Below are 57671 nucleotides of genomic sequence, written 5' to 3' on the forward strand. Positions count from 1 at the left end.
ATCAGAAAAAGAAGCAATCATTTGGTTTACAGCTTGTTTCATCATTAAGCAAAAAGCTGAACGGAACAATTAACTTCATAAATAACAATGGAACAAAATCAATATTGTATTTTGTTTTACCATCATAATTTTAAAATCACCGTAAGAACCTAATGCTATGACAAAACCCAAAATTCTAATATCAGAAGACGAGGTCATCATTGCGGAAGATCTTGCGGCAAGCCTGGAGGAATTAGGCTATGTAACCTGTGCAATAGACTCCGGTGAAGATACCATCAGCAGGATCCGCGAGACCCAGCCGGATCTGGTGCTGCTAGACATTAACCTGGGTGGCAATACCGACGGTGTTGACATTGGGTCGCAGATACGGCAGGAGTTCGACATTCCGTTTATCTACCTGACGGCCTATGCTGATAAAGCTACCATTGACAGGGCGAAGAAAACAGAGCCCGATGGTTTTCTGGTAAAGCCATATGATGAGAAAAGCCTGCGCTCCGCCATAGAGATAGCGCTTTACAAGCACGATAACGGCACCCGGGATGACAAGGAGACAAATGGCGCCGTCGTAAACAAGAAGGAAGCCGATGTGGCCACCGAATATATCTTTGTAAAGGTAAAGCACCGCATAATTAAGGTGCATTACAGCGAGATAATCTGGGTGGAGGCCTATGACAATTATTCCTTTATCGTTACCGCCGATCAGAAATACCTGGTAAGTTCTACTTTAAAAGATATGGAGCAAAAATTGCCTTCCCAAAGTTTTGTGCGGGTGCACCGTTCCTACATCGCTAACCTCGATAAAATTGAAGCGCTGGAGGAGAACTCTGTCGTTTTTGCCAAAGGCGATATTCCTATTGGAAAATCCTATAAGAAAACCCTCATGTCCAGGTTCAATATTATCTAGGCAGCAGAAGCGTTCGTTCTAAACGAAAGAGAGCCGGGGCGTTGCTGCCCCGGCTCTCTTTCGTTTAGAACGGTATTGGATTAGTACCTGTAATACTCTGGTTTGTACGGGCCTTCTACCTCTACGCCAATGTAGCGGGCCTGGTCAGGCGAAAGCTCATCCAGCTCCACCCCGATCTTAGAAAGGTGCAGGCGGGCAACTTTCTCATCCAGGTGCTTCGGTAAAGTATAAACTTTATTTTCGTAAGCCTCCGTGTTAGTCCAAAGCTCCAACTGCGCCAGCGTCTGGTTCGAGAAAGAATTGGACATTACAAAAGAAGGGTGCCCCGTGGCGCAACCCAGGTTTACCAAACGGCCCTCAGCCAATACAATGATGTCTTTGCCTTCAATGTTGTACAGATCCACCTGCGGCTTGATCTCATCTTTGGTGTTGCCGTATGTTTTGTTCAGCCAGGCCATGTCGATCTCATTGTCGAAGTGGCCGATGTTACACACGATCGCTTTATCTTTCAGAGAGCGGAATTCATTCTCACTGATAATGTCTTTGTTGCCGGTAGCTGTAACCACGATATCTGCCTCTTTAATGGCATCCGCCATTCTCTTCACTGCGAAGCCGTCCATAGCAGCCTGAAGCGCACAGATCGGATCGATCTCGGTAACGATCACGCGGGCACCTGCTCCTCTAAGCGAGGCGGCAGAACCCTTGCCTACATCACCGTAACCAGCTACAACAGCCACCTTACCGGCCATCATCACATCAGTAGCACGGCGTATAGCATCCACCAACGATTCTTTACAGCCATACTTGTTATCGAACTTGGATTTAGTAACCGAGTCGTTTACGTTAATGGCGGGCATGGTAAGCGTGCCGTTCTTCATGCGCTCGTACAAGCGGTGAACACCTGTGGTGGTTTCTTCAGACAAGCCTTTGATACCAGCAGACAGTTCCGGGTAATTATCAAACACCATGTTGGTCAGGTCTCCGCCGTCGTCCAGGATCATGTTCAAGGGCTTGCGGTCTTCACCGAAAAACAGCGTTTGTTCGATACACCAGTCAAATTCTTCGGCAGTCATTCCTTTCCAGGCAAAAACCGAAATTCCTGCGGCGGCAATTGCTGCAGCGGCATGGTCCTGGGTAGAGAAGATGTTACACGAAGACCAGGTAACCTCAGCACCCAACGCAACCAGGGTCTCTATAAGCACAGCAGTCTGGATCGTCATGTGCAGGCAGCCTGCAATGCGCGCACCTGCCAAGGGCTGGCTTGGGCCATACTCCTCACGGATAGCCATTAAACCAGGCATCTCTGCCTCTGCCAGTCTGATTTCTTTACGGCCCCACGCTGCCAGCGAGATATCCCGTACTTTGTATTTAAGCTGTGTATCTATCATCATGTATGTATTTTCTGTTGAAAACACAAAATTACGAAAATTGTTGCGCAACATCAACAATTTTAAGGCATTCCGACTGCCTTGCGTTCTCAGCCACTGCACCGGTGTGCATACGTAACCTGTGCTTAATAGCCTGAAGCCTACTTTTACCCACCTTAAAGTATAAATAACTACCTTTGTCCTCACCTGCTACACCTGGCAGCTCAGAAGGCATGCGGAAATTCACAGCCACCGAAAACCAGTTTATTCAGGAGCACCTGCACCACAACCCGGCCGCCCTTATGCTGCAGGCCGCCCGCTACCCCGGCCTGCCCGTGTTGGAACTGGTGCAGCAGATTCAGGCCCGCCAGAAAGCGGCGCTCAAACTGCCCTCCTGGGCACAGCACCCTGAGGTTATTTTTCCGGCCACCCTATCTGTTGAGCAAAGTTCGTCGGAGGCAACCGCAGCCTATAAAGCCTCGCTGGTATCCGGAAACTTACTGATTGACCTGACTGGTGGTTTTGGGGTAGACAGCTTCTATTTCTCCCGCAGCTTTCAGAAGGTTTTACACCTCGAGCAAAATGAGGCGTTGCAGCAAACAGCAGCCTATAACTTCGGGCTTTTGGGGGCTAGCAACATCCAAAGCATCAACTCCACCGCAGAAGCCTTCCTGCAGCAGTTTCAGGGCATGTCGGATGTAATTTACCTGGACCCTGCCAGGCGGGGAGGCCGGAACGAGAAGCTGCACCTGCTCCAGGACTGTGAGCCCGACGTGCTGCACCTGCTCCCCCTTCTTTTTACCAAAGCCAAAGTAGTGTTGTTAAAATCCTCGCCCATGCTGGACATCGACCTGGCCTTGGAGCAACTGGGACTGGTACATGCATTATGGGTGATAGCCGTACAAAATGAGGTAAAGGAAGTGGTGTACTTCTTAAAGCCTGCTGCTATTCAGGTTACAGAGGTGTTGCGCACCGCCATAAACCTGGTGCCGCCCGCCGAGGCACAGCCGTTCACTTTCACGAAACATGACGAGGAACAAAGCAGGCCGGTTTATGCAGACCCGCAGCACTTTGTATATGAGCCGAATGCAGCCATCCTGAAGGCTGGCGCATTCCGGTTCCTGGGGCAAATGTATAGCCTGAGCAAGCTGCACCCCAACAGCCACCTGTATACGTCAGCTACGCTGGTGGCCCCCTTTCCGGGCCGTAGCTTTAGGTGTGTGCAGGTGCTAAGGTTTAATAAAAAAGAGCTGCTGCGCCACCTGCCCGGCAAAAAAGCGAACATTACTGTCCGTAATTTCCCTGATTCTGTGGCCGAGATCCGGAAGAAAACAGGTATCAAAGAAGGCGGTGCCACTTACTTGTTTTTCACCACCGACATGCACCAGAAACCCGTTGTGCTGATCTGTACGAAAGTATAAATTCTCAAATTTCCCGTCAACCAGCCCGAATCAGCCTCGTAAACTAACGTGTAGGCCTGCCTTAGCGCAGGCTTTGTCTTACTTAAGCCCAATCGCTATGAAAACTAACAAACCCACTGGCAGAATGTCCACGGACATCAGTGAATCCTCCCGCACCATGAAGCCTGATAGCGGAATGTCAGGAAACACAGCTTCCCAAACCAACCCTTCTTCGCAGGCAAGCACCAGTACCGGCAGCAAGGGTCGCGGCTGGCACGGCGATGCAAAAGGACATGCCAAAGCGGGTAGCCAAAGTCATAAAAATACAGATAAGAAAAAGTCCTGACCCATGTTTAGGGCCTGGTGGCTGCAGGGGCAGCCTGTATGTTTTAACTTAAACTTTAAGCACATGAAAGGAGAAAAAACGAACTGGGAATTCCATGGCTTTGCCAGTAATCCCCAAAAGTCCTATGAGGCCGGCAAGAAAGGCAGTGTTTTGGCCACCCAGGCATCTATCAAAGATGTGACTAATGCTGCTGCCAAAAGCAGCACCCAACCAAGCAACCAAAACAAACCTGCGAAAGGCCGGGGATGGCAAAACACATCTGCATCCGGCGCGAAGGAAGCAGGCAAGGAGAAAGATTCTTCTGAAGCATAACCCACAGTTAAACTATGAAAACAATGAAAAATCAAAATGAAAACAAGAAAACTGACCTGACGGACAAGAGCAAAAGCAATAAGAAGGATATTTCGAACAGCCTGGAACGCGATGCCACCAGCACGCCGCTGACTGGCAAGCAAACCCCTCAGGGACGCACAGATAATGAGCTGGATAGGGAAAGTAAGAAAGCCAAATCCTGAATTACGCACTAGCTAATAAAAGCCTGCACCGTATTATTTAACGGCGCAGGCTTTTTTAGTTTTTTGTGGCTTGCTGCTGTTAACCGGCTAAAAATTTTTATATTCGGCTATGGCAATTAAAAAGGCGATGATGTTAAAAGTTAAATGGTGTATGCTGATCTTGCTGTCCTGCATGCTTTGCAGCGCAGAAGGCTTCGCTCAACAAGGCAGTCAGGTACAGTTTAAGTTGCACTCCCCGTCTTTACCGGATACCGCATCGGTTTATATTACAGGCAATGTGGCCCAACTGGGCAACTGGGACCCGGGCAAGATAAAGATGGCTAACCGGGGCAACCACACCTGGGTAACCCAATTTGTGCTACAAACTCCCCAGGTTCTGGAGTATAAGTATACGCTAGGCTCTTGGGAGAGAGAAGGCACGGACGCCGAGGCGCAGGCGCTCCCGAACTTTAGCGTACGGGTAACCCGGGACACCCTGCTGGAAGACGAGGTGCTGTATTGGCTGGATAAGAAACCAAATGCTTTTAAGGGAGGTGTTACCGGAACAACCGAGATTCACCCGAACCTGCAGGGCCAGGGGCTTCAGGACCGCAGCCTGATCGTGTGGCTGCCGCCAGGCTATGCCACCAGCACCAAGAAATACCCCGTTTTGTACATGCACGACGGGCAGAATATTTTCGATCCGGCCACCAGTTCTTTCGGCGTAGACTGCCAGCTAGATGAAACAGCGGATAGCCTGATACAGGCTGGAGCCATGAAACCGGCCCTTATCGTGGGCATTTACAATACACCCGACAGAAGCGCGGAGTACACGCCCGGCGAGATGGGCACCGCTTACATGAATTTTGTGGTCAACACCGTAAAGCCCTATATCGACCAGGCTTACCGCACTAAAAAAGGCAGGAAGCACACGTTTACCGGCGGCTCCTCGGCAGGCGGCATCATGGCCTTTATGCTGGCCTGGGAGCATCCGGATGTATTCTCGAAAGCTATCTGCATGTCGCCTGCGTTTAAGATACAGCACATCGATTACGTGCAGCACGTGGCGGATTACCAGGGCAGAAAAAAGAACCTTTTCTTTTACATCGACAACGGGGGCATAGAGCTGGAGGAGCGCCTGCAGCCAGGCATCGACGACATGCTTGCCGCCCTCAGGGAGAAAGGCTACTGTGAAGGAAGGGACTTTATCTGGGTGAAGGCACCTGAAGCAAAGCATTCGGAAGCGGCTTGGGCAAAACGAATGCCCATAGCCCTTAAAGCCATTCTTCCGGCTAAATAAACCTTTTGGTTTACCTTCTCTTGCTGACCCATTTGTTACCCTTCACCCAAAAGCGCCAGGGCAACTGCGCATCTTCTCCGGCATAGTCAACGCCCACCCGTGGCCCACTCGCTATTTTATCTGGCTGAACCACCGTATTTTTATCTTCCAGCCAGATTGTTTCGCCTGTCAGGTCGGCTCCGTATAATTTTTTGTTGATCCCGAGGGCGATGCTCATGACACCGGGTCCGGCAGTCAGGTTTGGTTTTACGGCGGCAAAATTCCTGCGCAGCAGCATTTCCTCTATGCCGATCTCCGGCTCAATGGCCCTGATCAGCACGGCATCTGCCTTATCTTGCCGGTTTGTGATGATGTTGAAAAGGTGGTAGATGCCATACACCAGGTATACATAGGCTACGCCGCCTTCGTGGTACATGACCTCGGTACGCTGGGTGCGCCTTTGCAGGTGCGCATGGCAGGCGCGGTCATCCTCACCGGCATAGGCTTCTGTTTCCACAATCATCCCGCCGGTCAGCATACCATCAATTCGGGTGTACACATACTTGCCCAGCAACTCCTGCGCGATCTGCACCACATCGGGGCGGGTATAAAATGAATTCGGTAGTTTCAAGTTATTCGGTTTTGTTGTGCTTGGAGGTACGTTGACACCGGCAGCAGGTTAAGCCAGGCCCTGGTACGCATCGCTCATGTTAATAAATAATGCATCATTCATATTTCTTACCTACCTTTGCCATCAGATTGGTGGCTGTAAAACTACCGTTTTATTGCCTTAAAAGGGAAGCAGGTGTAAATCCTGCGCTGTTCCCGCAACTGTCATCTTCATTTTAAAGGTTAGCCCAACACCAACGGCCACTGTACTGCCTGCGCAGCATGGGAAGGCGGACTAACCGAAGAGAGCCAGGAGACCTGCCAGTCCGACACTGATTTGTCGTATGCTTTCGGGTAAAAAGCTGCGCGGCCACCGCTCAAACGCGTGTGCTGTTCCCTCTTTTTATACCTGCCGGCATGCTTCGGGATTTAAGCAAACGGACCATTGGCAACATTACCATTCTTAAAAACAGCGTTAGTAGCGTGCCTGCTGGCACCGGGCACGGTGCAGGCGCAAGCCACGGACACAGCCCGGCATGCGTTGCATACGGTGGAGGTTTTTGGCAAGCCTGCGGAGGTGTATGCCGCCGGCAGCCGCGTCAGTTCCCTCGACAGCACCTACCTTCGCCATTATGCAGCTGCCTCGCTGGCCGATGTGCTGCAGGCCCGCACCCCCGTTTACTTTAAAAGCTATGGCGCTGGCGGCATCTCCACTGTGGCTTTCCGGGGTACTAACGCCTCCCAGACAGCCGTACTCTGGAACGGACTCGCTATCTCCTCCCCTGCCTTAGGACTGACAGATTTTTCTACCTTGCCAATAAGCAGCTTTGGGAAAGTGGCACTGCAGTACGGATCCGCAGCGGCTACCTACGGAAGCGGTGCCATAGGCGGAGCTGTGTTGCTGAGCTCGCCAGAATACACAGGCAAAGGCCTCCACTCCGATCTGCAGCTAGGTGCAGGGAGCTTTGGAAACAAGTTTGGGCAAGCAAGCATTGGTTATAGCAAGAACAAGCTGCAAGTGGGTGCCAGCGCCTACGGACGCAGTACAGCGAACGATTTTCGGTATAAGGACGTGTCACGCTTTGGTTCGCCGGAGGTGCGGCAGCACAACGCAGCCTTTAAACAGCTTGGCTTTACGCAGGACATGAGCTGGCATTTTACCCCGCGCACCACCATAGCTCTGCACAGCTGGTATACTGCCGCCGACCGCGAAGTGCAACCAGCCATGGGCTCGGCTTATAACCAAGCCAGGCAACAGGACCGTAACTTACGCCTGCTTACCGAGTTTGGCCATGGCAGCCGCTGGGGCCAAACCAGCGTGAAAGCCGCTTACTTTAACGATTACCTGCACTACTCCGACTTGTCAAACGATTCGGAGGTAACGGTTGCTACCCATCAACTGCAGGCCGAGCATACTTACACTCAAGCCGCACGTTGGAGCCTGCGCGGTGGTGTGAACCTACAGCATTTTACTGCCAAAAATGATGGCTACGCAGGCCCGCAGGCAGAAAGCCGTGCCACTGCGTATGCCCTCTTCCGATTCGATCCGGTGCAGGCACTGAAGCTGAGCCTGAACATGCGGCAGGCATTTGCAGGGCATTATAACCCACGCTTTACCCCAGCCTTTGGCCTCGATTGGAAGTTTTACAACAGCAACGCACAACAGCTGTCGCTCAAGGGCAATGTGTCGGGCAGTTACCGGGTGGCTACCCTGAACGATCGGTTTTGGTTGGGTGCCGGCAATCCTAATCTGAAACCGGAACAGGGCTGGAGTTACGAGAGCGGCCTGCGCCATGTGTGGGTGCACAAAAATACCTGGCTACTGGAAACAGAGGCAACCGCATTTTACATGCTGATCGATGATTGGATACAATGGTCCCCTGACCACACGTCCCGGTGGCGGCCTGTCAACCTCCAAAAAGTAGTTTCCAGAGGTATTGAGTTCAGCACCAAAGCCTCCGCGCAGTTGGGGCAGGTAATGCTCAGCAGTGCAGCAGGCTATGATTATACCGCATCTGAGCAGGCACAGGTATACGAAGGCACCGGCGACAAAGGAAAACAGCTGATGTACGTACCCCGGCACAAAGCCATTCTGAGCTTTGATGCCGGGTATAAAGGCTGGTATTTGTTAAATAGCCTCAACTACACCGGCCTGCGCTACACTACTAACTCAGAAACCAGCCACCTGAGTGGTTTCCTGCTCCTGCACTTTGCGCTCAGCAAACAGCTCGCTGTGGGTAAAAATACCTGCGTGCTTAGCCTGCGGGCCGATAATGTAACCAACGCCGATTACCAAACCATGGCTTACCGGGCCATGCCGCCCAGAGGCTATACCCTCAGCTTACGATTCATCATTCCATAATTCAAATTTTACTTTCATGAAAAAAATCAGCTCTTTCCGCAGCCTTTTGATTGGCGCTGCCTTCTTGACCACCTCCCTGGCTTTTACCAGCTGCGACAAAACATCCGACGGGCCAGGTGGAGCCTACGCCGAGGAGGGTGTTTTTGTGGTGAACGAAGGGAATTTCGGGACTCCGAACGGCTCTGTTAGTTTTTATAATACCACCACAAAAGCGGTGCAGCAGGGCATCTTCAGCCAGGCAAATGAGTCACGACCCTTAGGCGATGTCGTTCAGAACCTGGCTATTTTGCAAGATCGCGCCTATATCGTGGCAAACAACAGCAATAAGATAGAGGTGGTGAATGCGTATACTTTCAAGTCGGAGGGTGTGATCGAAGGCCTGAAGCTACCCCGCTACTTTACTGCCCTCAATAATTCAAAAGGGTACGTAACTGAGTGGGTTGACTTTGGCACAGGGCGCGTATCGGTACTAAACCTGACCAGTAACACCGTAACCAAAACCATTGCTGTGGGCATGATGCCGGAGCAGCTCCTGCTGGTAAACGGAAAACTGTACGTGGCCAACAGCAGCGACAATACCGTTACGGTTATCAACACCGCCACCGACGCAGTAGAAAAAACCATTACAGTGCCCGATGGCCCCAACAGCCTAGCCCTTGACAAGAACAACAACATTTGGGTGTTGAGCGGCGGCAAGGTGGCTTACAACCCGGACTATTCAGTTGACTATACCAACACGACACCGGGAGCCCTGAGTGTGATCAACACCGGAACGCAGCTTGTGCAAAGCGCCTTAACGTTTGCCAGTAACCAAAGCCAACCGAGCCACCTTGTTATAAACGGAAGCAAGGACAGGCTATACTTTAATTACAATGGCAAAACGTTTGAGCAAAGTATAAACGCCACCAGCCTGCCGGCCACCCCGCTCATTAACCGCAGCTTTTACGGTTTGGGCATAGACCCGAGGACAGGCTACATTTATGGCGGCGACGCAAACGGCTTCACCGGCGACGGCACGGTGTACGTCTATAAACCAGATGGCACCCAGGCCTATACTTTCAAGGCCGGCATAGCACCCAATGGTTTTGTGTTTAACTAAGCTTTAAACTTTCTTGAAAAAAGCGAGGGCCTGCGGTACATACCACAGGCCCTCGCTTTTTATTCATTTCTATTGTACCTCGTCCCGCTGCACTCCGTTTCCTTTCCCATCATAAGCCCCACCGCCTATCGCCTTTCTATTGTTATCATCATGGTTCTCATGGTCGGCATGGTCGTAGTATTTCTCCAGGTTGGCGGTATCGTTGTAGCGGTTCATGGTGTCGTTGTCGTCTCCTACCAATTCCCCCTCATCTATAATCTCGCTACGCTCTACGTTGGTTTCGCCAGGCTCGGTGCCTTTGTTACAGGCTGACAGGCCAAAGGTGCCAAGGGCCGTGCAGGTTATAATTGCTAAAGCTGATTTTAATCTATGCATATATATCGTGTTTGCTGATTCCGGTTTAACATACAGCCCTATGCCCTATAAGGATAGAAGCCATCTAAATATACGTCTGTAGTTTGTTCAGAGTTAAATTCTGCCCGAGCCGGTCTCGCTAGCTCATCTTAAAACCAAGAGGAAAGCGAACGCAGAGCAAGCACAAAAACGCATGCAGGAGTAGGAGCCTGGGTAAAAACGCTAACTTTGCACCCTAAGCACTCGATTTTAGATGAGAAATTACTTGAACCCGCGCCTGAAACGCAAGCTGGTTTTGCTTGCTGTCATCAGTCTTTTGTTAGCCTCCGCGTTAGAAATTTATACTTTTGGTATAAAGGCTGATTTCTTTTTGCGCTGGATGCGCTCCTGCCTGGTGATCTTTACGCTACTGGCACTTACGGTACTGGTCATCGTGCCGGGAGTGGGTTATTTAGTTAACCGTATTTCCCGCATGAAGCTCTAAATACAGCTGATGGTCACGAAACAGGCTATATCTTTATAGTTATTTTTGACTTTAACCGGATAGAGACCAGGGCGTCCAACTCCCCTTGGTTTGCTTTCCCCCTCAGCACGAAGGTGATCTTGCTTCCCTTGCGAAGCAGGGTGCTTAATTTTTGAACAGCGCCGCTGTCTGGTGCCATAACGATGTTTATCCGCTTTTCGGCTAAAGTCAGGGTATTACAAAACTCGCTCAGGCATCCTAAAGCCGTAAAGTCTGTGCTCCCGGCTGGGGCAAACCCAACGACCCCATTCAGTTCAACGCCCCGCCGTTCCGACAGGTTTTCAACTGTCACGCCAACGTCCGTCAGTTCAAAACGCTGTATATCATTCTGGTACAGCAGCAGCATTTCATTTTGCGTCTCCACATCCTTCTGCACGCTAAAAGGTACCTGTGCGCCCGTTGAAAGGTTGACGTGTAACGATACGGCGTGCGTTTGGGAAACCTCTTTTTGCCAGACAGAGCCAAAGGCAGCCAGCGCCAGTAGTGTTACCGTGATCATCATCTGGAGGTTACGCCTGGTTTGCATGGTCGAAAGGGGTTAGTTTATGGGATGTTCTCATGTAAGAGGTGTTTTTAGGTTGATTTTAGTTACGGCGTAAAGGTTATAATATTATCATATTAAATATAACATGACAAATCTATACACAATCTACTTATATATTAAATATCTATTAAAAAATATTTATTAACCAATAAATTAACATTTACATATATAGTATCCATACAATTATTAACATTGAACCTCCCCCGTTGCCCGGCTGTTAGTAAAGCACAGAAAGAGATAGGCGGGGCAGTGAAGCTATTTTTTTTGCAAATTGCACCGTTAACCAGTTCATTTCATTAAACAGAATACCTTGTCGAAGCCGAAGATATTGTTGATAACCCCGCCGCTCACGCAGCTAAATACACCTTACCCTGCCACTGCCTACCTAAAGGGGTTCCTGACCGGGCAGGGGTATGCGGTTACGCAAGCCGACCTGGGCATTGAGCTGGTACTGAAGATGTTTTCGCGAAAAGGGCTGGCCAGTATTTTCAGCGCGATAGAAAGCGGCGGGTTTGAGCTCTCGGATAATAGCCTGCGCATGCTACGCCTGAAAAAAGAGTACCTGCATACCATTGAGCCTGTAATCCGCTTCCTGCAGAACAAAGACACGACCCTGGCACAACAGATCAGCTACAGCCGGTTTCTGCCGGAAGCGAGTCGGTTTGACCAGGTAGAGGATATTGACTGGGCGTTTGGCAGCATGGGCATCAGCGACAGGGCGCGTTACCTGGCCACTTTATACCTGGAAGACCTAGGCGACCTGATCAAGGAAACGATTAGCCCCTACTTTGCCTTCAGCCGCTACGCAGAGAGCCTGGCCATGTCTGCCACCACCTTCGATCCGCTGGAAGAAGCCCTGCAACAGGAGCCTTCGCTGATTGACACCCTGCTGCTGGAATTACTGGACCAGCACCTGCAAAAAGAGAACCCAGCGGTGGCAGGTTTTTCCATCCCTTTTCCTGGCAACCTGTTCGCGGGCCTGCGCATGGCCCAGTATATTAAAAGCAAGTACCCGCACATTAAAACAGCCATGGGAGGCGGCTACCCAAACACGGAGTTGCGCAGCCTCAACGAGCCGAAGCTGTTTAAATACATAGATTTCGTAACCCTGGATGATGGCGAAGGCCCGTGGCTGAAACTGCTGGAGCACCTGCAGGGAGACCGGAGCGAGGATCTGTTGCAGCGCACCTTCCTGTTAACGGACGGGAAAGTGAAGTATAGCAACGGCTGCACCGACCCGGATATTCCGCATAACCAGGTAGGCACCCCAGACTACAGCGACCTGCACCTGCAGGATTATCTCTCCGTGATTGATGTGATTAACCCCATGCACCGCTTATGGAGCGACGGCCGCTGGAACAAACTGACCATTGCGCACGGCTGTTACTGGAAGCGCTGCTCCTTCTGCGACATCACCCTCGATTACATTAACCGCTACGAGGTAGCACCCGCCACCCTGCTGGTAGACCGCATTGAGCAGATCATTGCCCAGACCGGGCAAACGGGTTTCCATTTTGTGGATGAGGCCGCCCCGCCCGCTCCCCTCCGCGACATGGCCATTGAGCTTATCCGCAGAGGGGTGAAGATCAGTTGGTGGGGCAATATCCGGTTCGAGAAGACCTTTTCGCCGGACCTGTGCCAGTTACTGGCCGCCTCTGGCTGTATCGCTGTGTCGGGTGGGCTGGAGGTTGCTTCTGACAGGTTGCTTGAGCTGATGGAAAAGGGCGTGAGCATTGCCCAGGTAGCGCGCGTAACCGATGCTTTTACCCAGGCGGGCATTATGGTGCATGCGTACCTGATGTATGGTTTCCCGACCCAAACCACCCAGGAAACCATAGACTCATTGGAGGTAGTGCGCCAGTTGTTTGTAAACAATGTGATACAGTCAGGGTACTGGCACCGCTTTAGCATGACGGCCCATAGCCCGGTAGGCAAGAACCCGGCAAAGTATGGCGTGGCAAAAGTTGGGCCCGAGGCAGGGCCGTTCGCTAACAACGACCTCTGGCACGACGACCCGAAGGGCACAGACCATGGCTTGTTTGGAGCAGGACTGGCCAAGGCGATTTACAACTACATGCACGGCGTGGCCCTGGAGCAGCCCCTGTCTTTCTGGTTCGACTTTAAAACACCGCGCCCCAAGATCTCCCCAGACCTGATCTACCAGGCTATACAGGAACCTGCCAAACCAGACGCGGCACGCAGGAATGCCCGGGTGCTATGGCTGGGCAACATTCCGGAAATCGATTTTACCATATTTGCCAAAAAAGGGGAAACCATAGAGCGCTGCGTGCTCACATTTTACGAGAAAGGGGAAGACTTTCAGGTAAAGACGACCGCTACCATCGGGCAGTGGCTTTTTGACACGCTACAGCAGCTCACAGCTGACAGTGCCTCTGCGTATACTTTGAAAGAACTGGAGACGGGTTACCCACAGGAGGCCCATCTTAGTTTTATCGAATTCCTGAGCTCGCCCACCTGGTTTGAGCTAAGGGAAAAAGGACTCTTACTGTTGTAAACGCAGATGTGGCCGGAACTGTAGTAGTAGTTCCGGCCACATCTGTTTTTATACTCCCGCATTATATTTTGCACTCCGTGCAACCATTCACACCTTTTTAGAATCTTACCCAAAGAAAGCAGGAAAGGCTTAGCAGCTTCTCTTCGCTACGTTTTCGCACAATTTAAAACTATGAAAATTAACTGGCCCTGCTCTTGCCTGTTTTAGGGGCGAGAGCAGGTAAACCAGCCGGTTAATTAGTTTGCCATGTATGCCTCCCGGGCTGCCTTAAACTCGGAACCTGTTTTCCATTTGGGCCATTCCCCTGAAAAAGCCAGGCGTTTGCCCACCTTAAACAGTAGCTCCAGGTCGGCAACGGCCCCATCCAGCATGAGCCCCGGGTGCATTTGGTCTGATGGCTTATGGTAGTAAGAGGCGTAGAACTCGTCCAGTTTCTGCTTCCCGTAGGCTTTCCCTTTCTCCGCGTGGTCTATGCCGGGGCCAATAAACAGGGCCGGGATACCGATCTTTGCAAAGTTAAAATGATCTGACCTGTAGTACAGTCCTGCCTCCGGGTTTGGCTCAGGCGCGATGTAGCGTCCTGCCGCTTTGGCTTCCTGGGCCAGGTAATCCTCTAAATCAGACTGCCCCGAACCAAACAGCACCACATCATTGGTTTTGCCATAGGAGTTTAACATATCCATGTTGATATCGGCCACTGTTTTTTCTTTTGCGATAATCGGGTTGGCTGCATAGTAAGCGGAGCCCCACAGGCCCTGCTCCTCTGCAGTAACTGCCATAAACACCACGCTCCTGTCTGGCGGTGAGGGCAGGCTCTTAAAGGCTCTTGCCAACTCCAGCAGCCCGGCCACGCCTGTCGCATCGTCTATGGCGCCGTTGTAAATGCTGTCTCCGGTGGCATCTGCTTTGCCATAGCCCAGGTGGTCCCAATGGGCTGTGTACAGCACCGCTTCCTCGGGGTGGGTACTACCGGGTATTTTAGCTACAAAGTTATAGCTCTTATCATAGGTTACGTCCGTTTTAAGCGTTGTGCTTACCTGCAGGCCCATGGGCAACGGTGCGTTACCGGGTTTGGAGGCCTTGGCAGTAACGGCAGCGTAATCCAGGCCGGCGGCTTCAAACAGCTTTTTAGCGGCAGGCTCTGTTACCCACCCCTCAAAAGCGCATTTATAAGACTCCTTCCCCCGTTCGTCCAGGTACAGTTTGGAGGTGTTCCAGTTGTTCTGCACCACTTCAAAGCCATAGCCGGCCGGGGCCGTCCGGTGAATGATCAGGCAACCTTTAGCGCCCTGCCGCGCGGCTTCCTCAAACTTGTAGGTCCAGCGGCCATAATAGGTCATTGCATTCCCCTTAAAAACAGCGGGCGCCTCTTCATAAAAGCCAGGGTCGTTTACCATGATCAGCACCACTTTATCTTTTACATCCAGTCCGGCATAATCATTCCAGTTATACTCCGGGGCCACTATGCCGAACCCTGCGAAAACCATTTCCTCTTTATTGATATCCAGCGCGGGCACTGTTCGGCGGGTCCAGAGCACATAGTCCTCACGGCCTTCTAATACTATCTGCTTTTTACCGCCTGTTACAGTCATGCGTGGACTGGGGGCAGTCCGGATGTCTACCATGGGCACTTCCTGCAAATAGCTGTTGCCATTGCCGGGCTCCAGGCCAAGTGCCTTAAACTCCTGCTCCAGGTACTGCAGTGTTTTCTGTTCGCCGCTGGTAAAGGGCTTGCGTCCTTCCAGCTCATCGGCGGCTAGGGCTGTCAGGTACTTGCCATAACTTTCCGTAGAAAGTGTGGCAACACCACTGGCCTCCTGCGCTGTGTCATCTGTTTTAGAGGAGCTACAGGCGGCAAAAAGCCCCACAAGGGCCGGGAAGAAAAAGGGGATTACTTTCTTTAACATACTATTTTGGTTAAGAAATAAGCGGATACAAACAGTTATACTTAGAATGAGAACCCGGCAGAAAACAAAAGATAGCCAGGGTCATCCATTCACAATGCACTTTAAAGTAAGGATCTAAACTCATTTAGACCAGGGCGAACACGTTTGGTTTAGAATGAACGTATCCAGTAAATTGAAAGAACAGCTCACTCAAAGCGGCTATTCTGTTAAGTTGTTTCAGTCGCGCTTGGTTTTCAGTAATTTCCGAAGCTCCGCCAGTTCATCGCGGTATTTAGCGGCCTGCAGAAAGTCCAGGTCTTTGGCAGCGCCTTCCATTGCTTTCTCCGTCTTTTTGATGAGCTTCTCCAGCTCGTCGCGCTTCATTGTCTGGATAATAGGCTCTGCTGCCAGCGAAACTTCCTCCGGACCCGCGTACATCTTCACTTCTTTCTTGCGGGCATCGGCCACGGAGGTTTGCTCGTAAATCTCTTCCTGCGACTTGAACACGGTGCGTGGCGTAATGCCGTGCTCTTCGTTGTAGGCCATTTGAGTGGCACGGCGGCGGTTGGTTTCGTCAATGGCGCGCTCCATAGAGCCTGTCATCCGGTCGGCATACATGATCACCTTGCCTTTTTCGTTACGGGCAGCCCGCCCCATGGTCTGTATCAACGAACGCTGGTCGCGCAGGAAGCCCTCCTTATCTGCATCCAAAATGGCCACTAAGCTCACCTCTGGCAAATCCAGTCCCTCGCGCAGCAGGTTAACGCCTATCAGCACATCTATCACCCCCAGGCGCAGTTCGCGCAGGATCTCCACCCGGTCCAGGGTCTTTACCTCGGAGTGCAGGTACTTAACTTTGATGTTGAGGCGCTCCAGGTATTTTGCCAGCTCTTCGGACATGCGTTTTGTAAGCGTGGTTACCAGCACACGGGCACCCTCCTTTACCCGCTCGTCAATTTCATCCAGCAGGTCATCTACCTGGTTTGTGCTTGGGCGCACTTCTATCACGGGGTCCAGCAGGCCGGTCGGGCGTATGATCTGCTCGATAATAACGCCTTCTGCTTTCTGCTTCTCATAGTCGCCGGGCGTGGCGCTCACGAAAACCACCTGGTGCATCATGCTCTCAAACTCATTGAAGGTAAGCGGACGGTTGTCCATGGCCGCCGGCAAACGGAAGCCATACTCTACCAGCGCCACTTTACGGGAGCGGTCACCGCCCCACATGGCCCTTACCTGTGGAACCGTTACGTGGCTCTCATCTATCACCATCAGAAAATCGTCCGGAAAGTAATCGAGCAGGCAGAACGGGCGGGCACCCGGAGCACGCCTGTCGAAGTAGCGGGAGTAGTTCTCGATGCCTGAGCAGTAGCCCAGCTCACGGATCATCTCCAGGTCAAACTCCGTGCGTTCCTTTATGCGCTTGGCCTCTGCCGGCCTGTCCTCTTTCAGGAAATAATCGTGCTGCGCCACCATGTCGAACTGTATCTCGTTGATGGCCTGGTGCAGGGTGTCTTTTCCGGTTACAAACAAGTTGGCCGGGTACAGGGTAATGGCCTGCTCATCCGACAGCTTTTTACCGGACGGCGGATCTATGCGGTGAATCTGCTCCAGCTCGTCGCCGAAGAAGTATAAACGGTACGCGAAGTCGGCATAGGCCGGGTATATATCCACCGTGTCGCCCTTCACCCGGAATGTTCCACGTGTGAACTCGGCCTCGGTGCGGCTGTACAGGATCTGCACAAACATATAGAGCAGGTTATTGCGACTGTAGCGCTGGCCCGGTGCCAGGTGCAATACGTTCTTGCCAAACTCCTCCGGGTTACCGATACCGTAGATGCAGGAAACCGATGCGATCACCACAATATCGCGCCTGCCGGAAAGCAGCGCCGAGGTGGTATGCAACCGGAGCTTCTCTATCTCCTCGTTTATGGCCAGGTCTTTCTCTATGAAAACATCCGAGGAGGCAATGTAGGCCTCCGGTTGGTAATAGTCGTAGTAAGAGATGAAATACTCCACAGCATTCTCCGGAAAGAACTGCTTAAACTCTCCGTAGAGCTGGGCGGCCAGGGTTTTGTTGTGGCACAGTACCAGGGTAGGCTTGCCCGTGTTCCTGATTACGTTGGCCATGGTAAAGGTTTTGCCCGTGCCTGTGGCGCCGAGCAGCACCTGCACGGGCTCTCCATTGTTTATTCCCTGCGTAAGTTGGGCGATGGCTTTCGGCTGGTCGCCGGTTGGCTGAAACTCTGAGGTTAACTTAAAATCCATGCTTGTTTTTAACGGATCGGTAAAGATAAACGATAACATTGAAAACGGGCAGTTAGTTTGCCTTTTGCTCGTTTATTGCTGATACGAGATTGTACCAAAGCAAGGCTGGAAACAAAAGAAGCCTGCTGTATGGGCAGCAGGCTTCGGGGCAGTGTTGGTACAGGAAGAATGTCTAACTTAATTCCTGGCTGCAACTACCGGTGCAGGTTCTGGTTGGCTACACACCTTCGTGACAGTGGCAGCCTTATAATATATGTAAATTGCGAGGCAAGGCATTTCAGCCTCCCTTTCTTCTAACTGGCAGGTAAATTCAGTACCCTCCTTTTTAAGCTTGTCCGGCAGGTTATCCACCGTTACGTAGTCATAAAAATTGCCGTTGCCGCACCTGGGTATATTCGCAGCGGCATCCGCATCTGTTGTAACTGCCAACACCACACCGTCGCCGCAGGGGTCAACATCCACCACGCGGGCAAACACGCAAGGACTTGCCTCATCCTGCTCATGGCAACCAGCCAGCCACACTACTGCAACGAAACAGGCAATAACTAAAATTGTTTGACGCATGGCTTTTGGGTTTGGCGGTGATTTTACCAGAAATGACCGGTATTCTGATAAAACGACCCTAAAAGGGGTGGAAGGGTTGCAAGGACTTGTGCTATTAAGTGGAAATATTTCAGCGCATAATTTTTCACTCTATTCCAATGGTTCAGGGTTGTGCCTTTGCTTTACCAAAGCACACATGCCTTACTTTTACGGCAGGATATACTACGGCTTCGGAGCTACACTTCGGGCCATACTTTCCGTTTATTTCCAAGGCTACTTCTATCAGGGTGCCGGGCTGGCAGAAATCTTCCGGCAGATTATCCGTCGTAACGTATCCTCCCTGCAGTTGGCCCGCATAGCCGTTTGGCAAGCGCCCCGGCTTATTTTCCTGGTCCGCCAATTTTAGCACATGCCAGCCTGTGGCACAGTCGGGGCCCACCACTTCTGCCTGAAGGCACTCCGGTACCGGCGCGTTTTCAGCACAGCTAACTAAATGTACAGCGAGCGGCAGGTATAGCATGGCGATACATTTAAAGCTGGATAAAAGGGTTTGTAGCAGGCGCGGCGCTTTGTTTGGTACTGATGCGCTCATGTTACCTCCGACCAAGGTCATAGTTCACAGACATGTTCATGCCTAGCGTATACGGCCTGCCCTGTGGCGCCAGCGCTTTGTCGGGCTCTGCCAGTAAAGAGTTCAGATAGCCCCGGAACTCCGGCCCGGCTGTAACCGATACCGCTCGTGCCACCCGCTTCCCCACCCCCAACGAAACGTTGCCTGAAAACTGCACTTTACGGAACGGTGAGGCATCGTTGTAGTCATAGTACACAGCCTTTACCTCGTTATCTGACGCCATCACGGTTGTTTCGACCAGTATATTCGCTGCTATGCCGCCAGCAGTATACCAAAACCAGTTGTTGTTTATCGCACGCTCGAATTGCAAGCCCACCGGAAGCGTTACATGCCGATACCGGTAGTTCACATAAAAATCATCTCCCTTTTCTACGCTCAGGGAATCGGAGGAGAAGCTGTTGCTGAGCGAGGGCAGGAACACCGTGGAGGGAGGCAAAGCCACGCGCTCGCTGGAATTCGGCTTAAACGAGAACTGCTTTAAGATATAGCTTGATTTTGTGCGGGCGGCGTTTTGGGTGAAGCCCAGGCCAGTGAGTAACTTTAGCTTTTTACCCAGTTTAAAACCCGCTTTGGCCTCCACGGCATACGAGAAGGCCGGATCGGTGTTTTGTTCAAATTCCTGGCTTGCCGCCGCTATGTTACTGGCAGCCTGGCTTGCTTTATCATTCCCGCCAGACGTAAAGCTAGTCCTGGACACGGGGTTGCTCATCTGGTTTGGCATGTCGATGTTCTGGTTAAAGTAAGATGGCGCGTATCCGATACCCAAGGTCCAGCGACTGTCGTGACTGCTGTTATTTTCCGCTTTTTCGTCCGTCCTGTTCAAGGCCAGCGCCAGCGCCATACTTCGCTGCTGCATGTCGGCTTCCTGCTGCGTGGCACGGCTCAGGGCAACCAACGAGCGGCCCCTTCCCGGGCTGTGCAATACCTCAGAAGCCATGCCCGGCCCGGTATTAAAAGAGGGTGGCAGGGCTGTAATGGCCTGCCGTGCCGTCTGGTAAAAGGGCTTTAGCGAATCAAACGCTGAATTTTTGTGCGAGCCCTCCCCGATCATGTCCGCTGGGTTGGTGATGCTATAACTGGTTTTAAAAGCGCCCTGCTCCTCAACTGAAGCAAGTGCAAGGGTAGCCCGCTGTGCTGCTCCAGGACTGGTTTCTTGTTGCATCATCGTTCCCGTCGCTTTCGTACCTGCTGGCTGCTCAACGGCCTTTCGCCTTGGGGTAGCGGCAGCCAGGGAGTTTTTGTTGATGCCTGGTGCCGCTGGTGGTGCAGGGGTGCTTGCTACTTCCGGCGCTGGGGCCTTTGTTATTTCTTGCTCAGGATCAACCGGCACGGGTGCAGGGTTTACCTGCAGCGAGGCAATGGCTGCCGAGGCGGCCTCATCCTTTTTAAAGTGGTAGGTTAACAAAGCGCCAGCCAGCACAAACAGCACGAAGCAGGCCGCCGCCAACTGGCGAAACAACACCATCCTGCCTTTGTAGTGTTTACTTTCCTGTAGCGTGAGGTCATGGTCTATGCGGGCCCACAGGTCAGCGGACGGGGTGGCCTCCGCGTCGTTCATGCGGCGCTGGAACTCATTCTCCAGTAAATCGCGCTTAGAATTAGCTGCTGATGACATGCTCATGATATATTTTTTCCTGGCGCGTAAGCATACCCTGAAGTATAACTCTTGCGCGTGAATACTGTGACTTTGATGTTCCCTCCGAAATGCCCAGCATCTCGCCTATCTCTTTGTGGTTGTATCCCTCTATCGCGTAAAGGTTAAAAACCATCCTGTAACGTGGAGCCAGCCCCTGGATCATGTGCAACAACTCATCCATGCTATAGTCCTGCAACCCATAGGAATCGGAAGAAATGCTGGCGACTTCCTCGGCCTCATGCGAAACTGTCAGGAGCTGCTTGCTTCGTAAATGTTTCAAGGCTGTGTTCACCATGATCTTGCGAATCCAAAATTCAAGGGGACAGTCTCTTTTAAAGCGCTCCAGATTTGAGAACACCTTTACAAAAGCCTCCTGCATGATGTCCTCTGCCTCGAAAGTGGTGGGCGCGTACCGCAGGCAAACGGCCATCATCTTTTTGGCATACAGGTCATAAAGGAGCCGCTGCATTTCCCGTTTACCGGCAATGCACCCCTCCAGGAGCTTTTCCTCTTCAGATTTAGGTGTTGTAAAAAACTTCAAACGCTACCAGCTTATGCCTTTCTCTCCCTTATGATTCCATCATGGCTAAAAGGGTTGCAAGGCATTAAAAATAATTCAGTTAGATGGGGGCAATCCTGCATAAAACCCCAAAAGGGGCTAAATCGAACTAAATATATGAAAATATCGGGGTTAAGTACACTTGCATGCCGCTTGCATTAAAAATTGAGACCGTGTGTAACTGAAGAGGGTAGTATGGCTCATAAATATTTTGAAGGAGGCGGGCCTGGCTAACTGCTGCCCTACAACAGAAAAGCCTCCGCTAATGGAGGCTTTTCTGTTGTAGGGCAAAGTATAATTTAGCTATTGGTACTCTTTGTCAGGTTGCTTTGTGCCTTATGCTGCTATGCTCAACAGTTTATAGCTCATCAGCGCAACCAGCGTAAAAGCCAGTAGCCAGGCATAATTCACTATTCTGTGGGCATTTGTTGCGCTTTCAGATGTGCTGTTCAACTCTTCAAATGCCTGGAGCTTTGCCTGCCCGATCACCTGCTTACCTGTCAGCTGGTAAGCAAAATGGAAACCAAGGGCCAACACCATCACATCGTCCAGGTACCCGAACACCGGCATCAGATCTGGCACCAGGTCAATCGGGCTTAAAGCATAGCCGATAGATAGCGCCACGAGCACACGTACATACCATTGCACGCGCGCATCGCGGTAGGCCAGGTAAAGGGCATAGATCTCGGTGTTAATCGTGTGTGTTTTCTGCTTTAAGGCGTGGAGCTGGGTCATGGCATTAGGGTGTCAGGCTTTGTCCCTTCTACGTGAACGCACAGCATAAATGTTGCAGCTATTGCCTTCTTTTATATTAAAATATCTAAATGTATATCCAATGTTAGGGATTCCATATCCGCCAGGATGCCTCGGCTTGTGCATGCAGCATTTTGATGCCGTTCAGGATGTGGGCTCCCGCCACCGCGCTTTTCTGTAGCAGCAGGGTTTGTTCGGGGTTATAAACCAGGTCATACACATAATACCTGCTTGATAATGCCTGGTAAGGTAATGCCGGCAAAGTATGCACATGGGGCGCCATGCCCAACGGCGTGGTGTTTATGATCAGGTTGTATTCCTGCAATAGTTGCGGCGTAATGGCCTCATAGGGCAGTTCGTCAGGGTTCGGTTTTCTGGAAACAAGCGCATAAGGAATGTGTAGGTCCGATAAGGCAGTGCACACGGCTTTTGCCGCGCCACCAGTGCCCAGTACCAGTGCTTTCTGACGTTCCGGCTCCGGGTAAAAGGCTGCGAGGGTTGATTTAAACCCGAGGTAATCGGTGTTATAGCCTTTTGCATGGCCCTTGGTAACCCTGATCGTGTTCACGGCCCCTATCCGGGCGGCGGCCTCGTCAAGCTCATCCAGCAACGGGATCACCTGCTCTTTGTAGGGGATGGTTACGTTCAGCCCCTCCAGGTCAGGCGCCCTTTCCAGCAGGGGCCGCAGGTCTGCCATGTTCTCTAATTCGTAGAGGTCGTACTGAGCACCGGCAATCCCTTCCCGCTCAAACTTTTCCGTAAAATATTTTTTAGAGAACGAGTGCCCCAGTTTTTCTCCGATCAAGCCGAATTTACGCATACCAGTACTGAAGTTTATACCTGGGCGGTATTCTCATCCGTGAATTTATCTACAAGGTATACCAGCAGGAAGCCAAAAACAGCCAGCACCACGCCATAGGCCAGGTAGGAGGCATGGCCGGTGAGGGTCTCGTAATTGCCGGGCAGCACATTGTCCTGCACCAGCGGCTTTACCACCCCATGCCGGTCGGTATAGGTTTCCAGGGTTACTTTCCAGGGCCATACTTTGTTCAGGGAGCCCACCATAAAGCCGGTTAGCAGTGCAACCGTTACGTTATGGTAGTGCTTCAGCATCCAGTTGATTACGTGCGAGAAGGTAAGGATACCGGTTATGCAGCCCAAACCAAACACCAGGATCACGCCTGCCTTCAGGTCTTTTACAGCCCCCAGGATATACTCATACTTCGAGAGCAGCACCAGCAGGAAGCTTCCGGAAATACCAGGAAGGATCATGGCGCAAATGGCAATCGCCCCGGACAGGAACACAAACCAGTATGCCTCCGGGGTTTGGGTAGGCGTGGCCACCGTTACGTAGTAAGCGATGGCGGCACCGGCTAAACCGGCCAGCACCACTCCCCAGGTCCAGTGGCTGATCTTTTTACTGACCACCACAGCCGAAGCCACGATCAGGCCAAAGAAAAAGGACCAGAGCATTTCCGGGTAATTCTCCAGCAGGTACAGTATAACCCTGGATAAAGAGGCAATGGAGAAGAGAATGCCGGAGATGAGCACAACCAGGAAGTTGCCGTTGATGTGCCGCCAGAAATCCGCCAGCTTAAAACGGGCCAGAAACTTGAGTGCCTGCCCATCCACGGAGCGAATGGATCCGAGCAGTTCTTCGTAAATACCGGTGATAAAGGCAATCGTGCCCCCAGACACACCCGGCACCACATCGGCAGCGCCCATGCCCACCCCTTTCGAAAAAAGTAGAATGTATTCCCGGAGTGTTCTTCTCTTTTTGGAATGTTTCACTGACTTTACCTGGCTCATGATGCTTAAAACTAAAATTGCCCGTTCGGGTGTATACCGACGGGCAATTTAAATACTTTTGATGGTATACTTTAACCTTCTAGCAAGGTTTTTCTAAATCAAGGAAATGGGTAAACGTGTCGCCGCGCAAGCCCAAGCGTATGGTTTCGAGCGGAATAACCTCGTTAGGCGCAATGTTGCCCAGGTTCACGTTGGCGCCCAGCAGTTTAATGAACCACACCTGCTGTGCCTTTTGGGGCGCTTCCCACAGGATCTTCTCAAACGGGATCTGGGTCAATATCTCTTCTACCAGGCCGCTGCGCACCTCACCGGTAGAGCGGAACAAGCCCACATTCCCACCTTCACGGGCCTCACCGATCACTTTCCAGGCACCGGCCTCCAGTTCAGCGTTCATCAGCTTGATCCACTTATAAGGCGGGATGATCTTCTCCGCATCCTTAGAGCCCACCTCCGACAACACCGTAACCTGCTCTTTCAGTTGCTTTATATAATTGCACTTCTCATCGTGGGGCAACTCAATGGAGCCATCGGACACCTCCGCAAAAGGCATGTTATACTTGTCCAGCAAGCGGCGGTAGTCATCAAACTGGTTCCTGATAACGAAAGCCTCGAAAAGGGTGCCGCCAAAATAGGTGGGAATGCCCGCTTCCTTATACACATCCAGCTTTTTCTGTAGGTTAGGCGACACATACGAGGTACCCCAGCCCAGCTTTACAATGTCTACATACTCTCCGGCAACCTCCAGAAAATCCTCTGCCTCCCGCACGCTCAGGCCTTTGTCCATTGCCATGGTAAAGCCGCGGTCGCGCGGCTTTTGCTCGCGTTCAGGTATACTTTTTAGCGAATAGTTCATTTAGTTTTATTTGCGATATTGATCAATCAACCTGGATAAGGCGCGCTGTGATTCCAGCTCAGGGAAGAACTCAAACAGCAGCTTGTGCTTATCGAAGTCCAAAATTAAAGCATTTTCCAGATAATTGTATGCCTCGCGGTATTTTCCTGCCGAAAGCATGTAGGCACAGGCCCTGTAATAAAGCTCTGCTTCGTCTGGCTGCAGTTCTATCGCATTTAAAATAATATCGATGGCTTCTTCAAAATTGCCCTGCTCGTACAGGATAATGGACCAGTTCAGGTAGATGTCCTTGTCGGCGGGCTGTACCTCGGCCGCGCGCGCATAGCTCTCGAGCGCCGATACCACGTGCCCCACGTTATACTCGGCCCCGGCGAGCGCCACCCAATAGTCTGCACTGTCATCGTACAGCTCCACGGCTTTTTTGAAAAAGTGCACTGCCTCGTACCACTTGCCCTGCGCATCCAGTATCACCCCAAGCCCAAACCAGGCCTCATCCATCTCCGGGTCCAGGTCTACGGATTTCTGGTAGTACCTGCGCGAGAGGTCCCACTGCAGCATTTTCTCGTAGCACTCCCCGATGTTACAGTACACTTCGGCGGAGGGGGAGCCGTGCTCCAGCATGGCATTGAAGCTCTCGATGGCTTTGATGTACTCGCCCTGGAACACATAGGCGTTGGCCATGTTGTTGTAGGCCGTTATAAAGTCTGGCTTGATGAGAGAAGCGTAGTCGTAGGCGGCGATGGCTTTATCGTAAAGCCCTTGCTTGTTGTACACGTTGCCCAGGTTAAACCAGGCCACGTACGAGTAAGGGTCTTTGTCGACAAACTCCTGGAAGAACGGGAGATGCTCCCGTATAGTGTTTGTCAGCTCCATGCAATAGATCACCTCCTGCATGGCCGCCTCGTTCTCCAGGTTAAGGGCCACACACTTTTTATAGTACTTGATGGCCGAGTTAAACTTGCCCCAGGTCTGGTAGGCCAGCCCGATATTGAAGTAAATGTCGTCGCGGTCCTCGGAATACGCCAGCGCTTTCTTAAAGTAGTCGATGGCATCCCTGAACTCGCCGCGCTGTGTGTAAATGATACCGCGCGTCAGCTGCACATCCGCGCTGTCGGGCTCTATCTCGGCCACCTGGTCAATTACCATCAGCGCATCCTCAAAGCTGCCCGACATGGCCAGCAGCTGTGCCTTGTCGATCATCATCTCTGACGAGAAGGGGTATTGCGCCAGGGCGGCGTCGCAGGCGATCAGGGCTTTTTTATAGTCGAAATTAGCAGTATAATGGTCTATAATCAGTTCAAAGTCATTGAGATCGAAGAAAACGGTCTCATTACTACCGAGCATCTGCTCGAAACGGTTTATCAGTTCCAGCTCTTCGCTGTGTTCTTCAAAATTGTCTTTCATCTCCAAAATCCAACAAGCTGCAAGGGAACAGCTTTTGTCCTATTACATTTTTACGCCACAAATAGTTTACCCGATTTCGGGTGCAGAGTCTTTTAGTTCTTTGCAAACCCAAGCGATGCTTTCACCCAGTGGCCTGAAGGTGATACCGGTTGCCTTTTTTACTTTCTCGTTGCTGAAAACGTGGTTTTTACCTGCTACCCGTGCGGTGTCTTTCGTGATGAGGGGGCGCCCTCCGGTAAACCAGGTGCGGATGCGCTCCAGGCGCCACACTACCTCGGCCAAGGCGGGCGGCACTTTTACAGAGGGCGCTTTTTTCCCGAAGCAGGCCGCCACGCCACGAAAGAAATCCTGGTAACTAGCCTGCACCGCGTTCAGGATATAGCGCTCCCCGGAGATATCGGAGAAGGTCAGTTTGATCATGGCCTCCACCACATCGCGCACATCCACAAAGTTAGCACTGCCCTGGGTATAGAAAGCGCGCTCGTTGTACACGTACTTAAACAGCTGCGTGCTGCTGCGGCTCCAGTCTGAGGGACCGAGGATAACAGAAGGGTTCACGATCACGGCCTCCAGTTTCTCTGAAATGCCGCGCCATACTTCCAGCTCGCCCAGGTATTTGGAACTGGCGTAGGCGGAGTGCCCGGCCGCAGGGTCCCATTTGTTGTGCTCGGTTAGTATGCTGACGCCCTTGGGCCTGCCCACTGCCGCAATGGAGCTCACGTGGCACAACTTAATGTGGCCGTGCTCCAGGCAGGCATCTACTACATTAGCAGTGCCTTCAATGTTTATTTTTTTGAGTAGTTCCTCGTCCTGGGGCGCATACGATACCAGGCCGGCGCAGTGGAACACGACCTCTACTCCCGTTAAGGCTTGTCTTAAAAACAGGGGGTCCAGCACATCGCCTTCCAGCCACGTAACTTGCTCGGCTCCTTTTACCGGCGGGACGCGCTCCCGATACAGGGCCTTTACGGCATGCCCCTGCTCCAGGAGTGCCGGAATCAGGAAACTGCCGACGAGGCCACTTCCGCCTGTAATGAAAATAGTCATGCGTTAATCTGGATGGGGATGGCTATAGATGAATGTTGCGCAAGGGCAGGGCCAGGGCTTTGGTCAGGTGTTTGGAAGCCAGCACCTTGTGCAGCGAATCAGTGTGTTTCAGCCCATGTGTATCAGAGCCCAGAAAATCCACCATGCCGCTGTCGATCAGTTTCTCGGCCACCGTTTTAGCGCCCGGAGAGTAATAACCGGTTAAGGAGTTCAGGTTAGGTTGAAAAAGCACGCCCAGTTCCCGCAGTTCGGCCAGTTGCTCGAACTTCCCATAAAAGTAGGTGTACCTTTCGGGATGTGCCAACACGGGCTTATACCCTTTGGATCGCATTTTGAAAATGGCCTCACGCAGGTTCAGGGGCTCATTCAGGAACGAAGTCTCGAAAAGCAGGTAGTTGTCGCCGAAGGTGAGCAGCTCTTGCCCCGTGTCCAGCTTTTCCAGGAAGCCTTCGTCCAGGTAGTACTCGGCGGCGCAGGCCAGCTCCATCGCAATCCCGGCTTCCTGCACAGCCTTCTGTAGCAGGCTGAGGCGCTCCCGGATGCCTTCGGGCGTGTTTTTGTAAAAGTCGCTCATGATGTGCGGGGTCATGATCAGCTTGTGGTAGCCCAGGGACTTCATAACCTGCACTAACTCCAGAGACCTTTCCAGGCTGTCTGAGCCATCGTCCAGGCCCGGCAGGATATGCGAGTGCATGTCTATGCCAATTGCGCTGAAGGACTCCTCAGGCACATGTTCATCTCCAAATAAGCTTTTTAAAAACTTTATCATCCGCTTTTTCCTGGCAATCCAAATGCCAACGCTAGCATCTTTTAGTAAAATACATTCAAAATAACGCAATTAAAATCCACCATCAAAAAATATACTGGCCCCGGCCCCGGTTTTATCCTGAATTCATAGCGCAGGATTGGTGCTTTACGCACAATTGTATAGCTTTGTAAACAACACCTTGTATGTAGCCGTTACCTAATAAACGTTTAACCTGCCACACAAAACTATAAATGGATTTAAAATTCACTGAAAATCAGCGAATGATCGCGGACATGGTGCGCGACTTCGGTGCCAAGCACATTAAACCCTACATGCGTGCGTGGGACGATAGCCAGGAATTCCCGGTAGAGGTATTTAAAAAACTCGGCGAACTGGGACTTATGGGCGTGCTTGTTCCTACTGAATACGGCGGTTCCGGATTCGGTTACCTGGAGTATGTTACGGCCATTGCAGAGCTTTCCAAGATCGATGGCTCTATTGGCCTTTCGATGGCGGCGCATAACTCTTTGTGTACCGGCCACATTCTGCAGTTCGGCAACGAGGAGCAGAAAAGGAAGTACCTTCCGAAGCTCGCCACAGCAGAATGGATCGGCGCCTGGGGCTTAACAGAGCCAAACACAGGCTCTGATGCAGGCAACATGCGCACCGTAGCCGTGCAGGATGGCGACCATTGGGTGATCAATGGTGCCAAGAACTTTATTACGCACGGTAAATCAGGTAATGTAGCCGTGGTGATCGTGCGCACCGGTGAGGTAGGCGACTCGCATGGCATGACGGCCTTTGTGATTGAGAAAGGCACCCCGGGCTTTAGCGCAGGGCGCAAAGAAGATAAGATGGGCATGCGTGCCTCCGAAACCACGGAGCTCATTTTCCAGGATTGCCGCGTACACCAAGACCAGATCCTGGGCAACGTGGGCGATGGCTTTATCCAGTCGATGAAAGTGCTGGACGGCGGACGTATTTCTATTGCGGCACTGTCTTTGGGCATCGCACAGGGAGCTTTTGAGGCCGCACTGGCCTACTCGCAGGAGCGCCAACAATTTAACAAACCCATCTCCAGCTTCCAGGGCATTGCCTTTAAGCTCGCCGACATGGCCACCGAGATAGAGGCAGCCTCTTTACTTACCTACCAGGCGGCAGACATGAAGAATCGTGGCCTGAACGTGAACAAAGAATCTGCTATGGCGAAGCTGTATGCTTCTGAAGTTTCGGTGCGAACAGCCAACGAAGCCGTGCAGATATTTGGCGGTTATGGCTTTACAAAAGACTACCCGGCAGAAAAGTATTACCGCGATGCGAAACTTTGCACCATAGGCGAAGGAACAAGCGAAATACAGAAACTTGTGATATCAAGAGCTATACTTAAATAAAACAGGCTGTAATTTTTCTGGCTTTAAGGGGCTTAAACGCCTTTTTTCAAAAAAACAGATAAATATTTAGTCAATCTGTTGATTTTTAAGTTAAAGCTTAGTTAAATTTGCATCCCTAATTCTAAGAGAAGAGAGAGAACATGATTATTGTAAACGTAAAAGATAACGAGTCTGTAGACCGTGCATTAAAAAGATTTAAGAAGAAATTTGAAAGAACTGGTGTGCTGAAAGAGCTGCGTTCAAGATCTTATTTCGAGAAGCCATCTGTATCAAAGAGAAAGCAGAAGGAAAGAGCCGCTTATAAGCAGCAGCTTTTTGCGGATCAAAACTACTAGTCTTTCTAACAACATATTTAATAATTCCATAAATTAGGGTATCTGGCGCACACGCCGGGTAAACTGGTTTATGGAATTATTTTTTAAGTACCTTCAGTACGAAAAGCGTTACAGTCCGCACACCCTTACCTCCTATCATACCGACCTGGGGCAATTCTCCCAGTACCTGCACGAGGTATACCAACTCTCCGACCCTGCCGAGGCTGGCCACACCATCATCCGCTCCTGGATTCTGACCCTGGTTCAGAACCACATCAAGCCTAGGTCCATCAACCGGAAAATTGCCTGCCTGCGTTCCTTTTACAGGTTCTTACTGGCCCAGGAACGCATCACCTCAAACCCCATGCTGCGCATCAAGGCCCCTAAGGTTTCTAAAAAACTTCCGGCCTTCGTGCCAGAAGCGCCTTTTAATGCACTACTGGATACCTTTACGTTTGAGGAGAGCTTCGAAGGCCAGCGCGACAGGCTTATCCTGGAGTTTCTGTACGGCACCGGCATTCGTCTGTCAGAGCTGATTGGCGTGGATGACGCTGACATCAACATGCACGCCAAGACCGTGCGCGTGCTGGGCAAAGGCAATAAAGAACGTATTGTTCCCCTCAACGACTCGTTGCTCGATAGCCTGGAGGCCTACCAAAAGTATAAGAAAAGCGAATTTGGCGATAACAATTCCGAAAAGCTGCTCGTTACTATTAAAGCCCGTCCCCTTTACCCAAAGTTTGTTTATCGTGTCGTAAAAAAGTATATTAGCTTGATCACAACCTCCGAGAGTAACAGTCCGCACGTGTTGCGCCATTCCTTTGCGACACACCTGCTTAACAAGGGGGCAGACCTGAACGCCATTAAGGATTTACTGGGCCATTCCAGCCTTGCAGCCACGCAGGTTTACACGCACAACTCCATTGAGAAGCTTAAATCGATATTCGAGAAAGCACATCCCAAAGCATAATTTTAACCATTAAATTTTACAACTATGAAGCTACAGATGCATTCTATCCACTTCGAGGCTGATAAGCAGCTTACCGATTTCATCCAGCAGAAAGTAGACAAGTTAGAAACGTTCTTCGACCGAATAGTAGAAGGCGAAGTATTTCTGAAACATAACAACAGCGACGGCATTGACACCAAAACCGTGGAGATGAAGATATTCGTACCCGGTTCCACGCTTTTCTCCAAAGAAGAGGCCCCCTCGTTCGAAGCCGCCGCTGATGCTGCCGTAGAGGCCATGCGTCGCCAGCTTAAAAAGTATAAGGAAAAACAGCTGACCCACTAATTACAAGCCGGCTCATTTAAGTTAAAGCCCCAAAAAGAAAGGCCTGCTTCTGGAAGCAGGCCTTTCTTTTTGGGGCTTTGGCTCAAGCCAATGTTTTGCGGCAGTGCCTACAGGCCAAACTCCGCTTTTATCTTGTCAACATAATCGAGTTTCTCCCAGGTAAAGGTTTCGAACGATTTTTTCTCTTTATGTCCGTTTACAGATACCTCCACCTCTTTTGTGCCGGGTGTTCTACCCATGTGGCCGTAAGCGGCTGTTTCAGCAAAAATAGGGTTCTGAAGCCCGAAGCGCTGAATGATGGCATAGGGGCGCATATCAAAAAGCTTGGCTACCTTTTCGGCAATCTCACCATCACTCATCACATCCCCGTTGGCGTCATTCACTTTGGTAGAACCGTATGTGGTAACATACAGGCCAACCGGTTTTGCAACGCCAATGGCATAGGCAACCTGCACTAGCACCTGGTCTGCCACACCGGCCGCTACCAGGTTCTTGGCAATGTGCCGTGCAGCATAGGCAGCCGAACGGTCCACTTTCGAGGAGTCCTTGCCTGAGAATGCGCCTCCTCCGTGCGCGCCTTTTCCGCCGTAGGTGTCCACAATGATCTTACGGCCTGTTAAACCGGTATCTCCGTGCGGGCCGCCTATCACAAACTTGCCTGTGGGGTTAATATGGTAAATAATATCGTCGTTAAACAGCTTCTGAGTGCGCTCCGGCAGCAGGTTCAATACGCGCGGGATTAGTATGTTGTCAACATCCTCCCTGATCTTGGCTACCATCCTCTGCTCAGCTGCATTTTTTGCCTCTGCGCTCTCGTCCGCCGACTTCTCAAACTCGTCGTGCTGCGTTGAGATCACAATGGTGTCGATTTTCTCAGGCACGTGGTTATCGTTGTACCGGATGGTTACCTGAGACTTAGCATCGGGGCGCAGATAGGTCATCTCTTTACCTTCCTTGCGAATAGCGGAAAGCTCCTGCAGTAACAGGTGCGATATGCTAAGCGCCAGGGGCATGTAGTTATCCGTTTCGTTGGTGGCGTAACCGAACATCATACCCTGGTCTCCTGCTCCCTGGTCTTCCGGGTTTGCCCTCTCCACACCCTGGTTGATATCAGCAGACTGCTCGTGAATGGCCGAGATCACCCCGCATGCGTCGGCATCGAACATGTATTCTGATTTGGTATAGCCAATGCGCTTGATCACATCGCGGGCCACCTTCTGCACGTCAACATAAGCTTCCGATTTCACCTCTCCACTCAACACCACCAATCCGGTGGTCACCAGGGTTTCGCAGGCTACTTTAGATTGAGGATCCTGCTTTAGAAACTCATCTAGCAGCGCATCCGAAATCTGGTCCGCCACTTTATCCGGGTGTCCTTCTGATACAGACTCAGAAGTAAATAAGTAAGCCATTTCTTCTATGGGTTTAGGTACAAAGTATAAACCTGCTGCCACACTTAGCAGCGGCTACAAAGCTAAAACAATTATGTCATAGTTAAAACACGTTCGATCAGGAGACCAAGCTGTGCATCGGCCTGTAGGAGATTTTCCCTGTGAAGTAATAAATGCAATCAAATACTAAAAAAAAGGCCCGGGTTGCCTAAAAAAGCAGATACCCTTATTTGGATTACAAAACCATTCCATAACTGCCCTCGTTTCACGTACAGTAAATTATACCATTTGGAAAAACAAAGATGAAACAACTCATAACCCTTATATTTCTGATCACTTTCTGCTCGGGGCAGGCACTCAGCCAGTCAGATTCTCCTTACAAAACTGATATAAAAGTTGATGGCCCTATTATAGTTGCCGGTATGGGCCTCAGTTATTATGGATTAACGCTCATGATGGACAAAGAAGGCCTAACAGAAGAGCAGGTCTCCAGACTCAGCAAAAACGATGTGAACGGTTTTGATAGATTTTCGGCAGGCTGGGACTCGAAATCTGCAAAAAAGACAAGTGACATCCCTTTTTATGGCTCATTTGTAGCACCTGTCGCCCTGCTTTTAAATGATAATGTGCGCGGCAAGGCGGGGCAGGTATTCGTGCTGTACGTCGAAACAATGGCTGTAACAGGTGCCCTTTTCACCATGACGAACGGCAATGTTCCCAGAACCCGCCCCCTGGTTTACAGCGACGATGTGGAGCTATCCGATAAAACGAACTCCAACGCACGAAATGCCTTCTATGCCGGGCATCCCGCCGCAGCCGCCAGTGCCACCTTTTTCGCCGCCAAAATATTCCACGATTTCAACCCGGACTCAAACGCCAGGCCTTATGTTTGGGCCGCCGCCGCCGCTGTACCCGCTACGGTAGCTTATCTGCGCCTCAGGGCAGGCAAACATTTCTTGAGCGACAACCTATTGGGTTATACTTTGGGCGCGGCAGCCGGCATTCTGGTGCCACAGCTGCATAAAAAGACAAACAAAACCAACATCAGCCTGGTACCGGTTTCTGGTCGGGATTACAGTGGGGCGTTGTTAACTTATAACTTTTAAATATATTCTATTTGTTTTTGGTATTTAGGCTATTAAATGGCCACATCAAGACACTACTACTTTACTTCACCTTGCCCATCGTGGCGCCAGAACATTTATCTGATTTAGCTCAAGATAAAAATTTACTAGCCTAATCCATTTATACATGTAATTGAAAAAGTTTGACACGCATGAATGTCTACTTCTAAGTATAACTTTTGAATATGCTACATTGGAAAAAATCATCCTTCACATAAAATACAAAAAGCCTCACATATGTGAGGCTTTTTGTATTTTATGTGAAATCAACTATGTCAATTTAAATAGACATAAATTTCAAAATTAGTAACCCGCGTTTTGTACGACAACATCTTTTGATGTTAGTACTTCTCTCTGCGGAATTGGCCACAAATTTTTGTTGGCATCAGCTAAGCCAGTAGTATTAGTTCTCCTAAGATCAAACCAGTAGTGTCCTTCATGTACAAGTTCAACCCTTCTTTCCTTTAAAATAGCATCGATAAGTGCCTGTCCAGATAAAGTCACACTTAGCGCAGGCAAACCTGCTCTGCTTCTAACCTGATTAACTAATGTTTTGGCATCAAGTTCGTTCTGCACTCCACCTAATCTGGCAAGAGATTCTGCTCTATTCAACAACACTTCCGCGTATCTGAATAATAATACATGATCATCGCCACCTGATATTCTTGTGTACTTAAGTGTGTAGCTGCCATTCACGTTAACCGGCAGACGCTTGTCTCCTGTTTCATGAATACCTGCCAGACCTGCTGCTGGAGACACTTCATTTCTACCTCCTAAGGAGGTTGGGAACCAGAAGAAAGCGATTGAGTTAGAGTTTACAGCATCGAATTGTAGCTCCCAAATTGCCTCAGAAGTATTTTTCAAAGCGTATATGTCTGCATAATTTGGTGCAAGCGTAAACTTGTTCAAGTCCATAACCTGCTTTGCAAAATCTGCAGATACCGCGTAGTTCTTCTGATACAAAGCAACCCGTGACTTAAGGGCTAAAGCCGCAGCTTTGGTAGCTCTTCCTTTTCCTCCGATTCCAGGGAAAGAAGCCGGCAAGTTGGCTATTGCAAACTCCAGGTCTTTATTTACTTGTGCGATTACTTCAGCTTCAGATGATCTTGGAACTGGAACAGCATCCTCCGGAGCTAGGGTTGGCGTCAGCTTTAAAGGCACTCCTACACCATTATTACCATATCCGGTTGGTGAACCACCGAAGTAGTTAATCAGGTTAAAGTAATGATAAGCGCGCAAAAAACTGGCTTCAGCTAATGCAGCGTTATTGTCAAACGCAGGATCGCTAATCTTAGGAATTGCCACGATAAGGGTATTTACTCTATTTATACCACTATAGATCGTGTTCCACATGTTATTCAATTCCGTATTATCTGCCAGAATACTATTCTGCTTGATCTGCGCAAAAGATGGGAATGTACCGGTATGTGATACGTTCGCGGTTGCCAGATCAGCAAATAACCAATAGCGTAATCCCTGATAGTTACCGCTCTGTAAAGAGCTATATGCTCCTAATAACCCTGCTTCAACTCCTATTCTAGAACTAAAAGCAGATTCAGCTGGTAAGGAAGCCTGTGGCTCCACATCTAACACTTCACAAGCAGATGTAGAGATTAGCAAACCTAAAGCTAAAACCTTAAAATATTTTTTATTTATCATTTTAATCGAATTAAAAAATTATAGACCAATGTTTACACCGAAGGTGATTGTTCTGGCTTGTGGATATACTAAAAAGTCAGTACCAAGGGAGGTATTGCTTCCGCTGAAAGTGTTAACTTCTGGATCCAGACCTGAATAGTCTGTGAAGGTTAACAAGTTCTGGGCCTGAGCATAAACACGCACTGTTCTCAAATTAGCTTTCTCAACTAAGCTTTGCGGCAGATTGTAGCCCAGTTGCATGTTCTTCAATCTGATATAAGAACCATCTTCAATCCATCTATCGGAATTTCTTCTGTTGTTATTAGGATCACCATATACAGCTCTAGGAACATCAGTATTCGGATTTTCAGGAGTCCATCTGTTCAACACTGCTGAGGTCTGCCCAAAAACACCGTTCATACCTTCAGAGAATGCTCTGGTGTGGTTCCATACTTCGTTGCCCTGAACAAACTGGAAGAAGAATGAAAGATCGAATCCTTTGTAAGACAAGTTGTTAGTGATACCACCTGTGAAATCAGGCTGAGCACTACCAAGAATCTCCTGGTCTTCACTGTTGATTATACCATCTCCGTTGATGTCTTTAAACATAATGTCACCAGGACGAGTGTTAGATGACTGGTAACGAGCACCGGTATTACCTGTTTTAGTTCTCGCTTCAGCATCTAAAGCATCGATCTCTGCCTGTGTCTGGAATATGCCAACAACTCTGTATCCTCTGAAAGCACCAAGTGGTTGTCCTTCTTCTACCCAGTTCGCAAAACCAGTTGCAAATGGAGTACCGTCGTTCAGTTTCGTTACTTTGTTTCTATTGAAAGCAATATTGAAGTTGGTGTTCCATGAGAAACCATTCGCAGCCTTTGCATCTATATTGTAAGATGTTAAAGAGAACTCAAGACCTTTGTTCTCTATAGAACCAATGTTTTCAGTTATGCTTGTAAAGCCTGAGCTACCTACTAAAGAACGCCCTAATAACAGGTCATTTGTTTCTTTCAGGTAAGCATCTACGTTTAACACTAATCTGTTGTTAAGTACTGACAGGTCTAAACCAACGTTTGACTGTGTCGTCTCTTCCCAAGTAAGATCAGGGTTACCTAATTGTGAAGGAGCTAAACCAGCACGCTGAATGTAGTTTGCACCTGGTGATACTAGCGCTCTTGAACCGAAGTTTGAGATCTCCGAGTTACCAGTTATACCATAGCTACCTCTAAGCTTCAATTCACTGATAAACTCTAAGCTCTTCATGAATGGCTCTTCTGAAATTCTCCATCCAACTGAACCAGCAGGAAATATACCATAACGGTTGTTTGCGCCAAATCGAGATGAACCATCAGCTCTGACACTTGCTGAGAACAAATACTTGTTCTTTAGTGAGTAATTGAATCTTGAGAAGTATGAAGCAAGTCCCCATCCTGTTTGAGAAGAAGACGCAGAAGTCTTAACTGAACCAGCAGAAAGTTGCTTGATATCATTTCCAGGGAAGCCTGTAGCACCTGCAAAAATAGAGTTCTGTGTAGACTGCTGATAAGCAATACCTAACAATGCAGAGAAATCATGTATTTGCGAGAATGTTTTTCTGAAATTTAATGTATGCTCCGTCAACCACGCTACGTCCTGCACATAAGATTGCTGGCCAGTACCATTTGTACCTGCACCTGTGTTAGTAGTAGTCGGCCTGAAATCTTCGTCGCGGAAAGTAAGGTAGTCAAGACCGAAAGTAGACTTCCACTTTAACGAAGGGAGAATGTCATACTCAGCGAATGTATTACCAATTACACGCGCGCTGATGGCAGACAAGGTGGGCTCAAGCGCCGCTGCTACCGGGTTTTCAGTAGATGCACCAGGATCTTTTGCATATGTTCCATTCGCTCTGTATACAGGGATGTCACTAGCTACCAATACTGCAGTACTTACTACACCATTAATGTTGTTGTCGTTCTGAATACGGCTGCTTTCAGAACGGCTTAAACCTACACTTGTTCCAATTCTGAATTTGTTGCTCAGGCTATGATCCAGGTTCAACCTACCGTTCATCCTTTCGAAACCTGAACCGATCACGATACCTGTCTGATCAAAATATGTACCTGAAACGTGAAATTTAGTTTTATCACTACCACCTGAAAGGGATAGGTCATAATTAGAAATTGGTGCAGTCCTGAAAATTTCGTCCATCCAGTTTGTAGTAATTGCTGTAGACGGGTCGTTAAATGTAGAGACATCACGAATTCCGTCTGCATCATCTATAGCCACATATTTACCACCTACAACCCCTAGTTTAGCGCCACCAAATACATAAGCAGCAAGGTCTGAATATGAATTCCAGTTAACACCAAAAGCACTTATATTGTTTGATGCATTTAATGGGTATCTGTTCTTAACCTGATCCAGATAAAGCTCAATTTGCTGAGGTCCAGTTAAGGGCTCCAGCTTATTCCAGGCGGTTTGAGTACCGGTGTAGTAACCAAAGTTAACTTTTGTCCTGCCTGATGATCCACGCTTTGTAGTGATCAACACAACACCATTAGAAGCTCTTGAACCATAGATTGCAGCAGAAGCAGCATCTTTCAGGATTTCCATTGACTGGATATCATTCGGGTTAAGGTCAGCCAGAGCGTTAGTCTGCTGGCCACCTGTACCAATACTAGTATAGCTACCAGTGTTAATTGGAACACCATCAACAACATACAATGGCTCGTTGCTAGCACCAATAGAAGCAGCACCACGTACACGTACAGCAATACCGGCACCAGGAGTACCAGAGTTTTGTGTTACCTGCACACCAGCAGCACGACCTTGTAGTGCCTGATCTACTGATACAATTGGAACGTTCTTCAGTTGTTCTGCACTTACTGATGTAATAGACCCAGTAAGCTCTTCGCGTGTCTGTGTACCATAACCAACAACCACAACTTCAGAAAGTGTTTTTGTGTCTTCTTTTAAGGAAACATTTATCACACTTTTGCCTACTGTACTTATTTCCTGTGGCATATAGCCCAGAAAAGAGTAAAGTATCGTTGCATTTTCTGACGGTACGTTAACTACGTAACTTCCATCCGCTGCAGTAAAAGTACCAGTCGTCGTTCCTTTTACAACAACGTTTACCCCTGGTAAGGGCTGACCATTCTCTGCGGCAATTACTTTACCGGAGATGGATCGACTCTGTGCTAATGCCACATTTGATAGCATCCATAACAGAGCAAAGCTCAACAATAGAACTTTTCTCATAAAGATTAAATGTAATAATTGGTTAGTTTGAAATAAATTAGTTGCCAAATATATCTCTTAATTTGATATACAAAAATATCTTCACAAAAATAATATGCGCTAAAAATGTTACTTTAAACCTCTATAACGGTAATTTACAAGAAACACATTTTACTATATAGGTTTACCACTACTTTTATCAACACATTGTTTCCTACCGCGCCACAATTAATGTTTACACATTGAATAATTGAAATTTTAGAAGATTTGACACCTCATAATAATTTTATTATATTTTCTACAGTTTTAGGTATATACTTCAGATATTACAATTTGCCTAGCTTAGGCCAATATAAAGTGCTTCAACCTACATTTTACACACCCTGTGTTATATAAAAAGTATAAAATAAAAAAAACGGTGCAGAAGCAACTTTTCTGCACCGTTGTAGTATAACACTAAGTTTAGCCTGTTATTTCTGCTGCTTCAGGTTCTCCTCAAAGAGTTTATAGATTCTTTTATATTCATCCGTCCAACTGCTGGGTTCTACAAACCCATGGTCCTCAACCGGGTAAACAGCCAGTTCCCAGTTATCTTTGCCTAATTCTATCAATCGCTGTGTTAGCCGCACCACATCCTGAAAATGCACGTTGGTGTCTACCATTCCGTGGGCAATCAGCAAGGCACCCTTTAATCCATCAGCATAGTATATGGGGGAGCTTTTGGCATAGGCCAGGCTATCTGTAGAAGGCGTGTTCAGGATATTGGAAGTATAGCCATGGTTGTAATGTGCCCAATCGGTAACTGATCGCAATGCGGCACCCGCTGCAAACACGTCGGGCTCCGTAAACATGGCCATCAGGGTGATAAAGCCGCCATACGAACCACCATAGATCCCGATCCGCTTCGGATCAACGTTATACTTATCCACCAGTAACTTTGCCCCATCCACATGGTCGCTCAAGTCTTTGCCGCCCATAAACTGGTAAATTCCGGTGCGTACGTCACGGCCATACCCGGCACTGCCCCTGTAATCAATATCCAGCACAGTGTATCCCTGATCGGCCAGGAAGTTATGAAACATATACTCTCTGAAATAACTGCTCCACCACTTATGGGCATTCTGAAGATAGCCGGCCCCGTGTACAAAGACCACAGCCGGACCACCCTTCTCCGGATTCTCAGGCTGGTATAACCGCGCGTACACGTCCTGCCCGTCTTTTGCCTTAAAGGTGATCACCTCCGGCTCACGCCAGTCATAAGACTTAAATTCATCGGTCAGCGAGTTGGTAACCTGTTTTGGTCGTGCGCCCTTTTTGTTGTCCATCACGAAGAGCTCCCAGGGCTTATTGCTGGAGGAATAGCGTATGGCCAGGTGTTTCTCATCCGGCGACACCTCTACTTCACTGGCGCCCGTCATGTTGGTAAGCTGCACCATTTCACCCCCTTGCGCGGGCATACGATAGAAATTCTTCACACCCGGATGCGCTTTGTTGGCTGTAAAATAAAAAGTCTTCTTATCATCCGAAAGCCGCACGTCCGACACCTCAAATTTCCCTTTGGTGAGGGCTTTCTTCATACCGCTGTTCATATCCAGGGTATAAAGGTGTGCAAAGCCGCTCTCTTCCGACTCGAACCAGATATGCGCATTGTCCGCCAGCCAGCCCAGGTCGCCAGGGCCGTACCCAATACCAGGACCATTCACCCAGGCGTCATCATGCTGCCTGTCCAGTACCGTTAGCTTTCCGGTGCCAGGCTCCAGGCGCATGATCCAGCGGTCTTTGTTATCCTCTGAGCGGGCTACCACCACGGCATGCTTCCCGTTTTCTGACCAATAAGGGCCATAAAGGGTAGTAGGCCGTATGTCTGCTTTCTTTGTCTTCCCCTCTGATGCTCCTTTCGCTATACTGGCTTCCGCAGCCTTATTATTCAGGTAGGCTGGCTGGTCATAAATTCCCGCTACATCGTTCATCTGCACGGCATAGGCAGAATCGCGCTTGATGTCATACACAAAGAATTCCGACGTGCTCTGCGCATCCCCTACTTTTGTGCGCGTGTTGATATCCTCGGTATAACCCGAAGCGGTTACATAATTGGGCACAACCGCTACTTTAGAGTTCTTGGGGCGTGCTATAAGCTGATAGGTAATGTACTGCTCATCCGGACTAAGCTGCAGGTTATTTACAAATTTATCCTCAATGTATATTTCCTTTGGCCTGGCGGGGGCATCGGCCAACCGCTGCTTCTTCTGTGCTGCTTTCTCCTCCTCACGCTCACGCACAATCTGCAGCAGGGATAACTGTTGCTCTTTCAACCAGTCGCGCTGCGCATTTTTACCATCCTCAGGTTGCTTCTTCCCTTTTTTAAAATCGGTGAGCTGCATGGTTTGTCCGTTGCTGAGCGACCATGCATACAGGTTACCATCTTTGGTGTAAGTTACTTTCTGCTCGTTAAAACTGAAGTCGGGGTTACTCTCGCGCTCCACGGTGTTGGTAACTTGCTGCGTCTTATTCTTCTTAATATTATACAGGAAGATATCGCCGTCCTTCTCATACACTTTCTGAGTATGGGCACGGTTGTAATCCCCGTTTTGGGCTGGCAGGCTTTTCCGCTCTTTTGCGCTTACTTTCCGGATATTTTTCCCGTCCGGGGTCGCACTGTATAGGGAGTCGCTTTTATTCCCATCAGGGTTCCAATAGAAATAGACCTTTTTGCCGTCCTCAGACCAAAACACGTTACTGGGCGCGGTGCCTATCCATTTGGGGTCGCGCATGATCTTTTCAACGCTGAGCGTAAGCTTCTCATGCTGTGCCTGCACACTACTGCCGCAGAGCATGAGCCAGGCCACCAGGGCAATGGCTTTAAGTTTATAGAGCATCTGTTGTTTCATTATAAAAAATGGAATTTATAGCCCTCAAATTAAGAGAATTATGTTTTTAAAGCAAAACCGCCGCCTGCATGGGCTCATGTGCAGGCGGCGGTTCCAACTATTTCTAGGATTTCTTTTTCTTACCGAAGTCCATACTTGGGTGCTGCTCTTCGTGGCTTGTCAGGTTTTGGTAGAACCTGGCGAACGTCAGCACTTCTGCCTCTCCGAAAAGTTTTCCCATAAAAGTAATGGTCGTCGGCATCCCATTCTTTTGGAAGCCGTTGGGGAGTACCACGCAAGGATGCCCTGTCAGGTTGGTTACCACCAGGTTGTTGCTGGCAAACGAAGGACTGAGATACACATCGATATCCTTTAGCTTTTCCTGCATTTGCTGCACCAGCAATGCACGCACACGCTGGGCCTGCAGGTATTCGACGGCGGGTATAAATCGGGCAGACCGAAAGGCATTGGGCCAGGCGTTCTTATGCTGTGCTACCAGCAGGCTATCGCGGCCACTTCTGGTTAACTCGTCGAAAGCGGCTGCGCCTTCTACTGAGATGGTGAAGGTAAGCGCACTGGCCGGCAGGTCGGGGAGCTCAATGGGCACCAGCTCTATGCCGGCATTGCGTAAAACGGCCAGGGTGGCGGCATCGTTTTCCTTAAAGCCATACTTGCGTTCAAAGTCTTTTTTAAGGTAGCCTACACGTAGCTTTTTTGGATCTATACTTTGGTTAAAGTTGAAAGGAGCATCATACACGGACTGATCCAGTCCATCGGGTCCGTAAATGGCGTTGAACACAAGGGCGCAGTCTTCAGCAGAGCGTGCAATTGGCCCGATCTTATCCATGGACCAGCTTAGCGCCATGGCCCCATGCCGGCTTACCCGACCAAAGGTAGGGCGCAAACCGGTTGTTCCGCAAGCCGTGGAAGGCGACACAATAGAACCCAGGGTTTCGGTACCGATAGCGTAGGGCAACAAGCCGCCCGCCACAGCTGCCGCCGAGCCTGCCGAGGAACCGCTCGAACCCTTGTTTATATCCCAGGGCGTTCGTGTTTTGCCTCCGTACCACACATCTCCCATGGCCAGGGCTCCCAGCGTCATTTTGGCTACCAGCACGCCTCCGGCATCCTGCAGCCGCTGCACCACCGTGGCATCCTCATCTATCACCTGGTCTTTATATGGCATTGCCCCCCAGGTGGTTTTATACTTCTTGGTAGAAAGCAGGTCTTTTACACCGAACGGAATTCCGTGCAGCATCCCTTTGTACTTTCCTGCCTTTATTTCCTGGTCTGCTTTGCGGGCTTGCTGCAAGGCCAGCTCCTCGGTGAGCGTTGTGACGCACTCCAGCACCGGTCCATACTTTTTAAGCCGGGCCAGGTAAAACTTTGTAAGATCCTCTGAGCTTATCTGCTGGGTACGCACCAGCTCGGCCAGTTGGGGAATGGAATAAAAAGCTAGTTGCTCTTTGTCTTTTGGCAACTTAACCTTTTCTGGCCTGGCTACCTCAAAAGCCTGTTTCTGCGTTGGGAAAGTATAGCCCACCGGGATCGGATTGAATACCAGAGCTGGCGCCACGCTGTTTGGCAAAGGCTGTTTCCTGATCTCCTCATAATTCTCTTTCAGGTCTTCCAGCTCCGAGATAGTAGAATCCAGGTGCGCATCCGAGAAATGAAGTCCGATCAGCTTTTGCGCATCGCGGAGAATCGGGACAGTCAGGTTATTTTCTGCCACCCTGTTAATCAATGCGCCGGAGGCAAAACTTACGGCGCATAGTATAGCTAAAGTTATCTTTTTCATGATGAGATTCATTAATTATTTGGCTAAAATAGCAAATGTTATGTATTGGATTATTAGTCTCCACATATTAGTTTCACTTTTTTCGGCCAAGCTTTTATTTTATGCAACGGGCAACCAACTCTTTAAAGCATCGTGACATGATTCCATCTTCTATTGATAAATTTTCATCCAGACTACTGCTTAAAACGCTTTCATTTAAACAAACAAAAAGAGGTTACTTTTAAGTAACCTCTTTTTGTTTGTTTAAAGTATTCTGAAATAATTAATACCCAGTGTTTTGAACAATGTTAGGGTTCGTATTTATTTCAAATTGCGGAATAGGCAAAGTGAATAAATAGTTTCCTGCAGAGATGCCATCAGATCCGGGCTCTATGCCTGTACCATCTGAACGATCTCCAAACTCTGAACGATCAACTGGTAAACCTAAGCGCTTTAGATCATAGAAACGATGGCCTTCAACAGCTAGCTCTAAGCGTCTTTGCAATAAAATGGCATCATACAATCCAGTACCTACCTCTACTGCAGTAGCTGCATTGAAGTCTGAATATCGTCGGCTTCTAATTGCATTCAAATCGCTCAGGGCTTCTACTTGCATATTTAAATTGAAGTAAGCTTCTGCTCTATTTAAATAAACCTCAGAGAGTCTGATAACTTTTACGTCTACTACATTAGCTAAACCTGTTGCTCTTCCAACGTACTTTTTGACATAATTGAAAGGCTGACCATTAAAAACGGTCTGTCCAAAATAAACAGGCTTTCTTACATCAGTCGCACTATACAGGTTAAATAAGTCAAATGTAGGGCTATATTCTGGGCGTACACTTGTTCCTGACGACTGACCAAATCCTACCCCAACGTTAATTCTATCCTCATCTATGATTCTGACTTTGAAAAGCACTTCCTGCTCAGTTCCATCCGTCCAAATCAACGGAAATTGAGCGATGGATGCCAATTGCCTGGTTGCCGGCGCATTGTTAATAGCAGCAGTTGATGCATCAACTGCCTTTTGCCATTCGCCCATATATAAATAAACCCTTCCCAAAAGAGCTTCTACTGCTGGTTTTCCCATTAGCCCCACACCATTGTTGGCAGCAATTAAAGATTCAGCATCTGTAAAATCTTTGATTACCAAACTGTAAGCCTCCGGCAGTGGTGTTCTTGCTGGCAGTAAATCAGAGGCAGTAGATGTTACATAAGGTACTCCTAAAGTAGCAGCAGTTGCACCTTGATAGCGTGGAGCATATGTCCTTAGTAAATCAAAGTGTGCTAATGCTCTAAGTGCTAATGCCTGCCCTTTGATGTTGTTCTTAAAGTCACCATCCTCTAATTTATCTATATTCTCTAATATAAAATTAGTTCTCCGGATTGTAGTATATGCATCATACCACATGTTCCAGGTTCCGTCAGCTGTATAGTTATATAAATAAAACCCTTGCTGAGACCGTCTTCCCTGAGAGTTAATAATCAAATTATCGGCTAAAACATCCGGGGTGGTTATCATAGACCCCCCATCTTGCCCACCATAGTATCTGCTTAGCTTCAGACCTGAATAAGCACCTCTAATAGCATTTGTAAAATCTGCTGGCGTATTAAATGCATTTTCTACTGAAATAGCGTTATAAGGAACCTGATCTAACTCTTTATCGCAACTGGCTAACGACATTACACCGAATGCCATTAAATATATTCCTAATCTTCTCATCTTCATTTTTTGTTAATCACCTTTAAATTAAAAGCTTACGTCTACACCAAATGTAAACTGGCGCGTCTGTGGATAGCTATATAAAGCTGCCTGACCGCTATACACTAAGCCTGATTCTGCACTACCTGTTCCAACTTCAGGATCTCCAAAGAAGTCGTTCGGGTTATATGTTAGCAGGTTCTGACCCTGTATATATACCCGGAGTGTTTGAATCTTCACCTTGTTTGTGAGCGTTGCAGGAATTGTATAGCCTAAAGTTACATTTCTCAAACGCAGGAAAGAGGCCTTCTGAAGGTACAGATCTGTTGATCGTGTAACGTTATTATACTTAGCTTCCGGTAAAAGTGTATTATCTCCTGGATTTTTCCAGTAGTTGAAAGCAAGTGTACTTTGGTTTTGGTAATAATTATCACCCTGAGACACTAAGTCTCTATACACGTAATTGTAAATATAATTCCCGCTAACAAAGTTGAAGTTAGTAGAGAAATCCAGCCCCTTATAGGCTAGGTTTGTTCCAAAACCACCATAGAATTTAGGGTTTGGACTTTTACCGTCTAATACCACTGCATCATCAGCAGAATAAGTCGTCGTAATTTCTCCGTCTTTAGTCAGGTATTGAGCCTCACCAGTGGCTGGGTTTACACCAGCCCAACGCACTAACTTGTATGTTCCTACTGCGTATCCTGGCTGGAAGACAGATATACCATTTAAACTAAGGAACTCCTGACCTTCATTTAATCTTTTAACTTCGTTTTTATTGAAAGTGATGTTTCCGTTAAAAGATAAAGTCAGATCGCTATTTCGGATAACATCTATCCTTAGACCAGCCTCTAAACCTTTGTTTTCAATAGAACCAACATTTTTCGTTATTGAAGTTTCACCAGTTGTAGAAGAAATAGGTGAAGCTAATAACAGGTCGTCAGTTGTTTCATAGAAAGCATCTAGCGTTAAAGCCACCCTAGACTGCCACACTTCAAAGTCTAAACCTAAGTCACGCTTTATTTTGCTTTCCCAAGTAAGCTGCGGATTTGCAATTTGTGTAGGTATTGTACTAGTTAAACCCGCATAGTTACGGAAACCAAATAGTCCCAGTGAAGCGTAGTTACCAATGTTAAAGTTACCCACAGTTCCAATAGAAGCTCTTATCTTTAAAAGAGACAACCAGTCATACTGTTGCATAAACGATTCAGAACTAGCTAACCAGGATGCACTTCCTGAATAGAAATTTCCGTATTGATTGTCTCTACCAAATCTTGATGAGGCATCACGTCGAACACTTCCTGTTAAGAAGTACTTTCCTTGGTAGTTATAATCCAAAGCTGATGCTAGAGAAAATATCGTCCAGGCAGACCTAAATGTTGAGTTCTGGTTGATGTTAGCTGAGCCATTATCCTGGGTAGGAAAGTCCGGGCTTGCAAATCCTTTTTTGGATAACGAATAACCGAAGATAGAAGACTTCTGGAATTCCTGGAAGGCTAAAATATTAAAATTATGATCCTCACCTATTTTGAATGTGTAATTAGCCTGGTTGATCCAGTCATAACCGAATTCTTCTGAACCATTATCGGTTTTGCTTCCTCTTGCATTTCTATCACCAACATACAAGTCAAGAACTGAAAGTGGCTCCGTAAATGCCTCTCTGCTATAGTCATTATAGGTCATTCCTAACTTAGAAGATATGTTTAAGCCTTCTATTGGCTTCAGAGTTACAGCAAAAGAGTTTAATCCAGTTAAATATGAACGTTCTTCCGGGTTGTGCTCAATGGCATCTAATATTGGGAAGCCCTGACTTGTATAATTGATACTTCCATCTTCTAAATAAGGAGGCTCGTAAGGGTTATAAGCATATGCAGCATAAAATGGGTTCTGAGCATTATATCTGTCTCTCAGTTCATTTGTTCTGGTGCGCCCTAAGCTCAAATTATTACTTACTGTTAACCAAGGCTTTATTTCAGAACTAACATTCAACGCGCCTGTGTATCTGTCAAAATCAGAACCGATTGTAATACCTTCTTGGCCAAACTTCTGTAATGAAAAATAATAGTTTGTTTTACCACCTGCAGTTCCCCCAAATGAAAGTTGATGAGAGGTCATGTTCGCTGTTCTAAACAATACATCTCTCCAATCAACACTCTGTGCAATCAAAGCATCATAACCAGCCTGGCGCTCTGCATCAGTGATATTGAACAAGTTTGCAGAACTAGGAAATCCGTTTTTCATCAGGTATTGAGTGAAGTCAGGGTTCTCGTAACCTATTTCATACTCATAACGCAGTTTTTCTTCTGCATTCATCAGGTCAAAATTATCCGGGATTTTCTCGTTTATACCAGACTGGAACCGGTAAGTTATTTTACCTTTTGATGTTGCACCAGATTTAGTTGTAATAACCAATACTCCATTGGAACCCCTAGCACCGTAGATAGAAGCAGCAGCAGCATCTTTAAGTATAGATATGTTCTCAATATCATTTGCATTGATGCTAGAATAGAACTGGTCAGCCATATTATCAGGAATCTGAACACCATTCACTACCAACAAAGGAGAATTTCCACCAGATATAGAACCAGTACCCCTTATTCTAATATAAGCATTAGCACCGGGCTTACCATTTGCAGCAGTAACCTGTACACCAGCAGCTTTTCCTTGTAGTAACTGATCTACAGATGGATTTGGCTTCTGCTCTAATTCTGATGCTGTCACTACTGACACAGAAGAAGATATATCTTCTTTGGCTTTAGTTTGATAGCCTGTAACAACCACTTCATTCAATTGCTGTTGGTTTAACTCAAGACTAGCATTAACTGAATTTGAGTTACCAATCTCACGCTCAATGTTCTTGTAGCCGATGTAGCTAAAAATAAGCGTGTTACTCCCTGCAGGCACATTGATATTATACTCACCATTAGCGCTTGTTGCAGTACCGACCTGTGTTCCTTTTACCAACACAGTTACTCCGGGCAAACCTTGTCCAGTCGACTGATCGATAACTTTTCCGTTAATTGTCTTTCCTTGTTGCGCCCATGCCTGTATGGCAACAGCAAACACAAGAAAGAGACTAAAGAGTAAACTCTTCTTCATAAATCTGTAAATTAGGTTAGATAATAGTTTTTGTGAATAGATGATAACCCAAATATAACTATTTATTTCAGAAACCAATCCCCATAAAAAAAATTGACTTTATTTTTTTGCCATCTAACTTGTAAATACACAATATTCCTAGATGCAACACAGGCGCAAAAAGCTTTACATGCCCATAAAAACCTCATAAATACCACCAATTCAAATCTTAAAATTACTGGAGTAGTAAAATGGAACAATTTCAAATGATAGTATATTAAAATAGTTCAAAATAATAACCCAAATCACAAACTGCAATAAAATATAATTTTTACAAGTGAACACCACCTCACAAGGCCACAAGCACACATCAGGTGTTATTAAAATAACACTGATGTAATATATGCCTAGTCATATAATCACATAAACAAAGGAAGTGGTAAAAATATTTTTTGCGTCTATAAGCTCATCCAAAAGCCTTACACCGGATAGGTAACAGCATCTTCTTAACCAAATTTATAAATACACTGCTCCACCATTTTTACCGCACTTACCTTTAATGAATCAGGTATTTAATTTGTAATGCTAACATGCTGGCTCGTCCTACTCGTATTACCTGCCTTTTCATCCATAACCATTAATAGACTCACAGCTTATGTTATATCAAAATTCATTAGTTTTAAATCAATGTATTTTATATTAAATCATAAAAAACGTATATTTATAATCTCGCATCGTACAGGAAATCAGCTTTTCATGTGCAGTACTAGCCAGCCCTACTTACAAAATCTTGCAAGAATGAATAAGAGCACCCGAAACGCACTAACACCTATGCCTTTTTTAGTATACAAGCCCGCCTTGCTTCCATACGTGTTTCTCCTGCTGCTTTGCCTGCTCGTGACTGCCTCTGGTTTCGCGCAGGATTTGAGTAGTTGTGCCAGCACCCGCATCAACACCCTACAACGCCAGGCCACGACCTCGCCAGCGCATAAGCGGCTGATGGATTTGTATGACATTACCTTTTATAAGCTAGACCTGCAACTGGAGCGCAACAGCACCTACATTAGGGGCGCCGTAAGCTTAACCGCTAAAATCAAAACAAATGGATTTGACCTGTTTGCTTTTGAACTACACCCCAATTTCGAAATTGACTCTGTACTTGTAAATAACAGCCGGGAAAGGGGCATTACCCGCACGGGCAGCGATGTTACAGTGCAGCTAAGCGCCGGCCTGGCTGCCAACGATAACATCACCACCACTATTTATTATAAAGGCGTAGCGCCGAGCAGCAATTCTGCCGCGATTGGCAACGGTTTTAGCACGGCCACGGAGCGCACGTGGGGCAACCAGGTAACCTGGAGCCTGAGCGAGCCCTATGCCGCTTACGAGTGGTGGCCCACCAAACAAGTGTTAACCGATAAAGCCGACTCGGTATATGTTTTTGTTACTACAAGCGCTGAAAACAAGGTGGGATCCAATGGCCTGCTTTCCCGCACCGTAGCTCTGCCCGGCAACAAAAAGCGCTACGAATGGAAGTCACGCTACCCGATCGATTACTATTTGGTTTCAGTGGCAGTCTCTAATTATGAGGAGTACACACAAAGTGTTAGTTTACCAGGTTCTGGCGACAATGTGCCTATCGTGAACTACGTGTACCGCGGGGGTGCCCTGAACGCGCTGAAGAATGAGATGGACCGGACACCTGGCTTTATAAGCCATTTTTCACAACTATTTGGGCTCTACCCTTTCCGGAAAGAGAAGTACGGCCACAGCATGGCGCCTATTGGGGGCGGCATGGAACACCAGACCATGACCACCCAAAGCACTTTCACCTTTACACTCACTGCGCATGAGCTGGCCCACCAGTGGTTTGGCGACAACGTGACCTGTGCCAGCTGGCAGGACATCTGGCTGAACGAGGGTTTCGCATCTTACGCAGAGTACCTGGCGCTGCAGCAGTTTAACGCGGCTGGCGCCGAACAATGGATGCAGGATGCCCATGACCTGGCGCTGCAGCGTCCGCAGGGGTCTGTAAAGGTGCTCGATACCCTGAACGTAGGGCGCATATTCGATTACCGTTTAACCTACAAAAAGGGGGCAAGCGTGGTGCACATGCTTCGCTACGAGATAAACGACGATGCGCTGTTCTTTAAAGGCCTCCAGAATTACCAGCAGCAGTTTAAAGGAAGCACAGCCCGTACTGCCGACCTGCAGCAGGTTATGGAGCAAACGACCTCCAAAGACCTTGATTACTTTTTCAGGCAGTGGTTTGAGGGCGAGGGGTTCCCTGTTTTTGAGGTGCAATGGAACCAGGAAAACAACCGCTTACTGATCGAAACGACGCAACAAGGCAGTGGTAGTACCGCTTTCTTTAAAACCGACCTGGCCTATAAGGTGCTCACGGCAACGGGCGATACCACCATCCGGTTTACGCAAACGCAGCCAAGGCAAAGCTTTGTGGTGCAGGTAAAAGGGAATGTTACCGGCATTGTACTTGACCCGGAGGCCTGGCTGTTGAAGCAGGTGGCAGGCAACGCCCGCAACCCTGACCTGCAAGTTCCAGCATCCGGCTTGGCTATGCTCTACCCGAACCCTGTTACCGGTAACACGATTCAGGCAACCGGCCTCGACTTCTCCCCTACTTCGGCCACTATATTTGACACGGCAGGCAGAGCAGTAAGGCAGCAAAGCCTGAGCCCGAACACGGAGACAAGTATAAATGTTGGCCTGCTGCCCGCCGGCATCTACCTCCTGCTGCTTAACGATGGGGCGCAAACACGCCGCATTCGGTTTGTAAAACTGTAGCCCCCGAACAACACACCATGCAGGCAGCTCAGTATTGCATCATGGCGATCACTTGCTGGGCCTCCCGTACATTGTACTCATAAGCCAGGCGGCGGTAGTTGATCAGGTCGATGATGGTGCCGATAACACACAGGCCGCCGGTAAAAAGGTATAACAGGCCCAGGCCAATCTGCCCGACGACAAAACGCTGGATGCCCGCCACACCAAAGAAGCCGACAATCGTTGTAGCCAGGATCAGCATGGGCTCGCGGCGACGCGCCCTGTAAATGTTGGCGAACTGCCGCGCCTGCTCCTCCGGCATGTCGCGCACCAGCGTTTGCACGTAGTTCATTTCATCCGGCTCCAGGTCCGGCATCAGGTGTAAAATGTTAGCCATGGTATTGGTTTAAGGTAAAATGTTTAGCGTATTTATACTGCAGATAGAATAACTGTATACTTCTGTAAAGCAACATACTCACGGCAGGCAGCGCAAGCGGGTGCGCCTGCCACGACAAGCGCCATTCGCCCCGGACAAGATAGGCAATGCCATGGCCCAAGCCGCAGCCCGGACAGCCGTCTTGCCAAAGCCAGCTAAAAGGGCAAAAGCTGAAATAATGCCTCCCCTCCGGATTCATCAACGCAAGCGCCGCTAAACCCAATACCCACAACATTGCCTCCGGCACATACTTATACCGCTTTAAAAGCCGTTGCATACACGGTAGCGCATTAAATTTAACATTGAAAAACCCCTTCCGTACTTAAATAAAAGTATAATTTAAAATAAAAATATAACATTTGAAAGTATGCGGAAAAGTATACCTCCCATCCTGTTGCTTTTACTCCTGAGTTCGGCCGGCTGCTACCGCATTCTGCCGTCCGATGGCGGTGGGCAAGGCGACATACGGACCAGCAGCCGCCCAGTAGACCCCGCCGATATTGCCCTGCCCGCAGGTTATAAAATAGAAGTGGTTGCCACTGGCCTCACCTTCCCGACCGGCATTGCTTTTGATGAACGCGGCAGGGTGTATGTAACAGAGGCCGGGTATGCGTATGGGGAGGTTTTCCTGGAGCCAAAGCTGCTGCGGATAGAGCCTGACGGCAGCACGGCCACGATTGCTACCGGCCAGAAAAACGGCCCCTGGACGGGCGTAACCTACCACGATCAAAACTTCTACGTAGCAGAGGGCGGGCAGATGGAAGGGGGGAAGATACTCCGCATCTCGCCTGAGGGCAACATCAGCAGCCTGATAGACAAGCTGCCTACCAAAGGCGACCACCATACCAACGGACCCGTAATTGGCCCGGACGGTTACCTATACTTTGGGTTGGGAACGGCAACCAACGCCGGCGTCGTGGGGCCCGACAACTATGATTTTGGCTGGCTTAAACGACACCCCGATTTCCATGATGTGCCCTGTCAGGATATTATACTTGCCGGAGAGAATTATGTAAGCCAGGTGCCGATCGGGCCACAAAGCAAGCGGCAAACGACAGGCGCTTTCTCCGCTTATGGCACGCCAACCTCCAAAGGGCAAATTGTTCAGGGCAGCATTCCGTGTTCCGGTTCCGTCATGCGCATCTCTCCTGATGGCGGACAGGCAGAACTGGTTGCCTGGGGCTTTCGGAACCCCTTTGGCCTGGGCTTTACGCCCGAGGGTGCGTTATATGTTAGCGACAATGGCTTTGATGTGCGCGGCAGTCGCCCAGTCTGGGGCACCGGCGACTACCTGTGGCAGGTAAAGCAAGACCAATGGTATGGCTGGCCAGACTTTGCCGGTGGCCTCGCCTTCGACGGCGAGAAGTTTGCCCCTCCGGGTGAGAAGGCCCCTGTGCCGGTGCTGGCCAGGCACCCGAATAAACCCCCGAAACCAGCCGCCGCGCTGGGTGTACACTCCTCCTCTAACGGCCTCGACTTTTCAAGCAGCAGTAGTTTTGGCTTTAAGGGCGAGGCTTTTATCGCGCAATTCGGCGATATGGCCCCTGGGGTGGGCAAGGTGCTGGCGCCGGTAGGGTATAAAGTAGTGCGGGTAAATGTTGCCGACGGAGAGATACATGACTTTGCAGCCAACAAAGGGAAACAAGTGGCACCGGCCTCTAAACTTAAAACAGGCGGACTGGAACGCCCGGTCAGCGTCAAGTTCTCTCCAGATGGTCAAAGCCTGTACCTTGTGGACTTTGGCATTATGAAAACAGGGGACCAGGGCCCTGAGCCGCAGCAGCGGACGGGTGTTGTCTGGAAAATCACTAAAACAAACTGAGCGCCACATGAAACACGTAACCTCCTACTGCTTATTTCTCCTTTTGATGCTGGTGTTGTGTTGCTGCGGCACTGCGCGCCGTGGTGCCCCTTTATACGCACCGCTCGCTATCGACAAGCCTGCGGTGGCCAACGGAGAAGTTGTTTTTATGACCTACTGCCAAAAGTGCCACCCTGCCGGCACGGCAGGCTTAGGCCCTTCGTTAAACAATAAACCCCTGCCCGGGCTGTTTATCCGCTACCAGGTGCGGCACGGGCTTGGCATGATGCCGGCCTTTAGCCAGGAAGTACTATCTCCGGAAAAGCTGGACGACCTGGTGGCTTACTTAAAAGAGTTAAGGGCTGCCAAATAAGGTATTTCTTTCACTAAATAAGCTGCATTTACCCTGTACTATTAGCTTTAGGCGAACTATAGTTGCTGATTCTTAACTTTCTGAAAACCAAAAAGTATAATTTATTAAAGTATAATTAGTTTAGTATACTTTACGCGTATACCCATACTCTCTAACTAAGAACTGGCTGCATAACAAGGAAAAAAAATCATAAGCCATACTTTGTTTGCAGAATTGATGGACTTTAAAGCTCTGCTTAGATGCTGATTTTTTTAAATAAGCAGGCGGCAATTATAGAATTAGTCGATGTGGCCCAGGATCTTAAACATAACCCAGAACTGCCAGGTGTACCGCCCCGTCATAAACCAGTGCTGGTTTATGACGGGGAATGCAGCTTTTGTAAGTACTGGGTAAACAGGTGGAGCGCCATAACAGGTGATGAGGTTACGTACAAACCCTTCCAGCAGGTGCAGGAATCGGACTACGGCATCAGCAAAGAGCAGTTCCAGAAATCAGTGTACCTGATTAAACCGTATCGAAAGCTGCGTGGCGCCGAAGCTGTTTTAGAGTTGCTGGCCATAGCGGGGATACCACCTGGATTATTATGTACAAAAAAATACCGCTGGCAGATAAGCTCTTCGAGATAGGTTATCGTATGGTGGCTGCTAACCGGAACGCGTTCTATCGCCTTACTAAAATGATCTTCCGGCACGAGCCAGATGCTTCAGAATAATGCTATTATACCTGAGGCGCTATAACACAGAGGCCCGCACATAGCGGTGCGGGCCTCTGTGATTCTGTTATCTGCTACTGTTTCTGGCATCTTTCTGCCAGGAGTAGGCACTTGCCTCTATACGTTAGAAAAGGCTATGGTTTTAAGTAGTTTCAAACAAATCATACGTTTTAAAGAAGCTATTTTTACATAGGCATACCCGGCCTGTAATCTACTGGCCTGTCGTTAATGTCGCAGCTTGGATATTCGGTATCCTGCTGCATTCTGTGCTCTTTCTCCAATCTATGCTTTCTTTGTAACCGCTCTTCTTCAAGCATCTCCTGGGTATTGTCATCCGTAAACCCTCTGGATACGCCAAAGCTCTGGTCTACGGTTCTTTCGCTCATATCCCCGGTGTTATAGAATATGTCAGAAAGGTACCCTCTTCTGTTCCGTCTCATCATAAACTCCTTTCTTTAATGGGTGCTGGGTTGGTTCCAACACGGTTAATGTATTTATTATAGTATTATTATACGATTTATACTTCAATATGTCATTCAAAAAAACAATAATATCTTTGTTTTCAGAAGCTTACAAAGTGAAGTTTTGTACATAAAAAAAGCCTGCACAGGTAAATTCTGTACAGGCGCTTGCATATAAAACGTTCGGTAACTCCTAGCGCTTTTTCTTGGTTTTCTTTTTAAACGTGCGTTCCTGCTCTTCCGCTTCCTTGATCAATGCTTTCCAGTCGTACTTGGCTTCGGCACTAAAGTCGATGGTGGCTTCATAATCATCCTTATCCACTTCCAGCACTTTAATATCCTTCGTCAGGTAGGTTTGAATCTCGTTTAGCACAGCTTTTTCTTCCGGGGCGCAGAAGCTAACCGCAATGCCTTTATCTGTTCCCCGCCCTGTGCGGCCCACCCGGTGCACATAGTTTTCGGGTTGCTCCGGCAGGTCATAGTTCACGACATATTCCACGCTCGGAATATCAATGCCGCGTGCGCTTACATCCGTGGCGATCAGCAGCATCACTTCGCCTTTCTTAAACTGACGCATCACATCAAGCCGGTCTTTCTGCTCTTTGCCACCGTGTATGCTAATTGCTTTAATACCCGCCCGCTCCATGGCAGCCACCACCCGTTCGGCACGTACTTTGGTGCGCACAAAGGCCAGTATCTTCTTGTCAGGGTTCTCCTTTACCACACGCTCCAGAAAAAAGCGCTTGTCGTCCATGCCCACGTACATCACGGAGTGGTCTACGTTTTTGGCTACGGGGTCTTTTGGCGATATTTGGATACGAACCGGCTTGTGCACCAGGGAATAAGCCAGCTCTTTGATCTTTTCGTTAATGGTAGCCGAGAAAAACAAGGTCTGCCGTTTGTAAGGCAGCTTCGTGATCAGTTGCCGGATGTCGTGGATAAAGCCCAGGTCCAGCATGTGGTCTGCCTCGTCCAGCACGAGCATCTCCACCCTGTTCAGCAGGATGTATCCCTGGCTCACCAGGTCGAACATGCGCCCCGGAGTCGCCACCAATATATCGATGCCTGCCTCTAGCTTTGCTATCTGCGGCCCCTGCTCTACCCCGCCGTACACGCAAAAGGTTTTCACGCGCGTTCCGCGGCCAATTTCGTTAAACACCTCGGTTATTTGCAAAGCCAACTCGCGGGTGGGCACCATCACCACGCATTTAATACCATCGTTTCGCTTGCGGTTTTTGGCAAACTGCAGCTTGTCTAGTATAGGTATAGCAAAAGCGGCAGTTTTGCCGGTGCCTGTCTGGGCAATGGCCAGCACGTCCTCCCCCTTCATAATAGGCGGAATGGCTTTGAATTGAATATCTGTGGGCTTTTTAAAGCCTAGTTTGCTCAGGCTGTTCTTTATCTCGTCGGAGATGCGGTAATCTTCAAATCTCATGGCAATGCAGTTATACCTGGTTACTACCTGTTTTACGGCAGAACCAAAGTGCAAAGGTACAGGCTTTATTTAATTGATCGCTTGCTAATAAAAAAATAAAAGTTTTATAAACATTTTTGATAGTATTACTATTATAAACAAAAGCTTGTCTAACTTTGTAAAACACGCACCGGCCCCAAACTTCATTAGTACTATCATAGCTGCCACGGCATTTTAAAAAGCGCGGGAGTATTAAGGGAGGCGAGAGTAACTAGGAAAATGGTCTTAAGCACTTTAAAGATTTCTACCAGAGAATAAAAATGGATAATGAGACTGTAACTAAAAAGTTAACCCCGATACAGCGCTTCCTGCAGCTGCTTTCGGTTGAGCGCCGGGAGATTCTGTACATGTACGTGTATGCCATCGCCGCTGGACTCATCAGCCTGATGCTGCCACTGGGTATACAGAGCATTATTGGTTTTGTGTCGAGCGGACAGGTAACGGTGTCGGTGGTTGTGCTTATCAGCCTGATTGTGCTGGCCCTGCTGGTTGTTGGAGGGTTACAGGTAATGCAGCTGTGGTTGGTAGAGTTTATACAGCAGCGCCTGTTTGCCAGAACAGCAGCGGAGTTTGCCTATAGAGTTCCGCGCTTGCAGCCAGAGGCACTGCGCAAGTATTACCCTCCCGAACTTATGAACCGCTTCTTTGATGTGGTAACCTTACAAAAGGGCATAGCCAAAATATTGGTTGACTTCTCCACAGCCGTTATCCAAATAGCATTTGGTTTACTCCTGCTTTCCTTTTATCACCCCTACTTTATATTTTTTGGCCTTATCCTAATCCTGGTACTGGCATCCATCATCTGGCTGACCAGCGGAAAGGGGATTGAAACAAGCTTGCAAGAATCAAAATATAAGTATAAACTGGTGGCCTGGCTAGAGGAAATGGCCCGCTCCATGAGTACTTTTAAATTGGTTGGCCACACAAACCTGCCCATGGAGCGCACCAACAGCTATGTTAAAAATTACCTGGAAGTACGCCGGAAGCATTTCAAAGTACTCCTGACCCAGTATTACAGCTTTGTGGGTTTCAAAACTTTTATAACCGGAGGCTTGCTCGTGCTAGGGTGTATTCTGGTCGTGCAGCAAGAGATCAACATTGGCCAGTTCGTGGCTTCCGAGATCATCATTATCCTGATCATGACAGCTGTGGAAAAAATCATCATCAAGCTCGATACGGTTTATGACGTGATGACAAGCCTTGAAAAAATAGGCCAGGTGACGGATCTTCCCCTTGAAGAGAACAAAGGAATAAAGCTGGAGGATTTACCCTTGAGAGGTGGTTTAAGCATAAAGGCAACCAATTTAAACTATAGGTTTGCGGATACTAAAAAAGTAGCACTGGAAGGAATCAGCTTCACAGTGCTGCCCTCCGAACGCATTTGTCTGGCTGGTTTTAACAGTTCCGGTAAAAGTACCCTGATTAACTTACTGCTCGGCCTACTTCCGTCATACGAAGGGAGCCTGTCCTACAATGGCATTTCGATGCACGACCTGCATAAAGGCAACTTGCGCAGCCTTATCGGCGATAACATTTCAACGGAACAGGTGTTTGATGGCACCCTGTTGGAGAACATCACCCTTGGCCGCAACCTTCCACTAAAAGACATCCTTTGGGCAATTGAACTGACCGGCCTCACACAGTTTGTGCACACGCTGCCAGATGGCTTACATGCTTACCTCACCGGCGGAAGCATGCGCCTGCCAGGTAGCGTTGCCCGCAAAATAGTGATGGCCCGAAGCCTGGTGCAACGCCCCAAGTTGCTCATTATAGACAACTACTGGGCAGGGATGGCCAAAAAAGATAAGCTCGATTTCCTCCATTTACTCACCAGCCAGGAGATAGACTGTACCATGATCATTGTATCAAATGACAAAGAGGTAATGCAGTTCTGCAACCGTA

The 57671-nt window shown here is 48.8% G+C and carries 49 protein-coding genes and 1 riboswitch (2 of these 50 only partly in view); of the genes, 21 read left to right on the forward strand and 28 right to left on the reverse strand.

Annotation, left to right across the window (positions count from 1 at the left end; all coding sequences use genetic code 11):
* Both AC4BAN_RS12460 and AC4BAN_RS12465 read left to right on the forward strand, forming a co-directional pair.
* A protein-coding gene (locus AC4BAN_RS12460) for a two-component regulator propeller domain-containing protein (protein ID WP_490564733.1) crosses the window boundary here: on the forward strand, window positions 1-128 show its 3' end. Its footprint begins 2842 nt before the window's first position; the window shows 128 of its 2970 coding nt (coding positions 2843-2970); the start codon falls outside the window, past its left edge; it ends in the stop codon at window positions 126-128.
* 29 nt (window positions 129-157) lie between these two features.
* Window positions 158-904 (forward strand): LytR/AlgR family response regulator transcription factor, encoded by a 747-nt coding sequence (locus AC4BAN_RS12465; protein ID WP_490564734.1) that lies wholly within the window; start codon window positions 158-160, stop codon window positions 902-904.
* Window positions 905-984: 80 nt separating this feature from the next.
* Here AC4BAN_RS12465 and ahcY read toward each other — a convergent pair whose 3' ends face one another.
* Window positions 985-2292 carry an adenosylhomocysteinase gene (ahcY, locus tag AC4BAN_RS12470; protein WP_490564785.1) on the reverse strand — a complete coding sequence of 436 codons (1308 nt, stop codon included), beginning with the start codon at window positions 2290-2292 and terminating at the stop codon, window positions 985-987.
* Between the two features lie 212 nt (window positions 2293-2504).
* On the opposite strand from ahcY, the gene AC4BAN_RS12475 reads away from it, so the two are divergent.
* The 5 genes from AC4BAN_RS12475 (at window position 2505) to AC4BAN_RS12495 (ending at window position 5811) form a co-directional block, all read left to right on the forward strand.
* Window positions 2505-3692, forward strand: coding sequence for a THUMP-like domain-containing protein (locus tag AC4BAN_RS12475; RefSeq protein WP_490564735.1), 1188 nt, complete (start codon window positions 2505-2507; stop codon window positions 3690-3692).
* Between the two features lie 97 nt (window positions 3693-3789).
* The gene (locus AC4BAN_RS12480) at window positions 3790-4017 is read left to right on the forward strand and encodes a hypothetical protein (protein WP_490564736.1); all 228 of its coding nucleotides are present in this window, start codon (window positions 3790-3792) and stop codon (window positions 4015-4017) included.
* Window positions 4018-4080: 63 nt separating this feature from the next.
* Window positions 4081-4329: a hypothetical protein gene (locus AC4BAN_RS12485; protein ID WP_490564737.1), complete on the forward strand. Its 249-nt coding sequence runs from the start codon at window positions 4081-4083 to the stop codon at window positions 4327-4329.
* Window positions 4330-4343: 14 nt separating this feature from the next.
* Window positions 4344-4532 carry a hypothetical protein gene (locus tag AC4BAN_RS12490; protein WP_490564738.1) on the forward strand — a complete coding sequence of 63 codons (189 nt, stop codon included), beginning with the start codon at window positions 4344-4346 and terminating at the stop codon, window positions 4530-4532.
* Between the two features lie 151 nt (window positions 4533-4683).
* Window positions 4684-5811, forward strand: a complete 1128-nt coding sequence (locus tag AC4BAN_RS12495) for an alpha/beta hydrolase-fold protein (protein ID WP_490564739.1) — start codon at window positions 4684-4686, stop codon at window positions 5809-5811.
* Window positions 5812-5821: 10 nt separating this feature from the next.
* On the opposite strand, the gene AC4BAN_RS12500 is transcribed toward AC4BAN_RS12495, so the two are convergent.
* Entirely contained in the window at window positions 5822-6421 is a 600-nt protein-coding gene (locus AC4BAN_RS12500) for a DNA-3-methyladenine glycosylase (RefSeq protein WP_490564740.1), read from the reverse strand.
* Between the two features lie 112 nt (window positions 6422-6533).
* Window positions 6534-6739, forward strand: a riboswitch (cobalamin riboswitch).
* A gap of 105 nt (window positions 6740-6844) precedes the next feature.
* On the opposite strand from AC4BAN_RS12500, the gene AC4BAN_RS12505 reads away from it, so the two are divergent.
* Both AC4BAN_RS12505 and AC4BAN_RS12510 read left to right on the forward strand, forming a co-directional pair.
* Window positions 6845-8761, forward strand: coding sequence for a TonB-dependent receptor plug domain-containing protein (locus AC4BAN_RS12505; RefSeq protein ID WP_490564741.1), 1917 nt, complete (start codon window positions 6845-6847; stop codon window positions 8759-8761).
* A 16-nt stretch (window positions 8762-8777) separates the two neighbouring features.
* Window positions 8778-9860 carry a YncE family protein gene (locus AC4BAN_RS12510; protein WP_490564742.1) on the forward strand — a complete coding sequence of 361 codons (1083 nt, stop codon included), beginning with the start codon at window positions 8778-8780 and terminating at the stop codon, window positions 9858-9860.
* A 69-nt stretch (window positions 9861-9929) separates the two neighbouring features.
* On the opposite strand, the gene AC4BAN_RS12515 is transcribed toward AC4BAN_RS12510, so the two are convergent.
* The gene (locus tag AC4BAN_RS12515; protein ID WP_490564743.1) at window positions 9930-10235 is read right to left on the reverse strand and encodes a hypothetical protein; all 306 of its coding nucleotides are present in this window, start codon (window positions 10233-10235) and stop codon (window positions 9930-9932) included.
* Between the two features lie 232 nt (window positions 10236-10467).
* Here AC4BAN_RS12515 and AC4BAN_RS12520 point away from each other — a divergent pair, with 232 nt between their 5' ends.
* Window positions 10468-10698 (forward strand): DUF2798 domain-containing protein, encoded by a 231-nt coding sequence (locus AC4BAN_RS12520; protein ID WP_490564744.1) that lies wholly within the window; start codon window positions 10468-10470, stop codon window positions 10696-10698.
* Between the two features lie 25 nt (window positions 10699-10723).
* Here the strand turns inward: AC4BAN_RS12520 and AC4BAN_RS12525 are convergent, their stop codons facing one another.
* Window positions 10724-11263 carry a hypothetical protein gene (locus AC4BAN_RS12525; protein WP_490564745.1) on the reverse strand — a complete coding sequence of 180 codons (540 nt, stop codon included), beginning with the start codon at window positions 11261-11263 and terminating at the stop codon, window positions 10724-10726.
* Between the two features lie 328 nt (window positions 11264-11591).
* Between AC4BAN_RS12525 and AC4BAN_RS12530 the strand changes: the two genes are divergently transcribed.
* Entirely contained in the window at window positions 11592-13796 is a 2205-nt protein-coding gene (locus AC4BAN_RS12530) for a B12-binding domain-containing radical SAM protein (RefSeq protein WP_490564746.1), read from the forward strand.
* A gap of 236 nt (window positions 13797-14032) precedes the next feature.
* On the opposite strand, the gene AC4BAN_RS12535 is transcribed toward AC4BAN_RS12530, so the two are convergent.
* The 13 genes from AC4BAN_RS12535 to AC4BAN_RS12595 form a co-directional block, all read right to left on the reverse strand.
* Window positions 14033-15703, reverse strand: a complete 1671-nt coding sequence (locus AC4BAN_RS12535; RefSeq protein ID WP_490564747.1) for a M28 family metallopeptidase — start codon at window positions 15701-15703, stop codon at window positions 14033-14035.
* A 216-nt stretch (window positions 15704-15919) separates the two neighbouring features.
* Window positions 15920-17947, reverse strand: a complete 2028-nt coding sequence (uvrB, locus tag AC4BAN_RS12540; protein ID WP_490564748.1) for an excinuclease ABC subunit UvrB — start codon at window positions 17945-17947, stop codon at window positions 15920-15922.
* A 177-nt stretch (window positions 17948-18124) separates the two neighbouring features.
* Window positions 18125-18511, reverse strand: a complete 387-nt coding sequence (locus AC4BAN_RS12545; protein ID WP_490564749.1) for a hypothetical protein — start codon at window positions 18509-18511, stop codon at window positions 18125-18127.
* Window positions 18512-18653: 142 nt separating this feature from the next.
* Window positions 18654-19082, reverse strand: a complete 429-nt coding sequence (locus AC4BAN_RS12550) for a hypothetical protein (RefSeq protein WP_490564750.1) — start codon at window positions 19080-19082, stop codon at window positions 18654-18656.
* 1 nt (window position 19083) lies between these two features.
* Window positions 19084-20742: an outer membrane beta-barrel protein gene (locus AC4BAN_RS12555; protein ID WP_490564751.1), complete on the reverse strand. Its 1659-nt coding sequence runs from the start codon at window positions 20740-20742 to the stop codon at window positions 19084-19086.
* The gene (locus AC4BAN_RS12560) at window positions 20720-21298 is read right to left on the reverse strand and encodes an RNA polymerase sigma factor (RefSeq protein WP_490564752.1); all 579 of its coding nucleotides are present in this window, start codon (window positions 21296-21298) and stop codon (window positions 20720-20722) included. The genes AC4BAN_RS12555 and AC4BAN_RS12560 overlap by 23 nt, the downstream gene beginning before the upstream one ends.
* 354 nt (window positions 21299-21652) lie before the next feature.
* Complete coding sequence (locus tag AC4BAN_RS12565) at window positions 21653-22051, reverse strand: YkvA family protein (RefSeq protein ID WP_490564753.1); 399 nt, start codon at window positions 22049-22051, stop codon at window positions 21653-21655.
* 103 nt (window positions 22052-22154) lie between these two features.
* Window positions 22155-22889 carry a shikimate dehydrogenase family protein gene (locus tag AC4BAN_RS12570; protein ID WP_490564754.1) on the reverse strand — a complete coding sequence of 245 codons (735 nt, stop codon included), beginning with the start codon at window positions 22887-22889 and terminating at the stop codon, window positions 22155-22157.
* 14 nt (window positions 22890-22903) lie between these two features.
* Window positions 22904-23878: a polyprenyl-phosphate transporter gene (locus tag AC4BAN_RS12575; protein WP_490564755.1), complete on the reverse strand. Its 975-nt coding sequence runs from the start codon at window positions 23876-23878 to the stop codon at window positions 22904-22906.
* A 79-nt stretch (window positions 23879-23957) separates the two neighbouring features.
* A complete protein-coding gene (locus tag AC4BAN_RS12580) occupies window positions 23958-24731 on the reverse strand; it encodes a phosphosulfolactate synthase (protein ID WP_490564756.1) in 774 nt (257 codons plus the stop codon).
* A 6-nt stretch (window positions 24732-24737) separates the two neighbouring features.
* Window positions 24738-26135, reverse strand: a complete 1398-nt coding sequence (locus AC4BAN_RS12585; protein ID WP_490564757.1) for a tetratricopeptide repeat protein — start codon at window positions 26133-26135, stop codon at window positions 24738-24740.
* A gap of 66 nt (window positions 26136-26201) precedes the next feature.
* Window positions 26202-27182: an NAD-dependent epimerase/dehydratase family protein gene (locus tag AC4BAN_RS12590; RefSeq protein ID WP_490564758.1), complete on the reverse strand. Its 981-nt coding sequence runs from the start codon at window positions 27180-27182 to the stop codon at window positions 26202-26204.
* Between the two features lie 22 nt (window positions 27183-27204).
* Window positions 27205-27951: a tyrosine-protein phosphatase gene (locus tag AC4BAN_RS12595; protein WP_490564759.1), complete on the reverse strand. Its 747-nt coding sequence runs from the start codon at window positions 27949-27951 to the stop codon at window positions 27205-27207.
* Between the two features lie 230 nt (window positions 27952-28181).
* Here AC4BAN_RS12595 and AC4BAN_RS12600 point away from each other — a divergent pair, with 230 nt between their 5' ends.
* The 4 genes from AC4BAN_RS12600 to hpf all read left to right on the forward strand — a co-directional run bounded on the left by AC4BAN_RS12600 (window position 28182) and on the right by hpf (window position 30929).
* On the forward strand, window positions 28182-29321 hold the full coding sequence (locus AC4BAN_RS12600; RefSeq protein WP_490564760.1) for an acyl-CoA dehydrogenase family protein: 1140 nt from the start codon (window positions 28182-28184) through the stop codon (window positions 29319-29321).
* A 140-nt stretch (window positions 29322-29461) separates the two neighbouring features.
* Entirely contained in the window at window positions 29462-29656 is a 195-nt protein-coding gene (gene rpsU, locus AC4BAN_RS12605) for a 30S ribosomal protein S21 (protein WP_439881269.1), read from the forward strand.
* A 70-nt stretch (window positions 29657-29726) separates the two neighbouring features.
* Window positions 29727-30605, forward strand: coding sequence for a tyrosine-type recombinase/integrase (locus AC4BAN_RS12610; protein WP_490564761.1), 879 nt, complete (start codon window positions 29727-29729; stop codon window positions 30603-30605).
* A 24-nt stretch (window positions 30606-30629) separates the two neighbouring features.
* Window positions 30630-30929 (forward strand): ribosome hibernation-promoting factor, HPF/YfiA family, encoded by a 300-nt coding sequence (hpf, locus tag AC4BAN_RS12615; protein ID WP_490564762.1) that lies wholly within the window; start codon window positions 30630-30632, stop codon window positions 30927-30929.
* A 107-nt stretch (window positions 30930-31036) separates the two neighbouring features.
* Here hpf and metK read toward each other — a convergent pair whose 3' ends face one another.
* Window positions 31037-32341, reverse strand: coding sequence for a methionine adenosyltransferase (metK, locus tag AC4BAN_RS12620; RefSeq protein WP_490564763.1), 1305 nt, complete (start codon window positions 32339-32341; stop codon window positions 31037-31039).
* Window positions 32342-32622: 281 nt separating this feature from the next.
* Between metK and AC4BAN_RS12625 the strand changes: the two genes are divergently transcribed.
* Complete coding sequence (locus AC4BAN_RS12625; RefSeq protein ID WP_490564764.1) at window positions 32623-33426, forward strand: phosphatase PAP2 family protein; 804 nt, start codon at window positions 32623-32625, stop codon at window positions 33424-33426.
* 321 nt (window positions 33427-33747) lie between these two features.
* On the opposite strand, the gene AC4BAN_RS12630 is transcribed toward AC4BAN_RS12625, so the two are convergent.
* The 6 genes from AC4BAN_RS12630 to AC4BAN_RS12655 form a co-directional block, all read right to left on the reverse strand.
* Complete coding sequence (locus AC4BAN_RS12630) at window positions 33748-35103, reverse strand: RagB/SusD family nutrient uptake outer membrane protein (protein ID WP_490564765.1); 1356 nt, start codon at window positions 35101-35103, stop codon at window positions 33748-33750.
* Window positions 35104-35121: 18 nt separating this feature from the next.
* The gene (locus AC4BAN_RS12635) at window positions 35122-38325 is read right to left on the reverse strand and encodes a SusC/RagA family TonB-linked outer membrane protein (protein WP_490564766.1); all 3204 of its coding nucleotides are present in this window, start codon (window positions 38323-38325) and stop codon (window positions 35122-35124) included.
* A gap of 449 nt (window positions 38326-38774) precedes the next feature.
* Window positions 38775-41180 (reverse strand): prolyl oligopeptidase family serine peptidase, encoded by a 2406-nt coding sequence (locus tag AC4BAN_RS12640; RefSeq protein WP_490564767.1) that lies wholly within the window; start codon window positions 41178-41180, stop codon window positions 38775-38777.
* A gap of 115 nt (window positions 41181-41295) precedes the next feature.
* Entirely contained in the window at window positions 41296-42969 is a 1674-nt protein-coding gene (locus tag AC4BAN_RS12645) for an amidase (RefSeq protein WP_490564768.1), read from the reverse strand.
* A 262-nt stretch (window positions 42970-43231) separates the two neighbouring features.
* Entirely contained in the window at window positions 43232-44671 is a 1440-nt protein-coding gene (locus AC4BAN_RS12650) for a RagB/SusD family nutrient uptake outer membrane protein (protein WP_490564769.1), read from the reverse strand.
* Window positions 44672-44698: 27 nt separating this feature from the next.
* Window positions 44699-47749, reverse strand: a complete 3051-nt coding sequence (locus AC4BAN_RS12655) for a SusC/RagA family TonB-linked outer membrane protein (RefSeq protein WP_490564770.1) — start codon at window positions 47747-47749, stop codon at window positions 44699-44701.
* An 810-nt stretch (window positions 47750-48559) separates the two neighbouring features.
* On the opposite strand from AC4BAN_RS12655, the gene AC4BAN_RS12660 reads away from it, so the two are divergent.
* Window positions 48560-50533 carry a M1 family metallopeptidase gene (locus AC4BAN_RS12660; protein ID WP_490564771.1) on the forward strand — a complete coding sequence of 658 codons (1974 nt, stop codon included), beginning with the start codon at window positions 48560-48562 and terminating at the stop codon, window positions 50531-50533.
* Between the two features lie 28 nt (window positions 50534-50561).
* On the opposite strand, the gene AC4BAN_RS12665 is transcribed toward AC4BAN_RS12660, so the two are convergent.
* Together AC4BAN_RS12665 and AC4BAN_RS12670 are read right to left on the reverse strand one after the other, a co-directional pair.
* The gene (locus AC4BAN_RS12665; RefSeq protein WP_490564772.1) at window positions 50562-50909 is read right to left on the reverse strand and encodes a TM2 domain-containing protein; all 348 of its coding nucleotides are present in this window, start codon (window positions 50907-50909) and stop codon (window positions 50562-50564) included.
* Window positions 50902-51225, reverse strand: a complete 324-nt coding sequence (locus tag AC4BAN_RS12670; RefSeq protein WP_490564773.1) for a DUF2752 domain-containing protein — start codon at window positions 51223-51225, stop codon at window positions 50902-50904. The genes AC4BAN_RS12665 and AC4BAN_RS12670 overlap by 8 nt, the downstream gene beginning before the upstream one ends.
* Window positions 51226-51315: 90 nt before the next feature.
* On the opposite strand from AC4BAN_RS12670, the gene AC4BAN_RS12675 reads away from it, so the two are divergent.
* From AC4BAN_RS12675 to AC4BAN_RS12685, 3 genes are all read left to right on the forward strand, one after another.
* Window positions 51316-52770 carry a PQQ-dependent sugar dehydrogenase gene (locus AC4BAN_RS12675; RefSeq protein WP_490564774.1) on the forward strand — a complete coding sequence of 485 codons (1455 nt, stop codon included), beginning with the start codon at window positions 51316-51318 and terminating at the stop codon, window positions 52768-52770.
* 7 nt (window positions 52771-52777) lie between these two features.
* A complete protein-coding gene (locus tag AC4BAN_RS12680) occupies window positions 52778-53122 on the forward strand; it encodes a c-type cytochrome (RefSeq protein WP_490564775.1) in 345 nt (114 codons plus the stop codon).
* 239 nt (window positions 53123-53361) lie between these two features.
* On the forward strand, window positions 53362-53748 hold the full coding sequence (locus AC4BAN_RS12685; RefSeq protein ID WP_490564776.1) for a thiol-disulfide oxidoreductase DCC family protein: 387 nt from the start codon (window positions 53362-53364) through the stop codon (window positions 53746-53748).
* A gap of 271 nt (window positions 53749-54019) precedes the next feature.
* On the opposite strand, the gene AC4BAN_RS12690 is transcribed toward AC4BAN_RS12685, so the two are convergent.
* Both AC4BAN_RS12690 and AC4BAN_RS12695 read right to left on the reverse strand, forming a co-directional pair.
* Complete coding sequence (locus AC4BAN_RS12690) at window positions 54020-54277, reverse strand: hypothetical protein (RefSeq protein WP_490564777.1); 258 nt, start codon at window positions 54275-54277, stop codon at window positions 54020-54022.
* A gap of 211 nt (window positions 54278-54488) precedes the next feature.
* Window positions 54489-55730: a DEAD/DEAH box helicase gene (locus AC4BAN_RS12695; protein ID WP_490564778.1), complete on the reverse strand. Its 1242-nt coding sequence runs from the start codon at window positions 55728-55730 to the stop codon at window positions 54489-54491.
* 299 nt (window positions 55731-56029) lie between these two features.
* On the opposite strand from AC4BAN_RS12695, the gene AC4BAN_RS12700 reads away from it, so the two are divergent.
* Window positions 56030-57671, forward strand: partial view of a peptidase domain-containing ABC transporter gene (locus AC4BAN_RS12700; protein ID WP_490564779.1) — the 5' portion only. It continues 98 nt past the right edge of the window; the window shows 1642 of its 1740 coding nt (coding positions 1-1642); it begins with the start codon at window positions 56030-56032; its stop codon lies off the right edge, out of view.

Source organism: Pontibacter sp. GD13 (assembly GCF_058216355.1).

Excerpts from the sequence above, each read along its gene's own strand:
- AC4BAN_RS12465 (WP_490564734.1), top strand. The coding sequence starts at position 158 with ATGACAAAACCCAAAATTCTAATATCAGAAGACGAGGTCATCATTGCG.
- ahcY (WP_490564785.1), bottom strand. The coding sequence starts at position 2,292 with ATGATAGATACACAGCTTAAATACAAAGTACGGGATATCTCGCTGGCA.
- AC4BAN_RS12475 (WP_490564735.1), top strand. The coding sequence starts at position 2,505 with ATGCGGAAATTCACAGCCACCGAAAACCAGTTTATTCAGGAGCACCTG.
- AC4BAN_RS12480 (WP_490564736.1), top strand. The coding sequence starts at position 3,790 with ATGAAAACTAACAAACCCACTGGCAGAATGTCCACGGACATCAGTGAA.
- AC4BAN_RS12485 (WP_490564737.1), top strand. The coding sequence starts at position 4,081 with ATGAAAGGAGAAAAAACGAACTGGGAATTCCATGGCTTTGCCAGTAAT.
- AC4BAN_RS12490 (WP_490564738.1), top strand. The coding sequence starts at position 4,344 with ATGAAAACAATGAAAAATCAAAATGAAAACAAGAAAACTGACCTGACG.
- AC4BAN_RS12495 (WP_490564739.1), top strand. The coding sequence starts at position 4,684 with ATGCTGATCTTGCTGTCCTGCATGCTTTGCAGCGCAGAAGGCTTCGCT.
- AC4BAN_RS12510 (WP_490564742.1), top strand. The coding sequence starts at position 8,778 with ATGAAAAAAATCAGCTCTTTCCGCAGCCTTTTGATTGGCGCTGCCTTC.
- AC4BAN_RS12515 (WP_490564743.1), bottom strand. The coding sequence starts at position 10,235 with ATGCATAGATTAAAATCAGCTTTAGCAATTATAACCTGCACGGCCCTT.
- AC4BAN_RS12520 (WP_490564744.1), top strand. The coding sequence starts at position 10,468 with ATGAGAAATTACTTGAACCCGCGCCTGAAACGCAAGCTGGTTTTGCTT.
- AC4BAN_RS12525 (WP_490564745.1), bottom strand. The coding sequence starts at position 11,263 with ATGCAAACCAGGCGTAACCTCCAGATGATGATCACGGTAACACTACTG.
- AC4BAN_RS12535 (WP_490564747.1), bottom strand. The coding sequence starts at position 15,703 with ATGTTAAAGAAAGTAATCCCCTTTTTCTTCCCGGCCCTTGTGGGGCTT.
- uvrB (WP_490564748.1), bottom strand. The coding sequence starts at position 17,947 with ATGGATTTTAAGTTAACCTCAGAGTTTCAGCCAACCGGCGACCAGCCG.
- AC4BAN_RS12545 (WP_490564749.1), bottom strand. The coding sequence starts at position 18,511 with ATGCGTCAAACAATTTTAGTTATTGCCTGTTTCGTTGCAGTAGTGTGG.
- AC4BAN_RS12550 (WP_490564750.1), bottom strand. The coding sequence starts at position 19,082 with ATGAGCGCATCAGTACCAAACAAAGCGCCGCGCCTGCTACAAACCCTT.
- AC4BAN_RS12555 (WP_490564751.1), bottom strand. The coding sequence starts at position 20,742 with ATGAGCATGTCATCAGCAGCTAATTCTAAGCGCGATTTACTGGAGAAT.
- AC4BAN_RS12565 (WP_490564753.1), bottom strand. The coding sequence starts at position 22,051 with ATGACCCAGCTCCACGCCTTAAAGCAGAAAACACACACGATTAACACC.
- AC4BAN_RS12570 (WP_490564754.1), bottom strand. The coding sequence starts at position 22,889 with ATGCGTAAATTCGGCTTGATCGGAGAAAAACTGGGGCACTCGTTCTCT.
- AC4BAN_RS12575 (WP_490564755.1), bottom strand. The coding sequence starts at position 23,878 with ATGAGCCAGGTAAAGTCAGTGAAACATTCCAAAAAGAGAAGAACACTC.
- AC4BAN_RS12580 (WP_490564756.1), bottom strand. The coding sequence starts at position 24,731 with ATGAACTATTCGCTAAAAAGTATACCTGAACGCGAGCAAAAGCCGCGC.
- AC4BAN_RS12585 (WP_490564757.1), bottom strand. The coding sequence starts at position 26,135 with ATGAAAGACAATTTTGAAGAACACAGCGAAGAGCTGGAACTGATAAAC.
- AC4BAN_RS12590 (WP_490564758.1), bottom strand. The coding sequence starts at position 27,182 with ATGACTATTTTCATTACAGGCGGAAGTGGCCTCGTCGGCAGTTTCCTG.
- AC4BAN_RS12595 (WP_490564759.1), bottom strand. The coding sequence starts at position 27,951 with ATGATAAAGTTTTTAAAAAGCTTATTTGGAGATGAACATGTGCCTGAG.
- AC4BAN_RS12600 (WP_490564760.1), top strand. The coding sequence starts at position 28,182 with ATGGATTTAAAATTCACTGAAAATCAGCGAATGATCGCGGACATGGTG.
- rpsU (WP_439881269.1), top strand. The coding sequence starts at position 29,462 with ATGATTATTGTAAACGTAAAAGATAACGAGTCTGTAGACCGTGCATTA.
- AC4BAN_RS12610 (WP_490564761.1), top strand. The coding sequence starts at position 29,727 with ATGGAATTATTTTTTAAGTACCTTCAGTACGAAAAGCGTTACAGTCCG.
- hpf (WP_490564762.1), top strand. The coding sequence starts at position 30,630 with ATGAAGCTACAGATGCATTCTATCCACTTCGAGGCTGATAAGCAGCTT.
- metK (WP_490564763.1), bottom strand. The coding sequence starts at position 32,341 with ATGGCTTACTTATTTACTTCTGAGTCTGTATCAGAAGGACACCCGGAT.
- AC4BAN_RS12625 (WP_490564764.1), top strand. The coding sequence starts at position 32,623 with ATGAAACAACTCATAACCCTTATATTTCTGATCACTTTCTGCTCGGGG.
- AC4BAN_RS12630 (WP_490564765.1), bottom strand. The coding sequence starts at position 35,103 with ATGATAAATAAAAAATATTTTAAGGTTTTAGCTTTAGGTTTGCTAATC.
- AC4BAN_RS12635 (WP_490564766.1), bottom strand. The coding sequence starts at position 38,325 with ATGAGAAAAGTTCTATTGTTGAGCTTTGCTCTGTTATGGATGCTATCA.
- AC4BAN_RS12640 (WP_490564767.1), bottom strand. The coding sequence starts at position 41,180 with ATGCTCTATAAACTTAAAGCCATTGCCCTGGTGGCCTGGCTCATGCTC.
- AC4BAN_RS12645 (WP_490564768.1), bottom strand. The coding sequence starts at position 42,969 with ATGAAAAAGATAACTTTAGCTATACTATGCGCCGTAAGTTTTGCCTCC.
- AC4BAN_RS12650 (WP_490564769.1), bottom strand. The coding sequence starts at position 44,671 with ATGAGAAGATTAGGAATATATTTAATGGCATTCGGTGTAATGTCGTTA.
- AC4BAN_RS12655 (WP_490564770.1), bottom strand. The coding sequence starts at position 47,749 with ATGAAGAAGAGTTTACTCTTTAGTCTCTTTCTTGTGTTTGCTGTTGCC.
- AC4BAN_RS12660 (WP_490564771.1), top strand. The coding sequence starts at position 48,560 with ATGCCTTTTTTAGTATACAAGCCCGCCTTGCTTCCATACGTGTTTCTC.
- AC4BAN_RS12665 (WP_490564772.1), bottom strand. The coding sequence starts at position 50,909 with ATGGCTAACATTTTACACCTGATGCCGGACCTGGAGCCGGATGAAATG.
- AC4BAN_RS12670 (WP_490564773.1), bottom strand. The coding sequence starts at position 51,225 with ATGCAACGGCTTTTAAAGCGGTATAAGTATGTGCCGGAGGCAATGTTG.
- AC4BAN_RS12675 (WP_490564774.1), top strand. The coding sequence starts at position 51,316 with ATGCGGAAAAGTATACCTCCCATCCTGTTGCTTTTACTCCTGAGTTCG.
- AC4BAN_RS12680 (WP_490564775.1), top strand. The coding sequence starts at position 52,778 with ATGAAACACGTAACCTCCTACTGCTTATTTCTCCTTTTGATGCTGGTG.
- AC4BAN_RS12685 (WP_490564776.1), top strand. The coding sequence starts at position 53,362 with ATGCTGATTTTTTTAAATAAGCAGGCGGCAATTATAGAATTAGTCGAT.
- AC4BAN_RS12690 (WP_490564777.1), bottom strand. The coding sequence starts at position 54,277 with ATGATGAGACGGAACAGAAGAGGGTACCTTTCTGACATATTCTATAAC.
- AC4BAN_RS12695 (WP_490564778.1), bottom strand. The coding sequence starts at position 55,730 with ATGAGATTTGAAGATTACCGCATCTCCGACGAGATAAAGAACAGCCTG.